This window comes from Acidovorax sp. GW821-FHT09A11 (genome assembly GCF_059418365.1).
This window is the reverse complement of record NZ_JBWKPS010000002.1, coordinates 1-56,930: the sequence shown is the minus strand read 5'-3', so window position 1 is coordinate 56,930 and position 56,930 is coordinate 1. Positions and strand designations below refer to the sequence as shown.

Annotated in this window: 48 protein-coding genes, 6 tRNA genes and 1 other RNA gene (1 of these 55 running past the window's edge); 30 read left to right on the top strand and 25 right to left on the bottom strand. The window is 65.0% G+C overall.

Annotated elements, in window-relative coordinates; all coding sequences use genetic code 11:
* The 11 genes from folC to AC07PV_RS04170 all read left to right on the top strand — a co-directional run.
* Positions 1-613, top strand: partial view of a bifunctional tetrahydrofolate synthase/dihydrofolate synthase gene (folC, locus tag AC07PV_RS04220; protein WP_494629504.1) — the final stretch only. It extends 713 nt beyond the left edge of the window; the window shows 613 of its 1,326 coding nt (coding positions 714-1,326); its start codon lies beyond the left edge, outside the window; its stop codon occupies positions 611-613.
* A gap of 22 nt (positions 614-635) precedes the next feature.
* Positions 636-1,463 carry an SPOR domain-containing protein gene (locus tag AC07PV_RS04215; RefSeq protein ID WP_494597374.1) on the top strand — a complete coding sequence of 276 codons (828 nt, stop codon included), beginning with the start codon at positions 636-638 and terminating at the stop codon, positions 1,461-1,463.
* A 24-nt stretch (positions 1,464-1,487) separates the two neighbouring features.
* Positions 1,488-1,976 carry a CvpA family protein gene (locus AC07PV_RS04210; protein ID WP_218338765.1) on the top strand — a complete coding sequence of 163 codons (489 nt, stop codon included), beginning with the start codon at positions 1,488-1,490 and terminating at the stop codon, positions 1,974-1,976.
* A 78-nt stretch (positions 1,977-2,054) separates the two neighbouring features.
* A complete protein-coding gene (gene purF / locus AC07PV_RS04205; protein WP_218297509.1) occupies positions 2,055-3,560 on the top strand; it encodes an amidophosphoribosyltransferase in 1,506 nt (501 codons plus the stop codon).
* A gap of 128 nt (positions 3,561-3,688) precedes the next feature.
* Complete coding sequence (gene gltX, locus AC07PV_RS04200; protein WP_218338763.1) at positions 3,689-5,116, top strand: glutamate--tRNA ligase; 1,428 nt, start codon at positions 3,689-3,691, stop codon at positions 5,114-5,116.
* 65 nt (positions 5,117-5,181) lie between these two features.
* A tRNA-Ala gene (locus tag AC07PV_RS04195) sits at positions 5,182-5,257 on the top strand.
* A 30-nt stretch (positions 5,258-5,287) separates the two neighbouring features.
* A tRNA-Glu gene (locus tag AC07PV_RS04190) sits at positions 5,288-5,363 on the top strand.
* A 52-nt stretch (positions 5,364-5,415) separates the two neighbouring features.
* Positions 5,416-5,492 (top strand) — tRNA-Asp (locus AC07PV_RS04185).
* A gap of 64 nt (positions 5,493-5,556) precedes the next feature.
* Positions 5,557-5,632: transfer RNA gene (locus AC07PV_RS04180), tRNA-Ala, on the top strand.
* 30 nt (positions 5,633-5,662) lie between these two features.
* Positions 5,663-5,738 (top strand) — tRNA-Glu (locus tag AC07PV_RS04175).
* 52 nt (positions 5,739-5,790) lie between these two features.
* Positions 5,791-5,867 (top strand) — tRNA-Asp (locus tag AC07PV_RS04170).
* Between the two features lie 188 nt (positions 5,868-6,055).
* On the opposite strand, the gene AC07PV_RS04165 is transcribed toward AC07PV_RS04170, so the two are convergent.
* The gene (locus AC07PV_RS04165; RefSeq protein WP_492246202.1) at positions 6,056-6,934 is read right to left on the bottom strand and encodes a LysR family transcriptional regulator; all 879 of its coding nucleotides are present in this window, start codon (positions 6,932-6,934) and stop codon (positions 6,056-6,058) included.
* Between the two features lie 75 nt (positions 6,935-7,009).
* Between AC07PV_RS04165 and AC07PV_RS04160 the strand changes: the two genes are divergently transcribed.
* Positions 7,010-7,669, top strand: a complete 660-nt coding sequence (locus AC07PV_RS04160) for a GNAT family N-acetyltransferase (RefSeq protein ID WP_492246203.1) — start codon at positions 7,010-7,012, stop codon at positions 7,667-7,669.
* A gap of 166 nt (positions 7,670-7,835) precedes the next feature.
* Here AC07PV_RS04160 and AC07PV_RS04155 read toward each other — a convergent pair whose 3' ends face one another.
* From AC07PV_RS04155 to AC07PV_RS04145, 3 genes are all read right to left on the bottom strand, one after another.
* Positions 7,836-8,594: a 3-hydroxyacyl-CoA dehydrogenase gene (locus tag AC07PV_RS04155; RefSeq protein WP_218297505.1), complete on the bottom strand. Its 759-nt coding sequence runs from the start codon at positions 8,592-8,594 to the stop codon at positions 7,836-7,838.
* Between the two features lie 132 nt (positions 8,595-8,726).
* Entirely contained in the window at positions 8,727-9,779 is a 1,053-nt protein-coding gene (locus AC07PV_RS04150) for an extracellular solute-binding protein (protein ID WP_218338760.1), read from the bottom strand.
* 317 nt (positions 9,780-10,096) lie between these two features.
* On the bottom strand, positions 10,097-10,645 hold the full coding sequence (locus AC07PV_RS04145) for a phasin family protein (protein ID WP_094290910.1): 549 nt from the start codon (positions 10,643-10,645) through the stop codon (positions 10,097-10,099).
* A gap of 199 nt (positions 10,646-10,844) precedes the next feature.
* On the opposite strand from AC07PV_RS04145, the gene AC07PV_RS04140 reads away from it, so the two are divergent.
* The 7 genes from AC07PV_RS04140 (at position 10,845) to AC07PV_RS04110 (ending at position 19,376) form a co-directional block, all read left to right on the top strand.
* Positions 10,845-11,789, top strand: a complete 945-nt coding sequence (locus tag AC07PV_RS04140; RefSeq protein ID WP_494600824.1) for a histone deacetylase family protein — start codon at positions 10,845-10,847, stop codon at positions 11,787-11,789.
* Positions 11,786-12,271, top strand: a complete 486-nt coding sequence (locus AC07PV_RS04135; protein ID WP_369642359.1) for an acyl-CoA thioesterase — start codon at positions 11,786-11,788, stop codon at positions 12,269-12,271. The genes AC07PV_RS04140 and AC07PV_RS04135 overlap by 4 nt, the downstream gene beginning before the upstream one ends.
* Positions 12,272-12,463: 192 nt before the next feature.
* On the top strand, positions 12,464-13,684 hold the full coding sequence (gene pncB / locus AC07PV_RS04130; RefSeq protein WP_218297501.1) for a nicotinate phosphoribosyltransferase: 1,221 nt from the start codon (positions 12,464-12,466) through the stop codon (positions 13,682-13,684).
* Between the two features lie 17 nt (positions 13,685-13,701).
* Positions 13,702-15,114: a sodium:proton antiporter gene (locus AC07PV_RS04125; RefSeq protein WP_494629856.1), complete on the top strand. Its 1,413-nt coding sequence runs from the start codon at positions 13,702-13,704 to the stop codon at positions 15,112-15,114.
* Between the two features lie 172 nt (positions 15,115-15,286).
* Positions 15,287-16,282 (top strand): 2-hydroxyacid dehydrogenase, encoded by a 996-nt coding sequence (locus tag AC07PV_RS04120; RefSeq protein ID WP_218297499.1) that lies wholly within the window; start codon positions 15,287-15,289, stop codon positions 16,280-16,282.
* Positions 16,283-16,362: 80 nt separating this feature from the next.
* Positions 16,363-18,189, top strand: a complete 1,827-nt coding sequence (locus AC07PV_RS04115) for a DNA recombination protein RmuC (protein ID WP_218297498.1) — start codon at positions 16,363-16,365, stop codon at positions 18,187-18,189.
* A complete protein-coding gene (locus AC07PV_RS04110) occupies positions 18,186-19,376 on the top strand; it encodes an MFS transporter (protein WP_369642361.1) in 1,191 nt (396 codons plus the stop codon). Before AC07PV_RS04115 ends, AC07PV_RS04110 begins: the two co-directional genes overlap by 4 nt.
* Positions 19,377-19,450: 74 nt before the next feature.
* Here AC07PV_RS04110 and AC07PV_RS04105 read toward each other — a convergent pair whose 3' ends face one another.
* The 5 genes from AC07PV_RS04105 to AC07PV_RS04085 all read right to left on the bottom strand — a co-directional run bounded on the left by AC07PV_RS04105 (position 19,451) and on the right by AC07PV_RS04085 (position 24,003).
* The gene (locus AC07PV_RS04105; RefSeq protein ID WP_218297496.1) at positions 19,451-20,314 is read right to left on the bottom strand and encodes an LOG family protein; all 864 of its coding nucleotides are present in this window, start codon (positions 20,312-20,314) and stop codon (positions 19,451-19,453) included.
* Positions 20,315-20,415: 101 nt separating this feature from the next.
* On the bottom strand, positions 20,416-20,802 hold the full coding sequence (gene crcB / locus AC07PV_RS04100; protein ID WP_218338755.1) for a fluoride efflux transporter CrcB: 387 nt from the start codon (positions 20,800-20,802) through the stop codon (positions 20,416-20,418).
* 134 nt (positions 20,803-20,936) lie between these two features.
* Complete coding sequence (locus AC07PV_RS04095) at positions 20,937-22,247, bottom strand: TRAP transporter large permease (protein ID WP_218297494.1); 1,311 nt, start codon at positions 22,245-22,247, stop codon at positions 20,937-20,939.
* Positions 22,248-22,440: 193 nt separating this feature from the next.
* On the bottom strand, positions 22,441-22,977 hold the full coding sequence (locus AC07PV_RS04090) for a TRAP transporter small permease (protein WP_218297597.1): 537 nt from the start codon (positions 22,975-22,977) through the stop codon (positions 22,441-22,443).
* Between the two features lie 9 nt (positions 22,978-22,986).
* A complete protein-coding gene (locus tag AC07PV_RS04085) occupies positions 22,987-24,003 on the bottom strand; it encodes a TRAP transporter substrate-binding protein (protein WP_218297493.1) in 1,017 nt (338 codons plus the stop codon).
* 172 nt (positions 24,004-24,175) lie between these two features.
* Between AC07PV_RS04085 and AC07PV_RS04080 the strand changes: the two genes are divergently transcribed.
* The gene (locus AC07PV_RS04080) at positions 24,176-24,706 is read left to right on the top strand and encodes a winged helix DNA-binding protein (RefSeq protein ID WP_218297492.1); all 531 of its coding nucleotides are present in this window, start codon (positions 24,176-24,178) and stop codon (positions 24,704-24,706) included.
* 85 nt (positions 24,707-24,791) lie between these two features.
* Positions 24,792-28,442: a hydantoinase B/oxoprolinase family protein gene (locus AC07PV_RS04075; RefSeq protein WP_494629501.1), complete on the top strand. Its 3,651-nt coding sequence runs from the start codon at positions 24,792-24,794 to the stop codon at positions 28,440-28,442.
* A 51-nt stretch (positions 28,443-28,493) separates the two neighbouring features.
* Here the strand turns inward: AC07PV_RS04075 and mnhG are convergent, their stop codons facing one another.
* The 16 genes from mnhG to gyrA all read right to left on the bottom strand — a co-directional run bounded on the left by mnhG (position 28,494) and on the right by gyrA (position 47,521).
* Positions 28,494-28,880 (bottom strand): monovalent cation/H(+) antiporter subunit G, encoded by a 387-nt coding sequence (gene mnhG, locus AC07PV_RS04070; RefSeq protein ID WP_218338753.1) that lies wholly within the window; start codon positions 28,878-28,880, stop codon positions 28,494-28,496.
* Positions 28,877-29,155, bottom strand: coding sequence for a K+/H+ antiporter subunit F (locus AC07PV_RS04065; RefSeq protein ID WP_055402533.1), 279 nt, complete (start codon positions 29,153-29,155; stop codon positions 28,877-28,879). The genes mnhG and AC07PV_RS04065 overlap by 4 nt, the downstream gene beginning before the upstream one ends.
* Positions 29,152-29,673: a Na+/H+ antiporter subunit E gene (locus AC07PV_RS04060; RefSeq protein ID WP_494629500.1), complete on the bottom strand. Its 522-nt coding sequence runs from the start codon at positions 29,671-29,673 to the stop codon at positions 29,152-29,154. Before AC07PV_RS04060 ends, AC07PV_RS04065 begins: the two co-directional genes overlap by 4 nt.
* Positions 29,670-31,391 (bottom strand): monovalent cation/H+ antiporter subunit D, encoded by a 1,722-nt coding sequence (locus AC07PV_RS04055; RefSeq protein WP_255594897.1) that lies wholly within the window; start codon positions 31,389-31,391, stop codon positions 29,670-29,672. The genes AC07PV_RS04060 and AC07PV_RS04055 overlap by 4 nt, the downstream gene beginning before the upstream one ends.
* Positions 31,392-31,550: 159 nt before the next feature.
* A complete protein-coding gene (locus AC07PV_RS04050; protein WP_142146595.1) occupies positions 31,551-31,916 on the bottom strand; it encodes a Na+/H+ antiporter subunit C in 366 nt (121 codons plus the stop codon).
* On the bottom strand, positions 31,907-34,855 hold the full coding sequence (locus tag AC07PV_RS04045; protein WP_494629498.1) for a monovalent cation/H+ antiporter subunit A: 2,949 nt from the start codon (positions 34,853-34,855) through the stop codon (positions 31,907-31,909). Before AC07PV_RS04045 ends, AC07PV_RS04050 begins: the two co-directional genes overlap by 10 nt.
* Positions 34,856-34,971: 116 nt before the next feature.
* Complete coding sequence (locus AC07PV_RS04040) at positions 34,972-35,391, bottom strand: ComEA family DNA-binding protein (protein WP_492255231.1); 420 nt, start codon at positions 35,389-35,391, stop codon at positions 34,972-34,974.
* Between the two features lie 47 nt (positions 35,392-35,438).
* Positions 35,439-36,596, bottom strand: coding sequence for a lipopolysaccharide assembly protein LapB (lapB, locus tag AC07PV_RS04035; RefSeq protein WP_218297486.1), 1,158 nt, complete (start codon positions 36,594-36,596; stop codon positions 35,439-35,441).
* Entirely contained in the window at positions 36,586-36,918 is a 333-nt protein-coding gene (locus AC07PV_RS04030) for a LapA family protein (protein ID WP_494629496.1), read from the bottom strand. The genes lapB and AC07PV_RS04030 overlap by 11 nt, the downstream gene beginning before the upstream one ends.
* A 121-nt stretch (positions 36,919-37,039) precedes the next feature.
* A complete protein-coding gene (locus AC07PV_RS04025) occupies positions 37,040-37,375 on the bottom strand; it encodes an integration host factor subunit beta (protein ID WP_255590831.1) in 336 nt (111 codons plus the stop codon).
* A gap of 85 nt (positions 37,376-37,460) precedes the next feature.
* Entirely contained in the window at positions 37,461-39,161 is a 1,701-nt protein-coding gene (rpsA, locus tag AC07PV_RS04020) for a 30S ribosomal protein S1 (RefSeq protein WP_370627717.1), read from the bottom strand.
* 192 nt (positions 39,162-39,353) lie between these two features.
* Positions 39,354-41,384: a bifunctional 3-phosphoshikimate 1-carboxyvinyltransferase/cytidylate kinase gene (locus tag AC07PV_RS04015; protein WP_494629494.1), complete on the bottom strand. Its 2,031-nt coding sequence runs from the start codon at positions 41,382-41,384 to the stop codon at positions 39,354-39,356.
* A gap of 133 nt (positions 41,385-41,517) precedes the next feature.
* On the bottom strand, positions 41,518-42,390 hold the full coding sequence (locus AC07PV_RS04010) for a prephenate dehydrogenase (RefSeq protein WP_218297482.1): 873 nt from the start codon (positions 42,388-42,390) through the stop codon (positions 41,518-41,520).
* Between the two features lie 12 nt (positions 42,391-42,402).
* Positions 42,403-43,500 carry a prephenate dehydratase gene (gene pheA, locus AC07PV_RS04005; protein ID WP_494629492.1) on the bottom strand — a complete coding sequence of 366 codons (1,098 nt, stop codon included), beginning with the start codon at positions 43,498-43,500 and terminating at the stop codon, positions 42,403-42,405.
* 132 nt (positions 43,501-43,632) lie between these two features.
* Entirely contained in the window at positions 43,633-44,742 is a 1,110-nt protein-coding gene (gene serC / locus AC07PV_RS04000) for a 3-phosphoserine/phosphohydroxythreonine transaminase (protein WP_218338748.1), read from the bottom strand.
* Positions 44,743-44,848: 106 nt separating this feature from the next.
* Positions 44,849-47,521, bottom strand: a complete 2,673-nt coding sequence (gene gyrA, locus AC07PV_RS03995) for a DNA gyrase subunit A (protein ID WP_494629491.1) — start codon at positions 47,519-47,521, stop codon at positions 44,849-44,851.
* Positions 47,522-47,745: 224 nt separating this feature from the next.
* On the opposite strand from gyrA, the gene ompA reads away from it, so the two are divergent.
* From ompA to AC07PV_RS03950, 9 genes are all read left to right on the top strand, one after another.
* Entirely contained in the window at positions 47,746-48,390 is a 645-nt protein-coding gene (gene ompA / locus AC07PV_RS03990; protein ID WP_218297478.1) for an outer membrane protein OmpA, read from the top strand.
* Positions 48,391-48,487: 97 nt separating this feature from the next.
* A complete protein-coding gene (gene ubiG / locus AC07PV_RS03985) occupies positions 48,488-49,198 on the top strand; it encodes a bifunctional 2-polyprenyl-6-hydroxyphenol methylase/3-demethylubiquinol 3-O-methyltransferase UbiG (RefSeq protein WP_218297477.1) in 711 nt (236 codons plus the stop codon).
* 10 nt (positions 49,199-49,208) lie between these two features.
* Complete coding sequence (locus tag AC07PV_RS03980; RefSeq protein WP_494629489.1) at positions 49,209-49,874, top strand: HAD family hydrolase; 666 nt, start codon at positions 49,209-49,211, stop codon at positions 49,872-49,874.
* A gap of 12 nt (positions 49,875-49,886) precedes the next feature.
* Positions 49,887-50,273, top strand: a transfer-messenger RNA (tmRNA) gene (ssrA, locus tag AC07PV_RS03975).
* A 254-nt stretch (positions 50,274-50,527) separates the two neighbouring features.
* A complete protein-coding gene (locus AC07PV_RS03970) occupies positions 50,528-51,751 on the top strand; it encodes a tyrosine-type recombinase/integrase (protein ID WP_494629488.1) in 1,224 nt (407 codons plus the stop codon).
* Between the two features lie 929 nt (positions 51,752-52,680).
* Positions 52,681-55,392 carry an HD domain-containing protein gene (locus tag AC07PV_RS03965; protein WP_494629487.1) on the top strand — a complete coding sequence of 904 codons (2,712 nt, stop codon included), beginning with the start codon at positions 52,681-52,683 and terminating at the stop codon, positions 55,390-55,392.
* Between the two features lie 58 nt (positions 55,393-55,450).
* Positions 55,451-55,708: a hypothetical protein gene (locus AC07PV_RS03960; RefSeq protein ID WP_494629485.1), complete on the top strand. Its 258-nt coding sequence runs from the start codon at positions 55,451-55,453 to the stop codon at positions 55,706-55,708.
* Between the two features lie 184 nt (positions 55,709-55,892).
* Complete coding sequence (locus tag AC07PV_RS03955) at positions 55,893-56,243, top strand: helix-turn-helix transcriptional regulator (RefSeq protein WP_494629484.1); 351 nt, start codon at positions 55,893-55,895, stop codon at positions 56,241-56,243.
* Positions 56,243-56,530, top strand: coding sequence for an Ogr/Delta-like zinc finger protein (locus AC07PV_RS03950; protein ID WP_494629483.1), 288 nt, complete (start codon positions 56,243-56,245; stop codon positions 56,528-56,530). The genes AC07PV_RS03955 and AC07PV_RS03950 overlap by 1 nt, the downstream gene beginning before the upstream one ends.
* Positions 56,531-56,930 lie beyond the last annotated feature (400 nt).

Below are 56,930 nucleotides of genomic sequence, written 5' to 3'. Positions count from 1 at the left end.
CCGGGGCCGCCGCTACGCGGGGCTGGCCTATCCATCGCTGCGTGGCGCGAACCAGCTGATCAATGCATCGGGCGTGCTGGCCGCGCTGGAAGCCCTGCGCGAACGCCTGCCGGTGACGGCCCAGGCGGTGCGCAATGGCCTGGCCATGGTGGAGTTGCCGGGACGGTTCCAGATCGTGCCTGGCCAGCCCACGCTGGTGCTGGACGTGGCGCACAACCCGCACTCCGTGGCCGCGCTCACGGCCAATCTGGACGCCATGGGCTTCTTTCCCACGACCCACGCGGTCTTCGGGGCCATGGCCGACAAGGACCTGGCCCCCATGCTGGCCAAGGTAGCGCCGCTGATCGACCGCTGGTACTTCACCAATCTGCCCACGCCCCGGGCCGAGACGGCCGCCGTGCTGCAGCAGAAATGGAATGCCGTGCAGATGGTGGCGGGCGGGCGCCGCGACGTCACCTCGACCTTGCACCCGGACCCCATGGATGCCCTGCAGGCGGCAGTCGCCGCGGCGGACCCCGCTGATAGAATCGTGGTCTTTGGCTCGTTTTACACGGTGGGCGGTGTGCTGATCAATGGAACACCTCGCCTGCACGCCAAACATCTGGGCGCATAAGGTCCGCACGAGTCGTTACTCCATGGCATTTTTCAAGTTTCGGTGGCCCGGTCACAGTGAGCAACCTCAGGCCGAAAAGCCGTCCAAGCGTCCGCGCACCCCGCAGGCCGAGAGCATCGAAGTGATGCGCCGGCGTGCCCGCCACCGGCTGATCGGCGCGGCCGTCCTGGTGTTGATCGGGGTGATCGGATTTCCGATGCTGTTCGACACGCAGCCCCGCCCGATTCCGGTGGACATTCCCATCGAAATTCCGGACCGCAACAAGGTCGCTCCCCTGGTGGTGCCCGGGCCCGTGGCCGAAGCGCCAGCGCCCAGGCCTGCGACACCCACGGCTGCGGAGGCGCCTGCCCAGCGTCCGGCTCCCCCCGCACGTGGCAACGTGGCCGGCAATGGCCTGACGGAGGGCGAGGAACTGGTGCAGGGGTCGCGCCCGGCGGCATCCAGGCCGGCCGCGGCGGTCACGCCTGCCAAGCCGGAAGCAAAGCCCGAACCCAGGCCTGAGCCCAAACCCGTGCCTGAACACAAGCCCGCAGCACCGCGTCCGGACGATGCTGCGCGCGCCCGTGCCTTGCTGGAAGGCCGTCCGGCGGAATCCGCGGGTGCTGCCGCCAAGGCCGATGAAAACCGGTTCATCGTGCAGGTCGGTGCCTTCGCGGACGCGGACAAGGCCCGCGAAGCGCGCACCAAGGTGGAGCGCGCCGGCATGAAAACCTATACCCAGGTGGTGGATACCAAGGACGGAAAACGCACGCGGGTTCGCGTGGGGCCGTTCGCCGACCGTGCCGAAGCCGACAAGGCGGCAGCCCGGATCAAGGCTCTTGACCTGTCCGCGTCCGTGCTGTCGCTGTAAGGCGCGCGCAGGCTGAGCGTATCCGTGGCTGCCCTGGACTGGATTTTCGTGGTGGTGCTGCTGGCATCGATGCTGATTGGCGCCTGGCGCGGTCTGGTGTTCGAGGTGCTGTCCCTGCTGGGGTGGGTGGTGTCGTTCTTCGTGGCGCAGTGGTTTGCCGAGGACATGGCGGCGGTGCTGCCCATGGGCGAATCGGCGGGCTCGCTGCGCTATGCGGCGGGTTTCGTGGTGGTGTTTGTCGCGTCGGTATTTGCCTGCGGGTTCGTGACCTGGCTGATCAAGAAGCTGGTGGACTCCATCGGCCTGCGTCCGGCGGACCGCACGCTGGGGGCCGTTTTCGGGGTGCTGCGGGGGGCGATGCTGCTGCTGGCGGTGGCCGTGGTGGCCGGACTCACGCCCCTGCGAGAAGCGCCGTGGTGGCAGGAGTCGCAGGGGGCACCGTTGCTGGCCGAAGTGCTCAAGGGCTTGAAACCGGCGTTGCCGGAAGAATTTGGAAGGCATCTGCCTTCTTGATATCGATGCGGCAGTGGCCAGAGGCTGTTGCTGCGAGGTTGCCGCGGGGCTGTTCCCGCAAACGGATGGAATACAACTATGTGTGGAATCGTCGGCGTCGTCAGTCCAGCGCCCGTCAATCAGCTGATCTATGACGCATTGCTGCTCCTGCAGCACCGCGGCCAGGACGCAGCGGGCATCGTGACCCAGCAGGGCCGCAAATTCTTCATGCACAAGGCCAAGGGCATGGTGCGCGATGTGTTTCGCACCCGCAACATGCGGGCGCTGCCGGGCAATGTGGGCCTGGGCCAGGTGCGCTATCCGACCGCAGGCAACGCCTACAGCGAGGAAGAAGCCCAGCCGTTCTACGTCAACGCCCCCTTTGGCATCGTGCTGGTGCACAACGGCAACCTGACCAATGCCCGCGAGCTGCGCACCGAACTGTTCCTGACCGACCACCGGCACACGAACACTGAAAGCGACTCCGAGGTCCTGCTGAACGTGTTCGCGCATGAGCTGGAGCGGTCGACCCGCGGCGTGCCGCTGCAGCCCGAGGACGTCTTCACGGCGGTGCGAGCCGTGCACAAGCGCATCAAGGGCTCCTACGCCGTGATCGCGCTGATCGCCGGCCATGGCCTGCTGGCCTTTCGTGACCCGCATGGCATCCGCCCGCTGGCCATGGGGCGCAGCCAGGATGGCACCGTGATGGTGGGCAGCGAGTCGGTGGCGCTGGAGGGCACCTCGCATGTGTTCGAGCGCAACATCGATCCTGGCGAGGCGATCTTCATCACGCTCGATGGCAAGGTGCATGCCAGCCAGTGCGCGGAAAACCCGCAGCTCAATCCGTGCATCTTCGAGTTCGTGTACCTCGCGCGTCCCGACTCGGTGCTCGACGGGATTTCGGTCTACCAGGCCCGCCTGAACCTCGGCGAAGCGCTGGCCAAGCGCGTGGTGTCCACCGTGCCGCCCAATGAGATCGACGTGATCATCCCGATCCCCGAGTCGAGCCGTCCGAGCGCCACACAGCTGGCGCACCTTTTGGGTATTCCGTACCGTGAAGGTTTCGTCAAGAACCGCTACGTCGGCCGCACCTTCATCATGCCGGGGCAGGGCGTGCGCAAGAAGTCCGTGCGCCAGAAGCTCAATGTGATCGCCAGCGAGTTCAAGGGCCGCAATGTGCTGCTGGTGGATGATTCCATCGTGCGCGGCACCACCAGCCGCGAAATCGTGCAGATGGCGCGCGACGCTGGCGCCCGCAAGGTGTACCTGGCCAGCGCCGCCCCGCCGGTGCGCTACCCGAACGTGTACGGCATCGACATGCCCACCAGCAGCGAGCTCGTGGCACACGGCCGCACGGTCGAAGAGATCCGCCAGGCCATCGGCTGCGATGCGCTGATCTACCAGGATGTGGATGGCATGAAGAAGGCCGTGGGCTCGCTCAATGCGTCCATCGTGGGGTTTGATGCATCGTGCTTTGACGGCGTGTACGTCACGGGGGATATCACCGCCGCCGACATCGCCCGCCTGAACGAGGGGCGCGTGGGCACGGAAGAGGGCGAGGAGGATACTTCCCGCCTGGCGCTTCCGAACGCGCAGGAGGCGTGACCGGGGGCGGGCGCCTCGTGCCCTGCCCTGAATTGCCGGGTACCGGGGCAGGGGCGCCGCCTGGCGCCCCTGCCTTCGGACGGACTGAATCTTGAAACTGGCCCCGAGAGGGGCCAGAACTTATTGACATGACTGAAACATCCACCATTGCTTCCAGCACGGGCCGCGTGCGCACCCGCTTCGCCCCGTCACCGACGGGCTTCATCCACCTGGGCAACATCCGTTCGGCCCTTTATCCCTGGGCCTTCGCGCGGGCGACGGGAGGGGATTTCATCCTGCGCATTGAAGACACCGACCTCGAGCGTTCCAGCCAGGCCGCCGTGGATGTGATCATCGAGGGCATGCGCTGGCTGGGCCTGGACCACGACGAGGGGCCGTTCTATCAGATGCAGCGCATGGACCGCTACAAGGCGGTGCTGGCCGACCTGCAGGCGGCGGGCCATGTGTACTCCTGCTACATGAGCGTGGCCGAGCTGGATGCCTTGCGCGAGAAGCAGATGGCCGCCAAGGAAAAACCCCGGTATGACGGCACCTGGCGCCCCGAGGCCGGCAAGACCCTGCCGCCCGTGCCGCAAGGCGTCCAGCCCGTGCTGCGCTTCAAGAACCCGCAAGGCGGCGTGGTGGCATGGGACGACAAGGTCAAGGGCCGCATCGAGATCAGCAACGACGAGCTCGACGACCTGGTGATTGCGCGCCCCGACGGCACGCCTACCTATAACTTCTGCGTCGTGGTGGACGATATCGACATGGAGATCACCCACGTGATCCGTGGCGACGACCATGTGAACAACACGCCGCGCCAGATCAACATCTTCCGCGCCCTGGGCAAGGAACCGCCGGTGTATGCCCACCTGCCCACCGTGCTGAACGAGCAGGGCGAGAAGATGAGCAAGCGCAATGGCGCCAAGCCCGTCACGCAGTACCGCGATGAGGGCTACCTGCCCGACGCCATGGTCAACTACCTGGCGCGCCTGGGCTGGAGCCACGGCGACGACGAGATATTCAGCCGCGCGCAGTTCCTGGAATGGTTCAACCTGGACCACCTGGGCCGCAGCGCAGCCCAGTTCGACGAGGCCAAGCTGCGCTGGGTGAACGCCCAGCACCTGAAGGCCATGGCCGACGATGCGCTGGCCGCCCTGGTGGCGCCGCAGTTGCAGCAGCGCGGTATTGCGGCCCAGGCACTGGCCGACGGCCGGCTCGCGCGGATCTGCGCGCTGTTCAAGGACCGGTGCGACACGACGGTGGCGCTCGCCAACTGGGCCCAGGTGTTTTACGGTGACGTGACCCCGGTGGATGCCGAGCGCGCACAGCACGTCACCGAAGCCATTGCCCCGGCGCTCGATGCGCTGGCCGATGCGCTGGCCGCCTGCGAATGGGACAAGGCTTCCATCAGCGCTGCATTCAAGCAGGTGCTTGCCAGCCAGGGACTGAAAATGCCGCAACTGGCCATGCCTGCGCGGGTTCTGACCGTGGGCACGGCCCACACTCCGTCGGTCGATGCCGTGCTGGAATTGGTCGGACGTGAAAAAGTTGTAGCGCGTTTGCGAAACCGCTAAAAATCTGTCTATAATTCAAGGCTCAGATGATGACAACAAACACAGTGTGTTTCGAGTCATTCAGTGGGGGTATAGCTCAGCTGGGAGAGCGCTTGCATGGCATGCAAGAGGTCATCGGTTCGATCCCGTTTACCTCCACCAAAGTTTGTTGTCGGTTAGTTCCAAGGTTTTGACCCTATCGTCTAGAGGCCTAGGACATCACCCTTTCACGGTGAGTACCGGGGTTCGAATCCCCGTAGGGTCGCCAAGTTGTAGCGCTTGGCTTGTATTGAGAGATGCAAGCGAAAAGCTGCCTGCCAGGAGTGGTAGTTCAGTTGGTTAGAATACCGGCCTGTCACGCCGGGGGTCGCGGGTTCGAGTCCCGTCCACTCCGCCAGTCAAAAACCCTTGCAGGTCTTTGATATGCAAGGGTTTTTCTTTGGTGTCATCCAGAGAATCGTGGGGGTATAGCTCAGCTGGGAGAGCGCTTGCATGGCATGCAAGAGGTCATCGGTTCGATCCCGTTTACCTCCACCAAGGTTTGTTATCGGTTAGTTCCAAGGTTTTGACCCTATCGTCTAGAGGCCTAGGACATCACCCTTTCACGGTGAGTACCGGGGTTCGAATCCCCGTAGGGTCGCCAAGTTGTAGCGCTTGGCTTGTGTTGATGAAATGCAAGCGAAAGCTGCCTGCCAGGAGTGGTAGTTCAGTTGGTTAGAATACCGGCCTGTCACGCCGGGGGTCGCGGGTTCGAGTCCCGTCCACTCCGCCAGATTCACATGGCACAGCCCGTCGCTGGTTGTGTCGTGGTCCAAATAAACGGACTGCAGTATTGATTGCTGCAGTCCGTTTTTCTTTGCCCATTTCCAGTTGTTTTTGTGGGTTTCATGGCGGATATCGGTCTTGTCACTGCCACCCACCCCTGCATTGACGGCATGGCGGCGGGCTCCTGCTCTTCCCTCATCCCAGTGACTGCAGGGCCGCCATTGTTTCGCGCAGGCCCCGGTGCAGGCGCTTGTCCCGGCGCATGACGACGGCCAATGTGCGGCGCAGGGGTGGCGACAGTGGCCGTACTTCGAGGTTGCCCTGGTGCCCGTCCCGTACGGCCATGCCCGGCAGCACGGCGCAGCCCAGGCCGGCCGCGACCAGCTCCTTGATCGCCTCCACGCTGCCCAGCGACATGGCCGGCTGCAGTGCCACCCCCGCCCGCGCGAACCAGGCATCGGCGATCCGGCGGGTGTGGCCGCCGGGCTCGTACAGCAGCACGGGATGCCGCGCCAGTTCCTTGGCGCCAATCCGCGCCGGCAGCGCGGTGCCTCGCGGGGCGATCGCGACGAACGGGTCGTCCAGCAGGGGTGACACCTCCAGCATGCGCCCGCTGGCGGGCAGCGTGACCAGTCCCAGGTCCAGCGTGTTGTCCTCCACCGCCTGGACAATGTCGGCCGTGTTGCCGGTGCGCACGGTGATGTCGAGGCCGGGAAAGCACTGCCGCAGCGACCGCAGCACCGGTGGCAGCAGGTAGATGCAGGCCGTCGCGCCGGTGCCCAGGCGTACGCGACCGGTGGCACCGTCGGCATGGCGGGAGACGGCCTCCAGGGCCTCGGCCACCACCGCATCGATGCGGCCCACATGGGCCAGCAACTCGGCACCCGCCGCCGTGGGGCGCAGCACCCGGCCGACGCGCTCGATCAAAGGCGTGCCCAGGCGCTTTTCGAGCTGGCGCACCTGCAGGCTCACGGCCGGTTGGGTGAGATCCAGGCGCTGCGCCGCGGCAGAGAAGCTGCCGAGTTCAAGGGCCGTGGCAAAGCCGTGAAGCTGGTCGAGATTGATGCGTTCCATGGCAAAGAATTTCTCATACTTTGCATAATTTGAGAAAGCTTCTTTTATGCCTGAAAGCTGGCCACACTGTCGTTCATGCACACCTCGACGACCATTCCCCTGCCCATCTTGAAATCCACCCCGCCAGCGCCACCGAACCGGACTCGCGCAGCAGCCGCCGCCGGGCGCTCCGCACCCGTGGTGCGCGGCGCCAGCGAGAACGACCTGCCCGCCATCCAGGCGCTGTACGCCCACCACGTGCTGCACGGGCTGGCTTCTTTCGAGGAAATACCTCCGACGGTTGATGAACTGCGCGCACGGCGCGCTGCCGTGGTGGCTGCCGGCCTGCCCTATCTGGTGGCGGAACTGGACGGCATGGTGGCCGGGTTTGCCTACGCCGCGCCGTACCGGGCCCGGGTGGCCTACCGCCACACGGTGGAGGACTCGGTGTACGTGGCGCCCGATCTTTCAGGGAGAGGCCTCGGGGCTGCGCTGCTGGGCGAACTCATCCGGCATTGCGAGGCGGGGCCGTGGCGCCAGATGCTCGCGGTGGTGGGGCAGGGCGATGACAACGCCGGCTCGATGGCATTGCATGCCCGCATGGGGTTCGAGCGCATTGGTGCACTGCGCTCCGTGGGCTTCAAGAAAGGCCGCTGGCTGGACACCGTTTTGATGCAGCGGCCGCTGGGTGCAGGGGATTCGGTGCTGCCCGCCGCGCAGCCGCCGCGCCCGGCGCCGCAGCGGCACGCGGCCTAGGCTGGCGGACGCACCGCCGCGCCCCATGGCGCCTGGGGGAAGCGCCCGGCCTCCGCCCCGGTTCTTCCATGAAAAAGCCCCGGACAAGTCCAGGGCTCAGGAGTCATGGGGGAAAATGGTCCCAGCGCTTTCGCAACAAGCGCTGGATGCTATAAATTGAATAGCATCAGCGGGGTGCGAGCCGGATCGCGCCGTCCAGGCGGATCACTTCGCCGTTGAGCATGTCGTTCTCGAAAATGTGCTGCACGAGCTTGGCATAGTCCTGCGGCGTTCCCAGGCGGCTGGGGAAGGGCACTCCGGCCGCGAGCGCATCCTGCACCTCCTGGGGCATGCCAAAGAGCATGGGCGTGCCGAAGATGCCGGGCGCAATCGTCATGTTGCGGATGCCGTTGCGGGCCAGGTCGCGCGCGATGGGCAGGGTCATGCCAACCACGCCGCCCTTGGAGGCCGAATAGGCCGCCTGGCCGATCTGGCCGTCGTAGGCGGCCACGCTGGCGGTGGAGATCAGCGCGCCGCGCTCGCCCGTGGGCTCGGGGTCGTTCTTGCACATCGCCTCGGCGGCCAGGCGGATCATGTTGAAGCTGCCGATGAGGTTCACGGTGACGGTCTTGCTGAAGACGGCCAGCGCGTGCGCACCGTTCTTGCCGACCGTCTTTTCCGCGGGTGCGATGCCCGCGCAGTTCACCAGGCCCATCAGCTTGCCCATCGAAACGGCCTTCGCCACCACGGCCTGGCCGTCGGCCTCGCTGCTCACATCGCACTTCACGAAGGCACCGCCAATGTCCTTGGCCACGGCCTCGCCTTTTTCCGCCTGCATGTCGGCAATGACCACCTTGCCGCCCTGGGCGGCCAGCATGCGCGCCGTGCCTTCGCCCAGGCCGGACGCGCCGCCGGTCACGATGAAAACCTTGCCTTTGATGTCCATGTTCTGTCTCCAGTGAGTGACGTTAACGTAAACGTCAATTATGGCGCATCCGCCTGGTTTCCGACAGGCGAAAAAAAGCCCGGCGAGGCCGGGCCTGGCGCAAACCCCGCGCCGCGGGGCCGCACGGGCGGGTTACTGGAAGCCCACGCGGTCCAGCATCTGCTGCACCTTGGTCGTGTTAGCGCCCACCGCGCTGATCGGAATGGTCTCGCTCTTGAAGGGCGCACCGCCGGTCATGGCCTTGAGCGCGGGGTTGTCGATGCTGACGCCCTTGGCGGCGGGCCATTCGTTGTTGCCGTTGGCAAAGTAGTTCTGCGCTTCAGGGCTGACCAGATACTCGAGGAACTTGATGGCGTTGGCCTGGTTCTTGGCGTGCTTGGCCACCGCGCCGCCGGCAATGTTCAGGTGCGTGCCCCAGGAATCCTGGTTGGGGAACACCACGCCGACCTTGTTGACCACGGCCACGTCCTCGGGCTTGGTCGAGCGCATCATGCGCGCGAGGTAGTAGCTGTTGGTGACGGCGATATCGCATTCGCCCGCGGCCACGGCCTTGATCTGGTCGGTGTCCCCGCCCTTGGGAGGGCGCGCCAGGTTGGCCACCATGCCCTTGAGCCAGGCCTCCGCCTTCTGTTCGCCCAGATGCTCGGTCACGGCGCCGAAGAGGCTCAGGTTATAGGGATGCGAGCCGGAGCGGATGCACAGCTTGCCCTTGTTCTTGGGGTCGCCGAGCTCCTCATAGGTGTCGACGTCCGACTTCTGCACCTTGATCTTGCTGTAGACGATCACGCGTGCGCGCGTGGACAGTCCGAACCAGGAAATGCCCCCGTCTGCCGCTGGCGCGCTGCGCAGATTGGCGGGAATGGCGTCGCTGAGCACCTTGGACTGGATGGGCTGGAACAGGCCGTCGACTTCCCCCTTGTAGAGGCGGGCGGCATCCACCAGCAGGATCACGTCCGCCGGCGATGCCGTGCCTTCGGCCTTCAGGCGTGCCAGGATGCCGGCGTCGTCCGCATCCACGCGGTTGATCTTGATGCCCGTGGCCTTGGTGAATCCGCTGTACAGCGCTTCGTCGGTGGAGTAGTGGCGGGCCGAGTAGAGATTCACCACCTGGTCCTGGGCGGAAACGGCGCCGGCGGCAACGGCCAGCGTGCACGCGCTCAACAAGGCTTTCACAGTCTTCGACATGGATGCGTCTTTCAAGGTTGTAACTCTGGCGATGATAAAACAAACGCGAATTATTCTTAATAAATGTCTGGGGCGCGCCAAGGAATTCAGAGGGAATTCCTGACTCAGCGCAAGAGCCGGAAGGGTGTTGCCAGGACACGGGCAAAAAAAAGCCCGGTCATGAACCGGGCTTTAAAAGGATCCCTGAAACGGGGGTTTCGAGAGGATCCAAGGAGACAACTGGTGCGCTGTGGAGGGCTTCCGCAGCGCGTGGTTGAATTATCAGGGTATTCCCTGAACGCGGCCTAGAGGTTGCACTCCAGACCGCAGATGGCTCATTAGCGCTTGCGGGGTGCAGCGGTCTTGGCGGCGTTGGCAGCGGTGCTGGCCACGGCGTTGAAGTTGGCTTCGGCCACGTCGGACGCTTGCTTGACGGCCTTCTGCACCGATTCAAAAGCGTTGTTGGCGGCAGAGACGGCGCTCTTCATCACGGCCACGGCGGTTTCGGAACCGGCGGGAGCGTTTTTGGCGGCGCTGTCCACCAGGTTGGTGAATGCCTTTTGCGCGTCGGTGGCCTGGCTCTCGAAAGCCTTGCCGAATTCAGCGCCGGTGCCCGAAGCGATGTCGTACAGGTGGCGGCTGTAGGCGGCAGTCTTCTCAGCCAGTGGCTGGAACAGGCCGGCTTGCAGGGCCAGCAGCTCTTGCGCGTCCTTCACGCCCAGGACGGCCTGGGTGTGGTTGGCGGCTTCCGACAGGGCAGCGCGCGAAGCGGTCACGTTCAGTTCGACCAGCTTTTCCACGCCTTCGAAGGCCTTGGTGGTCAGACCGAACAGGGTTTCGATGTTGGCTTTGTGCGAGGCCAGGATTTGTTCAGCGGTCAGCGTCATGTCATATCTCCTAAAAAATGGGGCCCGGGGGCCAAGGTGGTTCGCGGACATCTGCGCTGGCCCTGACCTAGTGAGTCATGTTGCAGTGCAGCATGGGATGAATTTTAGGCACTTGGCGTGGTATTGCAAGGGGTTTTTGTTGCGCTGCAGCAAATTAGGGACGGCGCCCCAGAAATCCGCCGCTTGCCACAATCGCGTCATGCATGCCTATTACGCAGACCATTTCGTGCTGCCGCTTCCCGAGGGCCACCGGTTCCCGATGGCCAAGTACCGGCTGCTGCGCGACCGCATCACGCAGCACCTGCCCGGCGTGTCGCTGCAGGTGGCCATGCCCGCGTCGGACAGCGAGCTCGCGCTGGCCCACACGCCGGAGTACGTCGATGCGATTGCCGACGGCACGCTGGCACCTCCCGCCCAGCGCGAGATCGGCTTCCCCTGGAGCGAGGCCATGGCCGAGCGCGCACGGCGGTCCGTGGGCGCGACGGTGGCCGCCGCCCGCGTGGCGCTGCGCGAGGGCATTGCGGGCAACCTTGCAGGGGGCACGCACCATGCGTATGCGGACAAGGGCAGCGGCTTCTGCGTGTTCAATGACGTGGCGGTGGCCGCGCGGCTCATGCAGGTGGAATGGGCGCGCACGGAGGGCGTGGGGCGCGTGGCCCGCCCGCTGCGGGTGGCGGTGATCGACCTCGACGTGCACCAGGGCAACGGCACTGCGCACATCTTCCGGGGCGACCACAGCGTGTTCACGCTGTCACTGCACGGGGCGCGCAATTTTCCGTTCCGCAAGGAGCCCGGCGACCTGGATGTCGAACTGCCCGACGGCTGCGCCGACCCCGACTACCTGCAGGCTCTGGAGCAGGCGCTCGAGACCCTGGAGCAGCGGTTCGCGCCCCAGCTCGTTTTCTATCTGGCCGGTGCCGATCCGCACGAAGGAGACCGCCTGGGGCGGCTGGCCGTGACCCACGATGGCCTGGAGGCGCGCGACCGGCGCGTGTTCGACTGGGCGTGGCAGCGCCGCATCCCCCTGGCTTTCGCGATGGCGGGGGGCTATGGCCGCAATCTGGAAGACACGGTGCTGGCGCAGCTGAACACCTGGCGCGTGGCCTGGCACTACCACCAGCGCTGGCAGAATGTGCGGCCATGACTTCTGCCGCCAGCACCACCCCTGCCGCTGCGTCCGCGCCGGCCGCCCGCCCGTCCCCGCAGCCGCGCAGCGCCTACCGGGCCTTTCGCCCCATCACCACGCGCTGGGCGGACAACGACGTGTACGGCCATGTGAACAACGTCGTGTACTACAGCTGGTTCGACACGGCGGTGAATGCCCACCTGATCGACCAAGGCGTGCTCGATATCCATGCGGGCGAGACCATAGGCCTGGTCATTGAAACCCAGTGCAACTACTTCGCGCCACTGGCCTTCCCGCAGACGATCGAGGCCGGCATCCGGGTTGCACGGCTGGGCGGCTCCAGCGTGCGGTATGAGGTGGGCCTGTTTGCCCAGGGCGAGCCGCTGACCGCTGCGGCCGGCCATTTCATCCATGTGTATGTGGACCGCGAGACCCGCCGGCCCGTGCCGGTGCCAGAGGCCCTGCGCAAGGTCCTGCAAGAGCTGGTGGTGGCCGGCTGAGCACCGGCGGGCCTGCTATTGATCCGTTAGCTTCTCGCGCTTCTCCCAAGGGCGCGAAGGGCCTTTTTCCCCAGCGCATGGCGTCGCATGCCCGTGGCGCGGGGGCAGAGTCCCTGCACGGTGCGGGATGCCCCGATGGCCTACACTTTGAGGCTTTGCTGACCAGCCCGCGGTCTGAGGCCTGCCCCGTCCATGATCATCACCAGCCTGCTCGACACCGACCTGTACAAGTTCACCATGATGCAGGTGGTGCTGCACCAGTTTCCGGGGGCTCAGGTCGAATACCGCTTCAAGTGCCGCAACCCTGGCGTGCAGCTGGCGCCGTTCGTCAATGAGATCCGCGACGAGATCCGCTCGCTGTGTTGCCTGCAGTTCCAGGATGCCGAACTGGCCTACCTGCGTTCCATGCGCTTCATCAAGAGCGACTTCGTGGACTTCCTGGGCCTCTTCAAGCTCAACGAGAAGTACATCACCGTCACGCCACAGCACAACGGCGAGATCGACATTTCCATCCGTGGGCCCTGGCTGCACACCATCCTCTTCGAGATCCCGGTGCTGGCCATCGTCAACGAGGTCTACTTTCGCAACACGCAAAAGGTGCCCGACTTCCTGGAAGGCCGCAAGCGCCTGGATGCCAAGATCGCGCTGCTGCAGGGCGAGGGCCTGTCGGACCTCAAGATCGCCGACTACGGCACGCGCCGGCGGTTTTCCCGCGCCTGGCACGAAGAGGTGCTGCGGGTGCTGGTGGCCCGCCTGGGCACGGGCGACCGCCGCCCCGGCGCACCCGCGGGCCCCGGCCAGTTCGCGGGCACGAGCAACGTGCTGTATGCCATGAAGCTGGGCGTGACGCCGCTGGGAACCATGGCGCACGAATACCTGCAGGCCTGCCAGGCCCTGGGGCCGCGCCTGCGCGACAGCCAGGTGTTCGGCTTCGAGATGTGGGCCAAGGAATACCGCGGCGACCTGGGCATCGCGCTGTCCGACGTGTACGGCATGAGTGCCTTCCTGCGTGATTTCGACCTGTACTTCTGCAAGCTCTTTGACGGCGCGCGGCATGACAGCGGCGACCCGTTCGCCTGGGGCGAGCGCCTCCTGGACCACTACCGCAAGAACCGGGTGGACCCCCTGACCAAGACGCTGATCTTCAGCGATGCGCTCACCATCCCGCGCACCATCGAGCTGTACCAGCAGTTCCGGGGGCGCTGCCAGCTGGCGTTCGGCATCGGCACCAACCTGACCAACGACCTGGGCAGCCCGCCCGCACACGAGCCTTTGCAGGTGGTGATCAAGATGACGCGCTGCAACGACCAGCCGGTGGCCAAGCTGTCCGACACGCCGGGCAAGGGCATGTGCGACGACGAGAAATACCTGGCCTACCTGCGCCAGGTGTTCGACATCCCCGCGGTGGCATGATGGCCCGCGCCACCCGGATGCCGGCGCCCCGCGCGCTGGGCCTCTTGATCACCCTGCTCGTGTTGCCGGGCCTGGCCGTGGCCGCGGATGTGGACGGCAGCACCCTGTCGGTGCTGTGGGGCGTGCCCTTCGCGGGCATCCTGCTGTCGATCGCGCTCATGCCGCTGCTGGCACCCATTTTCTGGCACCACCATTTCGGCAAGGTCGCGGCCGCGTGGGGCCTGGCGTTTCTGCTGCCGTTCGCCATCGCCTTCGGCCCTGGCGTGGCCGGGGCCAACCTGGTGCATGCGCTGCTGGCCGAGTACATCCCGTTCGTGGTGCTGCTCACGGCGCTGTTCACCGTGGCGGGGGGCATCTACATCCGCGGCAACCTGCATGGCAGCCCGGGGCTCAACACCGCCCTGCTTGCGATCGGGGCGCTGCTGGCCAGCTTCATGGGCACGACGGGGGCCTCGATGCTGCTGATCCGTCCGCTGATCCGCGCCAACGACAACCGCCGGCACGTGGCGCACGTGGTGGTGTTCTTCATCTTCATCGTGTCCAACGCGGGGGGCTCGCTCACCCCGCTGGGCGATCCGCCACTGTTCCTCGGTTTTCTCAAGGGCGTCGATTTCTTCTGGACGGTGGGCCACATCTTTCCGGAAACATTGTTCCTGGTCGGTGCGCTGCTGGCGATCTTCTTCCTGCTGGACACCTGGTACTGCCGGCACCGCGAGGAGGTGCTGCCCGCCGACCCGACGCCCGACAGCCGTTCCATCGGCTTCGACGGGAAGATCAACTTCGCCTTGCTGGGCGCGGTCGTCGCGCTGGTGCTGCTCAGCGGCTTCTGGAAGTCGAGCGTGGCGTTCGACGTCGCGGGCACCCTGGTGGGGCTGCCGGGCATCGTGCGCGATGCGGGGCTCGTGCTGGTGACGCTCGCATCGCTGTGGCTCACCCCCCGGCAGGTGCATGCCGACAACCAGTTCGGCTGGGCGCCGATGCAGGAGGTGGCCAAGCTGTTCGCGGGTATCTTCCTCACGATCATTCCGGTCATCGCCATGCTCAAGGCGGGGAACCAGGGGCCGTTCGGCGCCATCATCTCGGCGGTGACCCGGCCGGACGGCGCGCCCGACCCGGCCATGTATTTCTGGGCCACCGGCCTGCTGAGTTCGTTCCTCGACAATGCGCCCACCTACCTCGTGTTCTTCAACACGGCGGGTGGCGACCCGGCGGTGCTGATGACCACGCTGGCACCCACCCTGGCCGCCATTTCCGCGGGTGCCGTGTTCATGGGCGCCAACACCTACATCGGCAATGCCCCCAACCTCATGGTCAAGGCCATCGCGGAAGACCGGGGCGTGAAGATGCCCAGCTTCTTCGGCTACATGCTGTGGTCGGGCGGCATTCTGGTGCCGCTGTTCATTGTCATGACCTTCATCTGGTTCCGGTAGTGACCATCCCCCTGAGCGGCTGCGCCGCTTCCCCCTTCTCTCATCGCTGCGCGATGGGAAGGGGGATGCCACCAGAGTGCAGCGGGGCAGCCCTTGCACGGTGGCCGCTGGTGCGGGCCGCGCCAGTTGCAAGGCACGGCAACCGTATCGATACATTGGAGACTAAAGATTCATGAGCAAACCCCGCATCCTGGTCGCCCGCGCCATCTTCCCCGACATCGTGGAGCGCCTGCGCGCGCACTTCGAGGTCGAGGCCAACCCGGACGACGTGATCTGGACCCCGGCCGAGCTGGCCGCGCGCCTGGCCGACAAGGATGGCGTGCTGACCACCGGCAGCCAGCGCATCGACGCGGCCCTGCTGGCCGCCGCGCCGCGCCTGAGGATCGCGGCCAACATGGCCGTGGGCTACAACAACTTCGACGTGGACGCCATGACGGCGGCCGGCGTGCAGGGCACCAACACGCCCGACGTGCTGACCGAAACCACCGCCGACTTCGGCTTCGCGCTGCTGATGGCCACGGCCCGGCGCATGACCGAGAGCGAGCATTACCTGCGCGCCGGCCGGTGGACCAAGTGGAGCTACGACATGTTCGCCGGCAGCGACATCCACGGCAGCACGCTGGGCATCATCGGCATGGGGCGCATCGGGCAGGGCATCGCCCGGCGTGGCGCGCACGGCTTTGGCATGAAGGTGGTCTACCACAACCGCTCGCGCCTGCCGCCCGCGCTGGAGGCCGAATGCAAGGCCAGCTACCTGGGCAAGGAAGATCTGCTGCGCACCGCGGACCATGTGGTGCTGGTGGTGCCTTACACGCCTGCCTCGCACCACACCATCGGCGCCGCCGAGCTGTCGCTCATGAAGCCCACGGCCACGCTCATCAACATTGCGCGCGGCGGCATCGTGGACGATGCCGCGCTGGCCGCGGCGCTGCGGGAAGGCCGCATCGCGGCAGCGGGCCTCGATGTGTTCGAGGGCGAGCCCGGCGTGCACCCCGATCTGCTCACCGTGCCCAACGTGGTGCTCACGCCCCACATTGCCAGCGCCACCGTGCCCACGCGCCGTGCCATGGCCAACCTGGCGGCCGACAACCTGATCGCCTTCCTGGGGGGGCGTGGGCCGCTCACGCCGGTGAACCAGCCGGTGCCCGGCCCGCGTGGCCGGCAGTGACATCGAGAATTTAAGCAAAAAGGGCCGCTGGCGCTTTATTCATATTCGCAAGCAGCTATCAAAAACATAGTATTCCTGCCTTGACTACCGATACCCTCATCCTGCTGGCCGCGCTGGCTCTCGTGCTGGTTTTGCTGGTGCTGCTCATGCTTCGCCGCCCCCGCGTCGATCTGCCGCCCGAGTGGCTGGCCCGCCTGCAGGCGCTGGAACACACCGCCCAGGCCACGCAGATTGCCGTGGCCAAGAACGATGGCGCGCTGGACGGCATGGGCCAGCAGCTGCGCGGCTTCACGCACACCACGCAGGCCACGCTGGAGACCCTGCGCCACGCGGTGGATGAGCGCCTGGCCCAGGCCGTGGCCGAGTCCCGCAACGGCCGCGCTGAACTGCTGGCGGCGTTCGGCGTGTTTGAAGGGCGGCTGGAGCAGCGCCAGGCCGCGCAGGATGCGGCCCTGGCCCAGCGTTTCGATGCCTTGCAGAATGCCGTGGCCGGGCGGCTGGAAGAAAGCAGCAAGGCCCTGCTGGCCCATCTGGCGCAGGGCCAGGCCGATGCCGCCACCGCGCGCACCGAGCTGTCGGCCACCCTGGTGGGCTTTCGCACCGAACTCACGGCCACCACGGCCGCGCTGGCGGCCGAAAGCGTCAAGTCGCGCGAGGCGATGGGCGAAAGCGCCGCGCTGTTCGAAAAGCGCATCCAGGAGCGCTTCGAGGCCCTGCAGGCGGCCACGCGCCTCACGCTCGATTCGCTCAAGGGCGACATCCAGACCCAGCTGGGCACGATGTCCAGCGCGCTCAAGGACCAGCTGGAAGCCAATGGCTTCCAGATCAGGAACCAGTTCTCGGTGCTGCAGGATGCGGTCTCGCAGCAGCTCACGGGGCTGGTGCAGGGCAGCCAGCAAAACGCGGAGCAGCTGCGCAACGCGCTCAACGAGCGGCTGGCCGCGATCCAGGCCGACAACTCCACCAAGCTCGAGGAGATGCGCCGCACGGTGGACGAAAAACTCCACGCCACGCTGGAGCAGCGCCTGGGCGAATCCTTCAAGCTGGTGAGCGACCGGCTCGAACAGGTGCACAAGGGCCTGGGCGAAATGCAGACCCTGGCGGGCAGCGTGGGGGACTTGAAGCGTGTGATGACCAACGTGAAGTCGCGCGGCACCTGGGGCGAAATGCAGCTGGGCGCCATCATCGACAACGTGCTCACGCCCGACCAGTTCGCGCGCAACGTCAAGACCGTGCCGGGCAGCGATGAGCTGGTGGAGTTCGCCATCCGCCTGCCGGGCAAGAGCGACGAGCATCCGGTGTGGCTGCCCATCGACTCCAAGTACCCCGTGGAGCAGTACCAGCGGCTCATGGACGCGCAGGACGCGGCCGACAAGGGGCTGATCGCCTCGGCCGGCAACGCGTTCGAGGCCTCGATCAAGCTCGAAGCCAAGAAGATCTTCGCCAAGTACGTCTCGCCGCCGCACACCACGGACTTCGCCGTGCTGTACCTGCCCACCGAAGGCCTGTTCGCCGAGGTGATACGCCGCCCCGGCCTGGTCGAGGCCATCCAGAACGACTGCCGCGTGATGATCACCGGCCCCGCCAACCTGGCCGCCATGCTCAACAGCCTGCAGATGGGCTTCAAGACACTGGCCATCGAGAAACGCTCGTCCGAGGTGTGGAGCCTGCTGGGCATGGTCAAGACCGAATTCGCCAAGTTTGGCGACGTGGTGGAGGCCACCAAGAAGTCCATCGACGCGGCGGCCAAGCGTTTCGACGAGGTGGGGGTGCGCACCCGCGCCATCCAGCGCAAGCTGCGTGATGTGCAGGACCTGCCGGCGCCCCCCGGCGCCACCCTGCCGCTGCCCGTGGGCGGTGGCACGGCGGCGCTGCCCGGACTGGACGCGGAGGACGACCCGCTGTGAACCGGGCACTGGCCCGTCTGATCGCAGGGCAGGTCTGCGTGCATGCCAGCATGGCCGGCATGCGCCTGGCCGCGCCGCTGCTGGCGCTGCGCGAAGGGTACAGCGCGGCGGCGGTGGGGCTGCTGGTGGCGCTGTTCGCGCTCACCCAGGTGTTCCTTGCCCTGCCCGCGGGCCGGTACGCGGACCGCCGCGGCCTCAAGCGCCCCGTGGGCTATTCGGTGGCCGTGGCCTGCGTGGGCGCGGGGCTGGCGGTGGTGTTTCCGACCTTTCCCGTGCTGTGTGTCTCCGCGCTGATGACCGGTGCGGCGGCGGGCCTGGCCACCATAGCGGTGCAGCGCCACGCCGGCCGCGCGGTCCATGACGCCACCGAACTCAAGCAGGTGTTCAGCTGGCTGTCCATCGGCCCGGCGGTGTCCAACTTCATCGGGCCTTTTTGCGCGGGCCTGGCCATCGACCACGCGGGTGGCGCGGCGGGCAGCCTGGAGGGCTACCGCGCGGCCTTCGTGCTGCTTGCGCTGCTGCCGCTGCTCAGCTGGTTGTGTGTGCGCGGCACGCAGGAACTGCCCAGCGTCGCCGCCGCCACGGGCGGCCCGCCCCAGCGGGCGTGGGACCTGCTGAACGACCCGCCGTTTCGCCGCCTGCTGATCGTGAACTGGCTGATCTCCTCATGCTGGGACGTGCACGCTTTTGCGGTGCCGCTGCTGGGGCACGAGCGTGGGCTGTCGGCCGCGGTGATCGGCACCATCTTCGGCGCGTTTGCGATCGCCGCCACGGTGATCCGCGTGCTCATGCCCTTTGTCGCCGAGCGCCTGCGCGAGCGCGGCGTGATGGCGGGGGCCATGCTGGTGACGGCGGTGCTGTTCGGGGCCTATCCGCTGCTGGACAGCGCATTCGCCATGGGGGTGTGCTCGGTGCTGCTGGGTTTTGCGCTGGGCACCGGGCAGCCCATGGTGATGAGCCTGCTGCACCAGATCACGCCATCGCACCGCCAGGGCGAGGCGCTGGGCCTGCGGCTGATGGCCATCAATGCATCGAGCGTGCTGATGCCGCTGCTGTTCGGGTCGGCCGGCGCGGTGATCGGGGTCAGCGGCCTGTTCTGGGCCGTGGGCGCGACGGGGCTGGGTGGCGCCCGGCTGGCGTGGCGCATCGGCGGGGAGAAGCCGGAGAAAGCGCACGGGCCGCAGTAGCGTGGCGGGAGGCCACGCCCCCGCACGCGGCCGCCGGCAGGTGGTGCCGTACCGTGCCGCGACGCAGCGCGGATCTACAGCTGGTAGAACGACTTGATCAGGCCCCAGGCTTCCTGCGGGTCGTCGGTGTAGTGGAACAGGCCCAGATCCTGTGCCGAGATCGTGCCCTGTTCGACCAGCACCTCGAAGTTGATCAGGCGCTTCCAGTAGTCCGTGCCGAACAGCACGATGGGCACGGGCTTGGCCTTTTTCGTCTGCACCAGCGTGAGCACCTCGAACAGCTCGTCCAGCGTGCCGAAGCCGCCCGGGAAGGCCACCAGGGCCTTGGCGCGCATCATGAAATGCATCTTGCGCAGCGCGAAGTAGTGGAACTTGAAGCTCAGGGTCGGCGAGATGAAGCGGTTGCCGCTTTGCTCATGGGGCAGGGCTATGTTCAGCCCCACGTTGAGCGCGCCCACGTCATGCGCGCCGCGGTTGGCGGCCTCCATGATGCCGGGGCCGCCACCGGTGCAGATGTAGATGCGGTCGGCGGGCGGCTGCAGCTCGCTGTGTTCCGCGACGATGCGAGCGAACTGGCGGGCCAGGTCGTAGTAGCGGGCGTTGCGCACGGCCTGGTGCGCGCGCTGCAGGCGCACTTCGTCGCCGCTGGCCTCGGCTTCGGCCAGCTGGGACGCGGCCTCGTCGGGCGCGACGAAACGGGCGCTGCCGTAGACCACGATGGTGTTCTCGATGCCCTGCTCGATCTGGCCGAGGTCGGGCTTGAGCATCTCCAGCTGGAAGCGGATGCCGCGCGTTTCGCGGCGGAACAGGAATTCGGGGTCTGCAAACGCGAGCCGGTAGGCGTCGGCGTGCAGCGGATTGCCGTTGGCGGCGTGGCTTTGCAGCTCCGCCCAGGCATCGGCCAGGCGGCGTTCATTCAGTTGGGTGTTGGCATCCATGGCAGATCAGGAAAACGCGGCCGGCCGGTGCGCGAGCGCGGGTCGGCAGTGGGTTGAATGGGGGGTGGTTGGCGGCCGTTGTGCCCGATTATCACGCACGATCAGGCGCGCCCTGCTAGCAAAAGAGTAGCAGTTTGGATGCCCAGCACGGTCAGCGTGAGCGAACCGAGCAGGTGCACGGAGGTGGTGCCCAGCGCGAGCAGGTAGCGCTGCTGCTGCAGCATGCCCACGACCTCGGCCGAAAAGCTGGAGAACGTGGTGAGGCCGCCGAGAAAGCCTGTGACGAGGGCCAGCCGCCACACCGGGTCCAGCTGGGGCAGGGCCTGGAACACGGCCACGCACACGCCTACCAGATAGCCCCCAACGAGGTTCGCGGCCAGCGTGCCCCAGGGCATGAGCGCTCCCACGGTGTTCAGCCACATGCCCAGCCGCCAGCGCGCCAGCGCGCCCAGACTGGCGCCGATGCAGATAGCCATGACTGCGAGCATGGTGCGATCACTCCCCGTAAATTGGATGCGGGCGCTATTGTGGCCCACGCCGGCCGTTCACGGCCTGCGCCCCGCGGCGGGGCCGGCCTCGCCGCAGCCTTCCGGGCGCGGCGGCGTGGACCGGCTGAGGGCGGCTACTTCTCCACGCCCATGACCAGGTCGGGAAGGATGGTCACGATCTGCGGGAAGATCGTGATGAGTGCGATGCACACCACCAGGCACAGGAAGAAAGGAATGGCGGCGCGCGCGATGGTGTTGCTGTCCTTGCCGGTCATGTTCTGCAGCACGAAGAGGTTGAAACCGACGGGCGGCGTGACCTCGGCGATCTCCACCAGCAGCACGATGAAGATGCCGAACCAGATCAGGTCGAAGCCGGCCTGCTGGATCATGGGCAGCACCACGGCGCTGGTGAGCACGATCATGCTGATGCCGTCGAGCGCGGTGCCCAGCACCAGGTAGACCACCACCAGCACGCTGATGAGCGCGAACGGCGACAGGTGCATGGCGTTGACCCATTGGGCCAGCTCGCGCGGAATGCCGGTGAAGGCCATGGTCTTGGTGAGGAAGGCGGCGCCGGCCAGGATGAACATGATCATGCAGCTGGTGCGCGTGGTGCCCATCAGGCCTTCCTTGAAGTTCTGCCAGGTGAGCGAGCGGCTCCACAGCGCCAGGCCCAGCGATCCCACCACGCCGTAGGCCGCGCACTCGGTGGCGGTGGCGTAGCCCGTGACGAGCACCGCCACGATGAACACGATGAGCACGCCCACGGGGATCAGGTTGCCCGACTTGCGGATCTTCTCGCGCAGGGAGGAGGGCGGGTCGGCGGCGGGCACCTTGTCGGGGTTGCGCAGGCTCCACCAGCCGATGTAGCCCGAGAACAGCAGCATCAGGAGGATGCCCGGCAGGAAGCCCGCCAGGAAGATGCGGATGATGGAGGCATCGGCGGCCACGGCGTACACCACCATGGTGATGGAGGGCGGGATCAGGATGCCCAGCGTGCCGGCCGTGGCCAGCGCGCCCAGCGCCAGCTTCTCGTCGTAGCCGCGCTTCATGAGCTCGGGCAGCGCCACCTTGCTGATGGTGGCGCAGGTGGCCGCCGACGAGCCCGAGACCGAGCCGAAGATGCCGCAGCCCAGGATGGTGGTGTGCATCAGCCGGCCGGGCACGCGGTTGAGCCAGGGGCGCAGTCCCTCGAACATCTCCTCGGAGAGCTTGGTGCGAAACAGGATCTCGCCCATCCAGATGAACAGCGGCAGCGCCGCCAGCTCCCAGCTCGCGTTGCTCTCCCAGAACGCCGAGAACAAATTCTTGGCCGGCTGCGTGGAGGTGAAGAACGCCTGCCCGACCCAGCCGCAGATCGCCAGGGTCATGGCGATCCACACACCGCCGGACAGGAGCACCAGCATGAGCAGCAGCAATACGCCACCCACCATCAAGATATCCATATCGAACTTTCTGGGCCGATGAGCGCTATGCCCGATGCAGCCTGTTGTTATCGGTACTCACACCGCAATGCGCTTCCAGCGCACCGCAAAAACCGGCGCTGCCAAACGCCAGTGCCACCGTGGAGCCGGCTTCGCCGGGCCACCAGTGGCATCCCCATCGGGGGAAGGCGCGCAGCGCCTCAGGGGGGCTTCTCTAGATATCAGAAGAAAAGTCGCCCTTGGCATGGCGCTCTTCGACGGCGCGCACGAAGGTCGGCACGCCGCCGCGCAGCACGATGATGAATTCATCGACCACGGCCACCCACAGCAGGATGGAGCCGAGCGCGAAGCTCAGCTGCGGAATCCACAGCGGCATGGGCAGGAGGCCCTGGGAGATGTCGTTGAACTCCCAGCTCTCGTAGGTGTAGCTGCAGGCCGCCCACATGAGGTAGCCCACGGCCACGGACCCGATGGCCAGCGACACCACCTCGAGCTGGCGGCAGCGGCGCGGGGACAGCTTTTCCAGCAGCAGCGTCACGCGCACGAAGTCGCCGTGCTTGAAGGCATGCGCCATGGCCAGGAACGCGGCAGCCGCGCAGAACCAGGCCACGATGTCGTTGATGGCACCGGTGCGCAGGCCCAGCTCGCGCATGATGCTCTGCGCGATCATGAGCACGCAGATGAGCGCGATGAATGCCGCGCCCAGTGCGCCGGCGGCGAGGTAGATGCGGTCGAGCCAGCGGCGCAGCATGGTCACGGCTTACTTCTTGGCCGCAGCGGCCGTGGCCGGGCCACCCTTGCGGTAGGCCGCGATGATCGCTTCGCCTTCCGGGCCGGCTTTCTTGAGCCAGTCGGCCAGCATGATCTCGCCCACCTGGCGCATGTCGGCCATGAGCTTGGGCGCGGGGGTGACGATCTTCATGCCTTTTTCAGCGAGGGCCTTCTTGTACCACTCGGTCTTTTCGGCGCTGACCTTCCAGCCGCGAGTCTCGGCTTCGGCCGAGGCCTTGAGCAGGGCGTCCTGGCTGGGCTTGTCGAGCGCGTCGAAGGCCTTCTTGTTCACGATGACCGCGTTCTTGGGCAGCCAGGCCTGGGTGTCGTGAAAGAGCTTGATGCTTTCATAGATCTTGCTGTCGTAGCCCGTGGAGCCGGAGGTCATGGTGGCTTCCACCACGCCCGTGGCCAGGGCCTGCGAGAGTTCCGCCGCCTGGATGGTCACGGGCTGCGCGCCGATCAGCTCGGCGATCTTGGCGGTGGCGGGGCTGTAGGCGCGCCACTTGATGCCGCGCAGGTCGGCCACCGAGGCCAGTTCCTTCTTGGAGTAGATGCCTTGTGGCGGCCAGGCCACGGCATACAGCAGCTTCATGCCCTGCGTGCCCAGCAGCTTGTCCAGCGAGGCCTTCTGCGCGTCGTACAGGCGCTTGGAGTCGGCATACGAGGTGGCCAGGAAGGGAATGCCGTCCACGCCGTACAGCGGGTTTTCGTTCTCGAAGTTGCCCAGCAGGATTTCGCCCGCCGGCGCCTGGCCGCCCTGCACGGCGCGCTTGATTTCGTTGGCCTTGAACAGCGAGGCGTTGGCATGCACGGTGATCTTGAGCTTGCCGGCGGTGGCGGTGTCCACGTCCTTGGCGAACTGCATCAGGTTCTCCGTGTGGAAGTTGCTCACCGGGTAGGCGGCCGCAAGGTCCCATTTGGCCTGGGCCTGGGCCGAGGTGGCAGACATGCCCAGTGCCAGGGCCATTCCCAGGGCAGTGGTGGAGAAGATTCGACGCTTCATGGAGTGCTCCGCAAGGTGGATCGTGGGGGTAAGCCACTGTATAGAAAGCAATCGGCCGTGGCATAGGTGTTTTGCCTAAACGCTGACAAATTGCCAACAAATCATTGTCGAGTTGCCTACAATGGCCTATGCATATCCCGTGCCAGATTCGACTGTTGTGGAGGCGGTGTTCATGAAACCAGGGGCCAAGGCCAAGGGCGATTCCGGTCCGATCGTGTCGTCCGCGCACCTGGTGTCGGCGCAGAGCGCGGAGATGAGCGAGTTCGAGTTCGGGCTCATCGTCGCGGGCAATGCCTTTCACCGCTGGGTGGTGCATTGCATGTCGGCTGCCGGCCTGAAGGACCTGACCCCGCTGGATGTGGTGGTGCTGCACCACGTGACGCACCGCGCGCGCGACAAACGCCTGGCCGACATCTGCTTCATCATGAACGTGGAAGACACGCACCTGGTGAACTACGCGCTCAAGAAGCTGCAGAACCTGGGGGTCGTCGCATCGCAGAAGAATGGCAAGGAAGTGACCTATGCCGCCACCGAATCCGGCCGCGCCTACGTGCAGCGCTACCGCGAGATCCGCGAGAGCTGCCTGATCGATGCGCTGCAGGCGGACGATTCGCTCAACCGCGACATTGGCGAGCTGGCCCGGTTGCTGCGTGTGCTTTCCGGCATGTACGACCAGGCGGCGCGCTCGGCCGCCTCCCTGTGACCCGCGGCACGCACGGTATTTCAATCCAACAATGCTCCTGCGCTTGGTGCACAAGCGCAAACAGCTATCAATAACATAGCAAAAGATGTCCAACCAACCTTCCCCCATGTCCCGCTGGCAGTTCTGGATCGACCGGGGGGGCACCTTCACCGACGTGGTGGGCAAGCGGCCCGACGGCAGCCTGGTCACGCACAAGCTGCTGTCCGAGAACCCCGAGCAGTACAAGGACGCCGCCGTGGCGGGCATCCGCCACCTGCTGGGCCTTGCACCTGGCGAGCCGGTGACGCCCGCACTGGTGGAGTGCGTGAAGATGGGTACCACGGTGGCCACCAACGCGCTGCTGGAGCGCAAGGGCGAGCCCACGCTGCTCATCACCACCAAGGGCTTCAATGATGCGCTGCGCATCGCGTACCAGAACCGTCCGCGTTTGTTCGACCGGTGCATCGTGCTGCCCGAGCTGCTGTACGAGCGCGTGGTCGAGGCGCAGGAGCGCGTGGGCGCGCGCGGCGAGGTGATCGAGCCGCTGGATGAGGCGCACCTCAAGGAACGCCTGTGGGCCGCCTATGACGCGGGCCTGCGCAGCGCAGCCGTCGTGTTCATGCACGGCTACCGCTACACCGCGCACGAAGAGGCCGCCGCGCGCATCGCGCGCGAGGTGGGCTTCACGCAGGTGAGCGCCTCGCACGCCACCAGCCCCATGATGAAGTTCGTGAGCCGGGGCGACACCACCGTGGTGGACGCCTACCTCTCGCCCATCCTGCGCCGCTATGTGGAGCAGGTCGCCCGCGAGATGCCGGGCGTCAAGCTGTTCTTCATGCAATCGTCGGGCGGGCTGACCGATGCGCAGGTGTTCCAGGGCAAGGACGCGATCCTGAGTGGCCCCGCGGGCGGCATCGTGGGCATGGCGCGCACCGCCGGGCTGGCGGGGCACGCCAAGGTGATCGGCTTCGACATGGGCGGCACCTCCACCGACGTGAGCCACTACGCGGGGGAGTTCGAGCGCGAGTTCGAGACCCAGGTGGCCGGCGTGCGCATGCGCGCCCCGATGATGAGCATTCACACCGTGGCCGCCGGTGGCGGTTCCATCCTGGGGTTCGACGGCGCGCGCTTTCGCGTGGGCCCCCAGAGCGCGGGCGCCAACCCCGGCCCCGCCAGCTACCGCCGGGGCGGCCCGCTGGCCGTCACCGACGCCAATGTGATGGTGGGCAAGATCCAGCCCGCGCATTTCCCGAAGGTGTTTGGCCACGGCGCCAACGAGGCGCTGGATGGCGATGCCGTGGTGCAGAAATTTGATGGCCTTGCCACGCAGGCGGGGCGCAAGGCCGAGGATGTCGCCCACGGCTTCATCCAGATCGCCGTGCAGCAGATGGCCAACGCGATCAAGAAGATCAGCGTGGCGCGCGGCTACGACGTGACGCGCTACACGCTGCAATGCTTTGGCGGCGCGGGCGGCCAGCACGCCTGCCTGGTGGCCGATGCCCTGGGCGTGACGCGGGTGTTCGTGCACCCGCTGGCGGGCGTGCTCAGTGCCTACGGCATGGGCCTGGCGGACCAGAACGTGATCCGCGAGCAGGCGGTGGAGGCCAAGTTGGCGCCCGAGGCGTTGACGGGTATCGAAGCCACGCTGGAACAACTGGCCACCACCGCGCGCACCGAGCTGGAGCGCCAGCAGGCGGGTGCAGGCACAGCCGTGGTGCACCGCCGCGTGCACGTGCGCTACGAGGGCAGCGACTCCGCGCTCATCGTCCCGTTGGGCTCGCTGGCCGAAATCACCGCCGCGTTCGAGAACGCCTACCGCCAGCGCTTTGCGTTCCTCATGCAGGGCAAGGGCCTGGTGGTGGAGGCCGTGTCGGTGGAGGCCGTGCTGCCCGGCGACGCGCCCGTGGAGCCGCGCCACACGCTGCAGCCCGCGCGCGAGGTGCCGCGCCGCAGCACCGTGCGCATGTACACCGGCGGCATCGACGGCGTGGCCGCGTGGCATGACGCCGCGCTCGTGGTGCGCGAAGACTTGCGCCCTGGCGATGTGATCCCCGGCCCGGCCATCATTGCCGAGAAGAACGCCACCACCATCGTCGAGCCCGGCTGGGAGGCCCGGCTGACCGAGCTGGACCATCTGCTGCTCGACCGCCGCGTGGCCCGTGCCGTGCAGCATGCGGTGGGCACCACGGTGGACCCGGTGCTGCTCGAAGTGTTCAACAACCTGTTCATGAACATCGCCGAGCAGATGGGGCTGCAGCTGCAGAACACGGCGTACTCGGTGAACATCAAGGAGCGGCTGGACTTCAGTTGCGCGCTGTTCGACACGGCGGGCAACCTGATCGCCAACGCGCCGCACATGCCGGTGCATCTGGGCTCGATGGGTGAGAGCATCAAGACGGTGATCCGCGAGAACGCGGGCAAGATGCAGCCGGGTGATGTGTATGTGCTCAACGACCCGTACCACGGTGGCACGCACTTGCCAGACATCACCGTCATCACGCCGGTCTACCTTGCCGACGAGGCCGCGCCCACGTTCTACGTGGGCAGCCGGGGCCACCACGCCGATGTGGGCGGCACCACACCGGGCTCCATGCCGCCGTTCTCCACGCGCATCGAGGAAGAGGGCGTGCAGATCAACAACGTGAAGCTGGTCGAGCGCGGCGTGCTGCGCGAGGCGGAGATGGTCGCTCTGCTCGAAAGCGGCGAGTACCCCAGCCGCAACCCGCAGCAGAACATGGCCGATTTGCGCGCGCAGATCGCGGCCAACGAAAAGGGCCAGCAGGAGCTGCGCCGCATGGTCGGCGAGTTCGGCCTGGACGTGGTGCTGGCCTACATGCGCCACGTGCAGGACAACGCCGAGGAATCCGTGCGCCGCGTCATCACGCGCCTGAAGGACGGCGCGTTCACGCTGCCGCTGGACAACGGCGCGCAGATCAGCGTGGCCGTGAAGGTGGATGCACAAAGCCGCAGTGCCACCATCGACTTCACCGGCACCAGCGCGCAGCAGACGAACAACTTCAATGCACCCACGGCGGTGTGCATGGCGGCGGTGCTGTATGTGTTCCGCACGCTGGTGGATGACGACATTCCGCTCAACGCGGGGTGCCTGAAGCCGCTCAATGTCATCATCCCGCCCGGCAGCATGCTCAACCCCAACCCGCCGGCCTCGGTGGTGGCGGGCAATGTGGAGACCTCCACCTGCATCACCAATGCGCTGTACGGCGCCCTGGGCCTGATGGCGGCGGGGCAGTGCACCATGAACAACTTCACCTTTGGCAGCACGCGCTACCAGTATTACGAGACGATCTCGGGCGGCAGCGGCGCGGGGGGCGTGTGGGATGCCAACGGGCAATTGGCGGGTGGCTTTGCAGGCACCAGCGTCGTGCAGTGCCACATGACCAACTCGCGCCTGACGGACCCCGAGGTGCTGGAGTTCCGCTTCCCCGTGCGGCTGGAGGGCTACGATATCCGCAAGGGCTCGGGCGGCGCCGGGCAGTGGAAGGGCGGCGACGGTGGCATCCGCCGCGTGCGCTTCCTGGAGCCCATGACGGCCAGCATCCTGTCGAACGGCCGCCACCATGGCGCATTTGGCATGGCGGGCGGCCAGCCGGGTGCCGTGGGCATCAACAAGGTGGTGCGCAGCGATGGCCGAGTGGAGCTGCTGGACCACATCGGCCAGGCCGAGATGCAACCGGGCGACGTGTTTGAAATCCACACGCCGGGCGGCGGCGGATTCGGATCTTCAGGCCAAAAATAGTGATGAAAATGGCCGCTGGCGCTTGTCCATCAAGCGCTGGCAGCTATTAATTCAGGAGTCTTCGGTTTCCTGTGCTGCCCTGGGTTGGCTCAGGCTCGGCGGCACATTCAGCCCCATCTGCCGCGCGCGGAACAGTGCCGCGCGCATCAAGAAGATCGACATGATCGGCACCGTGATCGCCACGAACACGGCGATCAATAGCGCATGCAGCGCCAGGCTGCGGTCGGCCACCGAGAAGTACAGCACCGTGCCATGCATGATCAGCCAGCAGCCCAGCGTGGCGATGATGGCGGGCGCATGCACGCGCTCGAAGAACGTGGGCAGGCGCAGCAGGCCGGTGGAGCCCAGCAGCGCCAGCCCCGCACCCGACAGCACCAGCACGGCCACGATGATTTCGAGCCACAGCGGAAGAACGGCGATGGTGGCGGCTTCGGTCATTCGATCACCTCGCCACGCAGCAAAAACTTGGCCATGGCCATGGAGCCGACAAAACTGAACAGCGCCAGCAGCAGGGCGGCCTCGAAGTAGTTCTTGCTGCCGTACAGCAGGCCCAGCACCAGCATCACCAGCATGCCGCTGAGGTACATGCAGTCGAGCGCCAGCACGCGGTCCTGCGCGGAAGGGCCCTTGAGCAGGCGGATCAGCGCGCAGCCCATGGCCAGGGCCAGCATGAACAGGGCGATGGGCAGGGCCCAATCCAGGATCGGTGTCATTCAAAGATCTCCATCAAGGGGCGTTCGTAGCGCTGCTTGACGCTGGCGGCCATGGCTTCGGCGTCGTCCAGCTCCAGCACGTGCAGCAGCAGCATGCTGCGGTCCAGCGAGAGTTCGGCCCAGGCGGTGCCGGGGGTGATGCAGACGATCGTGGCCAGCACGGCCAGGGCATTGGGGTCGCGCACGTCCAGCGGAATGTGCACGAAGCCCGAGGGGTGCCGCCGGCGGCCCGGCGAGAGCAGCAGGCGCGCCACGGCCAGGTTGGAGCGGGTGGTGTCCGCCACCACCGTGAATGCCAGGCGCAGCACGGCACCGGGTTTGCGGATGCGCACGGGCAACGGGCGCAGCCCGGCCGTGAGCAGCGGGATGGCCAGAGCGAGCACCGTGCCCAGCACGATGTGGCCCGCGCTCAGGCTGCGGTTGAGCAGCAGCCACAGCGCCAGCAGCGCCAGCGAGAGCACGGGGGCGGGCACCAGGCGCTTGAAGGGCCGCTGCACGGGGGTGTTGCGGGGCTTCATGGGGGCGTGGTTCCTTGGGGTGCGGGCGCATCCGCGTGGGGCGGGTTGGGCACCGGCGCGGCGGTCATCACGGCGCGCACATAGGTGGACGGGGCATGCAGCGCGTCGGCCGTGGCCTGGGTGTAGCGCATCACGGCCCCCGCCTGCCATACCAGGGCCGCGCTGGCCAGCAGCAGCAGGGCGATGGGCAGGCCTTCCAGCACCAGCAGCTTGGGGGATGTGCGGTCGTGCGCCGCCCAGAAATGGCGGATGCCAGCGCGCGTGAGCGCCAGCAGCGCGAGCAGGCCCGAACCCACCAGCAGCGCCACCAGCATCCAGCCCGCGGCGCCCAGTTGGAATCCGTGGGATGCCCCCAGGCCCAGCGGATTGAAGAGCGCGTGGACCATGGCGAACTTGCCCACGAAGCCCGGCAGGGGCGGCAGGCCCGCGATGATCAGCGTGCAGGCCATGAACGCCAGCCCCAGGAACGCCGCCGCCGCAGGGATGACCTGGCCGATGAGTGCCTCCTCCTGGTCATCGAGGTTCATGCCTTCGGTGGGCACCAGGTCGGCGGACAGGAACGGGGCGTCGTCGGTCTGCTCGTAGGGGGCGAGGTTGGAGCCGTCGTTGCGCCAGCGGTCGATCAGGTCGGCCAGCAGGAACAGCGCGCTCACGGCCAGCGTGGAGCTGAGCAGGTAGTACAGCAGCCCAGCCGTGAGCAGGTTCTGCCCGAAGCCGACCGCCGCCAGCAGCGTGCCTGACGACAGAATGGCGCTGAAGCCCGCCAGGTGCCCCAGGCGCTGCGAGCCCAGCATGCCGATGGCGCCGAAGGCCATCGTGAGCATGCCGCCGCCGATGAGCCACTGGCCGCCGAACTGGGCCGATTCGCCGGCCTCGGCGCCGAACAGCAGTGTCCACAGCCGCAGCACGCTGTACACGCCCACCTTGGTCATCAGCGCGAACAGCGCCCCCACGGGGGCCGTGGCCGCGCTGTAGGCGGGTACCAGCCAGAAGTTGAGGGGCCATACCGCCGCCTTGATGAGAAAGGCCACCGCGAGGACCGCCGCAGCGGCGTGCAGCAGGCCTCGGTCCGCTGGCGCGACGGCGGCGATGTTCTGCGCCAGGTCGGCCATGTTCAGGGTGCCGGTGATGCCGTAGAGCATGGACACGCCGATCAGGAACAGCGACGAGGCCGCCAGGTTGATGGCGATGTAGTGCAGCCCCGCCGACACGCGCGGGCGGCCCGAGCCGTGCAGCAGCAGGCCGTAGGACGCGGCCAGCATGATCTCGAAGAACACGAACAGGTTGAACAGGTCGGCCGTGAGGAACGCGCCCGCCAGCCCCATGAGCTGGAACTGGAACAGCGGGTGGAAGTGCACCCCCGCGCGGTGCCAGCGCGCCGCCGAGAACAGCACGGTGGCCAGCGCCACGGTGCTGGCGAGCACCAGCATCATGGCGGAGAGCCGGTCGATGCCGAGCACGATGCCGAACGGCGCCGGCCAGTTGCCCGGCAGGTACACCGCCAAGCTGTTGTGAAGGGCGGGGTCCTTGGCCTGCACGAGCAGCAGCACGGCCACCACCAGGCCCAGGAAGGTCGAGGCGATGTTGAGCGTGACCTTGGTGCGCTGGCGCTCCTCGCGCAGCAGCAGCATGAGCCCGGCCGTGAGCAGGGGCAGCGCGATGGGCGCCAGGATCAGGTGCGGCATCAGCCGCTCCAGTAGGAGGTGCACGGATGTCATGTCAGGACTCCATGGCGCTGCGCATGAAAAGGGCGCGCCTCAGGCCAGGGCAGCCGAGCCAGGGCCGCCCCGCCGCGAGGGCTGCGTCCCCCTGCCCGCAGCGCACAGCGCTGCGAGATCGGGGGGAAGCGGCGAAGCCGCTCAGGGGGGTGTTCTTCATCATGGCATTTCCTGCACGTCTTTGCCCTTGGTGCCGTCCACATGGTCGGTGCCCGCCATGCCGCGCGATGCCAGCAGCACCACGAGGAAGAGGGCGGTCATGGCGAAGCCGATCACGATGGCCGTGAGCGTGAGCGCCTGGGGCATGGGGTCGGCGTAGTGGGCCAGGTCCTGGGGCAGGCCGGGCTGCAGCACGGGCTCCTTGTCGATGGCCAGGCCCAGGCGGCCCATGCTGAAGATGAAGAGGTTGACGGCGTACGACAGCAGCGACAGGCCCATGATGATCTGGAAGGTGCGGGGGCGCAGCAGCAGCCACACGCCCGAGCCGGTGAGCACGCCGATGGCCAGGGCCAGAATCAGTTCCATGGGCCTTCTCCCTGTGTCGCCGCGGCGGCCTGCACCTCATCGGCCGTGCGTGCGTTGTTGTAGCGGTGGCTGCGCACCGACTGGTGGGCGATGCCGGTGAGGATGAGCATGGTCGAGCCCACCACCAGCGTGAACACGCCGATGTCGAAGAACAGCGCGCTGGCCACGTGCACCTCGCCCACCCAGGGCAGGTGCAGGTGGGCCGTGTGGCTGGTCAGGAAGGGGTAGCCCCAGGCCCAGGCCCCCAGGCCGGTGGCCAGCGCGACCAGCAGGCCCACGCCGATCCAGCGGCGCGGGTACAGGGGCAGGTGGGCTTCGACCCACGAGGTGCCCGAGACGATGTACTGCAGCAGCAGCGCCACCGAGAACACCAGCCCCGCCACGAAGCCGCCGCCGGGCTCGTTGTGCCCGCGCATGAACAGGTACATGGACACGAGGGTCGCGAACGGCAGCATCAGCCGCACCAGCACGGCGGGCACCATGAGGTAGCCCACGGCGGTGTCGGCGGTCTGGCGCGGGTTGGACAGGTCGGTGTCCACATCGGCGGGCAGCGTGCGCTGCTGGGGCGGCAGGTCCATCACCTCGCGCGCGGGCCGAAAGCGCCGCAGCAGCGCATACACCGTCAGGGCCACGATGCCCAGCACCACGATCTCGCCAAAGGTGTCGAAGCCCCGGAAGTCCACCAGCATCACGTTGACGACATTGGTGCCCCCGCCTTCGCTGAGCGCGCGCTCCAGGAAGAAGGTGGAGGTGCTGTCGGGGAAGGGCCGGCTCATCATCGCGAACGACAGCAGGGCCATGCCCGCACCCGTGGTCAGCGCCAGCGCCATGTCGCGGTAGCGGCGCAGCTGGGTGCGGCGCTCTTCGGCCAGCGTGGGCTTGCGCAGGGCCTCGTCGCGGCGCGGCAGCCAGCGCAGGCCCAGCAGGATGAGGATGGTCGTCACGATCTCCACCACGATCTGCGTGAGCGCCAGGTCGGGGGCTGAAAACCAGAGGAAGGTCAGGCACACGCACAGCCCCGCGCCACCCAGCAGCGTGAGTGCCGCCAGCCGGTGGTACTTGGCCTGCCAGGCAGCCGCCATGGCGCACAGCCCGCCCAGCAGCCACAGCAGCGCGAAGGCCGGAGACAGCGGCAGCTGCGCCCGGTCGCCAATGGGCAGGCCACGAGCCCACAGGGGCAGCACGCAGGCCACCAGCGCGGCACTCACCAGCCACAGCATCTGCCACTGCAGCCGCCCGGTGCCCAGCATCCGGCGGCCATGGCGGCCCCACTGGGTGACGGCCGCCAGGGTGCCTTCGAACAGCCGCTGGCCGCTGATGTGGTGCATGACCGGCGGCGCATCCAGCACGCCTTTTTCGCGCTGCCAGCGCAGCAGGGCATACAGCGCGATGCCCCCGCCCAGGGCCACCAGGCTCATCACGAACGGTGTGTTGAACCCGTGCCAGACCGCCAGGCTGTAGGTGGGCAGCTCGCCCCCCACTACCGGCCGCGCGGCCGCGGCCAGGTAGGCGCCCACGGACCAGGCAGGCAGCGTGCCCACCACCAGGCAGGCCAGCACGAGCAGTTCCACCGGCACCCGCATCCAGTGCGGCGGCTCGTGGGGTGGGCGCGGCAGGTCGGTGGCGGGCGGGCCCCAGAACACATCCACCGTGAAGCGCAGCGAATACGCCACGCTGAACATGCCCGCCACGGTGGCGGCCACGGGCAGCAGCCATTCCAGCATCGGCGTGGTGTTCACGTACACCGTTTCGGCAAAGAACATTTCCTTGGACAGGAAGCCGTTGAGCAGCGGCACGCCGGCCATCGCCGCGCTGGCCACCATGGCCAGCGTGGCGGTGATGGGCATCATCGTGCGCAGGCCCGACAGGCGGCGGATGTCGCGCGTGCCACTTTCATGGTCCACGATGCCCACGGCCATGAACAGCGAAGCCTTGAAGGTGGCGTGGTTCATGATGTGGAACACGGCGGCCACGGCGGCCAGCGGGCTGTTCAGGCCGAGCAGCAGGGTGATGAGCCCGAGGTGCGAGATGGTCGAATAGGCCAGCAGGCCCTTGAGGTCGTTCTGGAACATGGCCGCGTAGCCACCCACCAGCAGCGTGCAAAGGCCCGCCCCCCCCACCAGCCAGAACCATGCCTCGGTGCCCGCGAGCGCGGGCCACATCCGCGCCAGCAAGAACACGCCCGCCTTGACCATGGTGGCCGAGTGCAGGTACGCCGACACAGGCGTGGGCGCGGCCATGGCGTGGGGCAGCCAGAAGTGGAACGGGAACTGCGCGCTCTTGGTCAGCGCACCCAGCAGGATCAGCACCAGCGCGGTCAGGTACAGCGGGTGCGCCTTGATCAGTGCGCCGGCGGCCAGCACGTGGTCGAGGTCGTAGCTGCCCACGATGTGGCCCAGCACCAGCATGCCGGCCAGCATGCACAGGCCGCCCGTGCCCGTGACCGTGAGCGCCATGCGTGCCCCACGCCGCGCATCCTTGCGGTGGTGCCAGTAGCCGATCAGCAGGAAGGAGAACAGGCTGGTCAGCTCCCAGAAGAACGCGATCTGGATGATGTTGCCCGACAGCACCACGCCCGCCATCGCACCCATGAACGCCAGGAAGAACGCAAAAAAGCGCGGCACCGGGTCGGCCGCCGACATGTAGTAGCGCGCATACAGCACCACCAGGCTGCCCACGCCCAGCACCAGCATGCAGAACATCCACGCGAAACCGTCCATGCGGATGACCAGGTTCAGGCCCAGCGCGGGCAGCCACTCGATCTCCTGCCGCAATACGCCGCCGTCGGCGATCTCGGGAAAACACAGCGCGACCTGCACGGTGCAGAACACGGCGATCAGCCCCGCCAGCGTGGACTCGGTGTTGCGCGCATTGGCGGGCAGCACGGCCGCCAGAAGGCTGCCGATGAAGGGAAGGAGAATGAGGGTGATCAGGGGCATGCGCGAACAATTTTAGGGGTTCGCTCCAAAGCCCCTGCCCGGGCCTTGCCGTTGTGCAGCCGGTGGGTACAAAAAGACAAGCCCGCCGAGGCGGGCCTGAAGCCTGAAGAGCGTGCTTAGCTTTTGCTAGCGCTGGCGGCGGCAGCGGGCCCTGGCGCCGTGGCGGCAGGCGGCGCCGCATCGGTCCCCGTGCCCCCGTGGGGCTTGCGGTCCACGGCTTGTTTCCTGCTGCCGTGGTGGTTTTTCGCTTCGGCCCTGGCGGCCGCTGCGGCGCTGTATTTCTTGCCGCCGACCGTCAGGCCTTCCCTGGAGAAATTCACCGCGCTCTTGGGTCCCACGCCGCCGACACGGCCGATGAAGTCGCCCCAGTCCTTGAAAGGCGCGTTCCTGCGCTCTTCCAGGATCCGGCCTGACAGGCCGGGACCGATGCCCTTGATGCCGTCGAGTTCAGCCTCGGTGGCGGTGTTCACGTCCACGGCGGCGAATGCCGCGGCGGCACACAGCGCGGCGAAAAGGGCAAGCAGTTTCTTCAGCATGGCGAATGGTCTCCTGGTGGGGGTGGCGCGGCCTGGCCCGGCGGCTTTCAGAGTTCCTCGACGCGGCGCGCCGGATAGCTGTCCCAGGTCTGGCAGCCGGGGCACTGCCAGAAATGCTGGCGTGCCTCGAACCCGCAGGCCGCGCAGCGGTAGCGGGTGAGCGGCTTGACGGCATGCTCCAGCGCACGCTGGATCTGGGGGTGGAACTCCTCGTGCTCCAGCTTCTCGGCGGCCAGCCATTTGGCGGCGGCCACGAGCGAGCGTTCCTTGTCCAGGTGCTGCACATAGCGCTGCCGTGCCGTGCCGCGCGTGGCGTCGTCGGCGGCTTCCATGGCCACGATGCTTTCGAGCACGTCCAGGGACGGTGCCTGCGCGTAGTGCGCCTGCAGCAGCGCCTGCGCTTCCGGTGTGCGCCCCGTGGCGGTGGCGGCCTCGACGAGCAGCGCGGCGGCCAGGGGCAAAGCGGCGGGGTTGCGCTCGCCCAGTGTTTTCAGGGTGGCCAGCACGGCGGCGGGCTGGCCCATGAGGCGCTGCAGGCGCGCCAGCTCGATGCGCGCGCGGGCGGCCTCCGGGGCGGCGGCCACGGCCTGCTCCAGCAGGGCCTGGGCACCGGGCAGGTCCCCCTGGGTGCTCAGCGCCAGGGCCTGCTCGCACAGGTAGTGGGCCTGGCGGGTGCTGAAGTCTCCCTGATCGGCGTCGTGCATCTTGCGGGCGATGGTGGCGGCATGGGGCCAGTCGCGCGAACGTTCATAGATGGCCAGCAGCGCCAAGCGGGCCTGGGCCTCGAAGGGCGTCCCCTCCAGGCGGTGCAGGGCTTCTTCCGCGCGGTCGAGCAGGCCGGCCTTGAGGAAGTCGAGCGCCAGCGCGTGCTGGGCACGCTCGCGGTCGGTGCGGGAGAGGTCGCCGCGCGAGAGCAGGTGCTCGTGCACGCGCACGGCACGGTCGTATTCGCCCCGGCGGCGGAACAGGTTGCCCAGCGCAAAGTGCAGCTCCGAGGTGTCGGGGTCGTTCTGCACCGCCTCGATGAAGGCGTCGATGGCCTGGTCCTGCTGCTCGTTGAGCAGGAAGTTCAGGCCCTTGAAGTAGGCCTTGGGCGCGCGGCGGTTCTCGGCGCGCAGCTGGCGCAGGTCGAAGCGCGATGCCAGCCAGCCCAGCACGAAGGCCACGGGCAGGCCCAGCAGAATCCAGGTCAGGTCAAATTCCATGGGCGGAGGGCAGGTCGGGCGGTGGTGGCGGGGCAGGGGGGACCGTGCTGGCCGCGGCGGCGGGGGCCGATGCCGGCGCGGGGGACGCCACCGCGGCATGGGCGCGGCGCGCGGCGGCGCGGTGCCTCCACCAGCGCGGCACCATGCCCAGCACCCCGACGGCCAGGCCTGCCGAGAAGGCGGTCAGCACCACCAGCACCAGGGGTGCGCGCCATTGGGTGCCAAAGAAGAAGTGCACGGTGGCGTCCTGCTGGTTGTTCAGCGCGAAGGCAAACAGCGTAAAAAAAATGGCTGCCTTGAGCAGCCACAGGAGGTATTTCATCGGTCTCCCCAGTGGTGGGGCGATTCTAAGAGCTTGCGCATGCGGGGCGGCGGGGCTCCCGGAGGGCTGGTATCCAGATCAAAAAGGCCTTTGGCGCTTGCTCATCAAGCGCTGCTAGCTATCATTTTTGAATGGATGTGTTGCTTGCCGTGCCGGAGTTTTCTTCCATTTCGGCGGTGCGCTTGTCCACGGCTTCGCGCAGGGCCTTGCCGGGCTTGAAATGGGGTACGCGCTTTTCGGGGATGGCCACGGCCTCGCCGCTGCGCGGATTGCGGCCCATGCGGGGCGGGCGGTGGTTCACCGAGAAGCTGCCAAAGCCCCGGATCTCGATGCGGTGCCCACGCACCAGGGCCTCGCCCACGGCGTCCAGAATGGTCTTGACGGCGTATTCGGCATCGCGGTGTGTCAGCTGGCCGAAACGGGCGGCCAGTTCTTCGACGAGGTCTGAGCGGGTCATGGAATCTTGGGACATAGGCAGTCTTGGCTGAAAAAAGAGCGGGCGCCGAGGCGCCCGCTGTCTGACCGTTTAACGGGTCAGCGCTTTACTTTTCCGAGTTGTCCAGCTTGGCGCGCAGCAGGGCGCCCAGGCTGGTCGTGCCGGCGCTTTCGCGGCTCGATTGCTGGCTCAGGTTGGCCATGGCGCCTTGTTCGTCAGCCATGTCCTTCTGCTTGATCGACAGCTGGATGTTGCGGGTCTTGCGATCCACGTTGACCACCACAGCGGTGACTTCGTCGCCTTCCTTGAGCACGTTGCGGGCATCTTCCACTCGGTCGCGGGAGATTTCCGAAGCGCGCAGGTAGCCCACGATGTCTTCGCCGAGGTCGATTTCAGCGCCACGGGCGTCCACGGTCTTGACCTTGCCGGTCACCGTCTGGCCCTTGTCGTTCACGGTCACGAAGGTCGTGAATGGGTCGCCGTCGAGCTGCTTGATGCCCAGCGAGATGCGCTCGCGGTCCACGTCCACGGCCAGCACGATGGCTTCCACTTCCTGGCCCTTCTTGTAGTTGCGAACAGCGGCTTCGCCGGGTTCGTTCCAAGAGAGGTCGGACAGGTGCACCAGGCCGTCGATGCCGGCAGCCAGGCCCACGAACACGCCGAAGTCGGTGATCGACTTGATCGGACCCTTGACGCGGTCGCCGCGCTTGGTGTCCTGTGCGAATTCCTGCCATGGGTTGGCCTTGCACTGCTTCATGCCCAGGCTGATGCGGCGCTTGTCTTCGTCGATTTCCAGGACCATGACTTCGACTTCGTCGCCCAGCGAAACCAGCTTGGCGGGAGCGATGTTCTTGTTGGTCCAGTCCATTTCGGAGACGTGCACCAGGCCTTCGATGCCGGGTTCGAGTTCCACGAATGCGCCGTAGTCGGCGATGTTCGTGATCTTGCCGAACAGGCGCGTGCCTTGGGGGTAGCGGCGGTTCACGCCCATCCATGGGTCGTCGCCCATTTGCTTCAGACCCAGCGAGACACGGTTCTTCTCGGTGTCGAACTTCAGGATCTTGGCCGTGATTTCCTGGCCAGCCGTCACCACTTCCGATGGGTGACGCACGCGGCGCCATGCCATGTCGGTGATGTGCAGCAGGCCGTCGATGCCGCCCAGGTCCACGAACGCACCGTATTCGGTGATGTTCTTGACCACGCCTTGAACGATGGAGCCTTCCTTCAGGGTTTCCATCAGCTTGGCGCGCTCTTCGCCCATGGAGGCTTCCACCACGGCGCGGCGGCTCAGCACCACGTTGTTGCGCTTGCGGTCGAGCTTGATGACCTTGAATTCCATGGTCTTGTTTTCGTACGGCGTCAGATCCTTGATCGGACGCGTATCGATCAGCGAACCGGGCAGGAACGCGCGGATGCCGTTGACCAGGACAGTCAGGCCGCCCTTGACCTTGCCGGACGTGGTGCCGGTGACGAATTCGCCGGATTCCAGGGCCTTTTCCAGGCTCATCCAGGAAGCCAGACGCTTGGCGGTGTCGCGCGACAGGATGGTGTCGCCGTAGCCGTTTTCGATGGAGCCAATGGCCACCGACACGAAGTCACCCACTTGGACTTCGACTTCGCCCTTGTCGTTCTTGAACTCTTCCAGCGGCACGTAGGCTTCGGACTTGAGGCCGGCGTTGACCACGACGAAGTTGTGCTCGACGCGCACGACTTCAGCGGTGATCACTTCGCCTGGGCGCATTTCCGTACGCTGCAGGGATTCTTCAAAAAGGGCGGCAAAAGATTCGGACATGTGTTTCCTTGCCACAAACAGGATTCCAGTAGCACCATTGCTACTGTTTTTATAGCTGCTTGCGGTGGTTTTTTGCGGTAGAACCGCGGGTTAGGTTAACGATCCACACAGCCTGTGCGCTGGCGCGCGAGAGGGGCTGCGTGGGCCTGTTGCAAGGCCTTTCGGCTTTGCCTGAGGGACCCGGATTTTAGCCAGGGCCCCGCGCCGTCAGCCCTGCGCAGAGGCTGCGAAGGGCTGACGCTCCTGCCACCAGGCCAACACCTGCTCGACGGCTTCATCAATCGTCAAGTTGGAGTTGTCCAGGACCAGAGCGTCCTGCGCGGGCTTGAGGGGTGCGACGCTGCGGGAACTGTCCCGGGCGTCGCGTGCCTCCAGATCCGCGCGAAGGTCTTCGATATTAGCTGAAAAACCCTTTGAAATCAACTGTTTATAACGGCGCTCGGCGCGGCAGGCGGCGCTGGCCGTCAGATACACCTTGAGCGGGGCGTCCGGGAAGATCACAGTGCCCATGTCGCGGCCGTCCGCCACCAGGCCCGGCAGGCGCCGGAAGCTGTGCTGCAGGTCCACCAGGGCCGCGCGCACGGCGGGCAGGGCGGAGACGCGGGAGGCGTTCATGCCGGCCTCTTCGGTGCGGATGGCTTCGGTCACGTCGTCGCTGCCCAGCCACACCCGGCCGCCCTCGAAGCGCACGGGCAGCGTCTGGGCCATGGCGGCAATGCGGGGCTCGTCCTCCGGCTGGATGGCCAGGCCGGCACGCAGGGCGGCCAGGGCCGTGATGCGGTACATCGCCCCCGAGTCCAGGAAGCGGTAGCCCAGGCGCTGCGCGACGGCAGCGGCCACCGTGCCCTTGCCCGAGGCGGTGGGACCGTCGATGCAGATCACCGGGATGTGGTCCGTGGCTGCCTGCGTGACCGAGAACAGGGCTTCGAAATAGTCCGGGAAGGTCTTGGCCACGCACTTGGGGTCTTCGATGCGCACGGGCAGGCTTGCCGGGTTGAAGGCGGCCAGTGAAAAGCACATGGCCACGCGGTGATCGTCATAGGTGTGGATGCTGGCGGCCTTCCACGCCTGCACCTGCGCCGGCGGCGTGACGCGGATGAAGTCCGCACCTTCTTCCACTGTGGCGCCGAGCTTGCGCAGCTCGGTGGCCATCGCCGCGATGCGGTCGGTTTCCTTCACGCGCCAGCTGGCGATGTTGCGCAGGGTGGTGGTGCCTTCGGCATACAGCGCCATCACGGCCAGCGTCATGGCGGCATCGGGGATGTGGTTGCAGTCCAGGTCGATGGCCGTGAGCGGCCACGCGCCGCGCTGGATCTCCAGCCAGTTGGGGCCGCCCGTGACCACCGCGCCCATGGCGCGCGCGGCTTCCACGAAGCGGATGTCACCCTGGATGGAATCCAGCCCCACGCCCTGGATCTTGATGCTTTTTTGGCCATTGGCGCTTGCTGCGATTGCGCCAAGTGCTATGAAATAGCTAGCAGAAGAGGCGTCGGCCTCTACGTGGATGCTGCCCGGCGACTGGTAGCGGCTGCCGGCGGGGATGGTGAAACGCTGCCAGTCCCGGTGTTCGACCACGATGCCGAACCGCGCCAGCAGCTGCAGCGTGATGGCGATGTAGGGCCTGGAGATCAGTTCGCCCATGACCTCGATCACGATGGCCTGCGCGCCGGCGGCTAGCGGCAACGCCATGAGCAGGGCGGTGAGGAACTGGCTCGACACATCGCCGCGCACGCGGATGGGCGCCGCCAGCGCCAGGGCAGGCACGCCGTTGGCATGGGCGATGCGCAGCGGCGGGTAGCCGTCATTGCCCAGGTAGTCGATCTGGCAGCCCAGTTGGCGCAGCGCGTCCACCAGGTCGCCGATGGGGCGTTCGTGCATGCGCGGGACGCCGGACAGCTCGAATTCGCCACCCAGCAGTGCCAGCGCAGCCGTCAGGGGCCGCATGGCGGTGCCGGCATTGCCCATGAAGAGCTTGGCGGGCGATTGGGGCGCCCGCCCGCCCAGGCCTGTGATGTGCACGGTGCTGCCGTTCTCGTCGACGGTGCAGCCGATCTGGCGCAGCGCGTCGAGCATCACGCGGGTGTCGTCGGATGCCAGCAGGTCGTGCACGGTGGTGGTGCCGTTGCTGAGAGCCGCCAGCAGCAGCACCCGGTTGGAGATGCTCTTGGAACCGGGCAGGTGGACTTCGCCCGCCGCGGTTTGCAGGGGAGGCAGGTCGAGGAATGCGGTGCTGTACATCGGTGTGTTTTGTCGGTTAGGCCAATGGCCTGTGCACCGGCGTGTCCTAGGCCAGTGCCACCGTGGAACTGGCGTTGCCAGGCCACGGGTGGCGTCCCCCTTGGGGGAAGGCGCCGCAGGCGACTCAGGGGGGTTATTTTCTCTTCGCGCCCATGCGCCAGTGCGCGCGGGTCTCGCTGGCCAGCGTCAGCATGTCTTCCAGCGCCTGGGCGTCACCTTTTTCCATGGCCTGCTCGATGGTGTGCAGCGCCTGCTGGAAGAGCTTGGACTGGGCGATCAGCTCTTCCCGGTTGGACAGCAGGATGTCGCGCCAGACCTTCGGATCGCTGGCCGCTATGCGGGTGAAGTCCCGGAACCCCGGGCCCGCCAGCGACAGGAATTCGTCGCCGGTCGACTGGCCCGTGATGCTGTTCATCATCGCAAAGGCCAGCACGTGGGGCAGGTGGCTGACCGCGGCAAAGGCCGCGTCATGCGACTCGGGCGACATGCTGGTCACGCGGCAACCCAGCGCGGTCCAGATGTCGTCGGCCCTTTGCAGCTGTACGGTGAGCGTGCGCTCGATGGGCGTGAGGATGACCTGGCGGCCACTGTAGAGGTCGGCCTCGGCGTGTTCCACGCCCGACACTTCGCGCCCCGTGATCGGGTGCGCCGGCACGAACGATCCCACCTGGTCGCGCAGGGCGCGGCGTGCGGCCTGGACCACATCGGCCTTGGTCGAGCCCACGTCCATGATCAGCATCTGGGGCGTGACGAGGTGTTTGATGGCCTTGAGCGTGGCCTCGGTGGCGGCCACGGGCACGGCCAGCAGCACGATGTCGGCGCCGGCCACCGCGAGCAGGGCCGAGGGCGCCTCCACATCGATCACGCCCAGCTGGCGTGCGCGGTCGGTGGTGGAGGGCGACTTGCTGTAGCCCACCACGCGCTTGACGAGGCCGGCCTTCTTCATGGCCAGGGCGAATGAGCCGCCCATGAGTCCGCAGCCGATCAGTCCCAATTGTTCGAACATGGCGGTGGCTCCTCAGGACGACACGGGGTAAGTGCCCAGGACCTTGTAGAACGCGCACAGGCTGCGCAGTTCTTCCAGGGCCCGTGCCACATGGGGCTGGGCGGGATGGCCGTCGAGGTCGATGTAGAAGTAGTACTCCCACTGGCCGGTGCGGGCAGGGCGGGACTCGAAGCGCGTCATGGACACGCCATGGGTCTTGAGCGGCACCAGCAGGTCGTGCACCGCGCCGGGCTGGTTGGGCACCGAGACCACCAGGCTGGTGCAGTCCTTGCCCGAGGGCGGTGGCGTCTGCAGGGTGTGCGGCAGGCAGATGATGGCAAAGCGCGTGCGGTTGTAGGCGTCGTCCTGGATGGCGTGGGCCACGATGTGCAGCCCGAACTGCTGGGCCGCGCGTTCGCTCGACAGGCCGGCCCAGGCCGGGTTGGTGGTGGCCAGCCGGGCGCCCTCGGCATTGCTCGACACGGGGCGGCGCTCGGCATGGGGCAGGTGCTTGGTCAGCCAGGCCTGGCATTGGGCCAGCGCCTGCGGATGCGCCAGCACCACCTCGATGCCATCGAGCGAGTTCGTGGTGCGCAGCAGGTTGTGGCGCACCAGCAGGCTCACTTCGCCCACCACATGGGTGGGGGTGTGCAGGAACAGGTCGAGCGAGCGGGTGACCACGCCTTCGGTGGAGTTCTCCACGCCCACCACGCCGTACTGGGCGCTGCCAGCCGCGGTGGCGTGGAACACCTCGTCGAAGTTGGCGCAGTACATCAGGTCGGCCGCGCCGCCGAAGAATTCGATGGCCGCCTGTTCGCAGAACGTGCCCTCGGGGCCCAGCACGGCCACGCGCTGGGGCGATTCGAGCGCCAGGCAGGCCGACATGATCTCGCGCCAGATGGCGGCCACGTGCGGGCCCTTGAGCGGGCCGGAGTTGGCGGTCTGGATCTTCTCGATGACCTGCGCCACGCGGTCGGGACGGAAGAAGGGCGTGCCTTCGCGCTTCTTGACTTCCCCCACCTGCTCGGCCACCAGCGCCCGCTGGTTCAGCAGCGTGAGCAGTTGCTGGTCGATGGAGTCGATCTGCACGCGCAGGCTGGCGAGGTCGGGTGAGGCTTGCGGAGTGTTCATGAATGGGGATGTCTGTGCGGGGCTGCTCGTCAACCGGTGTGCCACCGGCGTTCAGAAGGTGCAAAGGAATCCGGTGTGTCCGAGGGCGCTTTCGTGGGGCGTACGGGCATGCCGGGTTCGTTTTGCGCCTTCTCAGGCGTGTTTTTGTTCAAATTCTCGCATGTAGTCCACCAGCGCCTGCACGCCGGCCAATGGCATGGCGTTGTAGACGCTGGCGCGCATGCCGCCCACGGACTTGTGGCCCTTGAGTTGCAGCAGGCCGCGTTCCTTGGCCCCGGCCAGGAAGGCGTCGTTGCGGCTTTCGTCGCGCAGGAAGAACGGGATGTTCATGCGCGAGCGGCAGTTGGCGGCGACCTTGTTCACATACAACTGCGAGCTGTCGATGGCGCTGTAGAGGAGGTCGGCCTTGGCGATGTTGCGCTGCTCCATGGCGGCCACGCCGGTCAGGCTGCCTTCGGTCTGGCGCTTGAGCCACTGGAAGGTCAGGCCTGCGATGTAGATGCCCCAGGTCGGTGGCGTGTTGTACATCGACTGGTTGTCGGCCACGGTCTTGTAGTCGAAGGCGCTCGGGCAGGCGGGCAGGGCGTGGCCGAGCAGGTCTTCGCGCACCACGACCAGCGTGAGGCCGGCGGGCCCCAGGTTCTTCTGCGCGCCGCCGAATGCCAGGCCGACGCGCGACCAGTCCACCGGGCGCGAGGCAACGTGCGACGAGAAATCGATGACCAGCGGGGCATCGCTGCCCAGTGCCTTGAGGTCGGGCAACTGGTGGAATTCGATGCCATTGATGGTTTCGTTGCTGCAGAGGTGCAGGTAGCTGGCCCCCCGGCTGACCGTCCAGGTCGAAGGGTCAGGCAGGGTGGTGAACCCGGTGTCTTCGGCATTGGCGACGAGGTTGACTTCACTGGCGTACTTGCGCGCCTCCTTTTGCGACTTCTGGCTCCAGCTGCCAGTCACCACGAAATCGACCACGCCGGCGCGCGAGAGATTGAGCGGGACTATGGCGTTCTCGGCGAGGCCGCCGCCCTGCATGAACAGGATCTTGAAGTTCGCCGGCACGGCCAGCAGCCCGCGCAGGTCGGCTTCCGCCTGTTCGTAGATGGACAGGAACTCCTTGCCGCGATGGCTCATCTCCATCACGCCCATGCCGCTGCCGTGCCAGTCCAGCATTTCGGCGGCGGCCTGCTCCAGGACTTCGGTGGGTATGGCGGCCGGGCCGGCCGAGAAGTTGTAGGGGCGCATCATGTTTCTTGGTCAAAAAGGCTGCTGGCGCTTATGGCGTAAGCGCTGGCAGCTTCACTTTCAATAGCATTCCTGGAGGGGGCCCGCAGGCCCCGCATCCACCGGGAGGTCAGGCGTCGGGTGTTTCCGGGGTGTCGGGGGCCGTGGGGGCTGCGCTGTCCGGATTGCCTTCGCCGTCGGCCTCGGCATCTGCGACGTTGGCATCGTTTTCGACAATGCGCTGCAGGCCGCTGAGCTTGGACCCTTCGTCCAGAGCGATCAGCGTCACGCCCTGCGTGGCGCGGCCCAGTTCCCGGATCTCGGAGACGCGAGTGCGCACCAGCACGCCCTTGTCGGTGATCAGCATGATCTCGTCGTCGGCATGAACCAGCGTGGCGGCCACGACCTTGCCGTTGCGCTCGCTCTGCTGGATGGCGATCATCCCCTTGGTGCCCCGGCCGTGGCGCGTGTATTCGGTGATGCTGGTGCGCTTGCCGTAGCCGTTTTCGGTGGCGGTGAGCACGCTTTGCGTTTCGTCTTCGGCCACCAGCATGGCGATCACGCTCTGGCCGTCTTCCAGCATCATGCCGCGCACGCCGCGGGCCTGGCGGCCCAGCGGGCGCACGTCGTTCTCGTCGAAGCGCACGGCCTTGCCGCCGTCGCTGAACAGCATCACGTCGTGCTGGCCGTCGGTAAGGGCGGCGCCGATCAGGTAGTCGCCGTCGTCCAGGTTCACGGCGATGATGCCGCCCTTGCGCGGATTGCTGAATTCATCCAGCGCCGTTTTCTTGACGGTGCCCATGCTGGTGCCCATGAAGACATAGCGGTCCGCCGGGAACGTGCGCATGTCGCCCGTGAGCGGCAGCACGACGTTGATCTTCTCTCCGTCCTGCAGGGGGAACATGTTGACGATGGGGCGGCCGCGCGAGCCGCGCGAGCCTGCCGGCACTTCCCAGACCTTGAGCCAGTACAGGCGGCCGCGGTTGGAGAAGCACAGGATGTAGTCGTGCGTGTTGGCGATGAAGAGCTGGTCGATCCAGTCGTCTTCCTTGGTCGCCGTGGCCTGCTTGCCGCGCCCGCCACGCTTCTGGGCGCGGTATTCGGACAGGGGCTGGCTCTTGATATAGCCGGTGTGGCTCAGCGTGACCACCATGTCGGTGGGGGTGATCAGGTCCTCGGTGGAGAGGTCCTGCGCGCTGTATTCGACGATGCTGCGGCGTGCGCCCAGCTTGTGCTGGCCGAATTCCTGCTTGATGGAAGTGAGTTCGTCGCCGATGATGACCGATACGCGCTCGGGCTTGGCCAGGATGTCCAGCAGGTCTTCGATGACCGCCATGACTTCCTTGTACTCGGCCACGATCTTGTCCTGCTCCAGGCCGGTCAGGCGCTGCAGGCGCATCTGCAGGATTTCCTGGGCCTGCGTTTCCGACAGGCGGTACAGGCCGTCCTGGCCCATGCCGAATTCCTTCTCCAGGCCGTCCGGGCGGTAGTCGTCGGCGTTGATCACGCCGCCATCGGCGCGCGTGCGGGTGAGCATCTCGCGCACCAGCTTGCTGTCCCAGGGGCGGGCCATCAGCTCGGCCTTGGCCACGGGCGGCGTGGGCGCGTTGCGGATGATGGCGATGAAGTCGTCGATGTTGGCCAGGGCCACGGCCAGGCCTTCGAGCACGTGGCCGCGGTCGCGCGCCTTGCGCAGCTCGAACACCGTGCGGCGGGTGACCACCTCGCGGCGGTGCTGCAGAAAGACGCTGATCAGGTCGCGCAGGTTGCACAGGCGGGGCTGGCCGTCGATCAACGCCACCATGTTCATGCCGAAGGTGTCCTGCAGCTGCGTCTGCTTGTACAGGTTGTTGAGCACCACCTCGGGCACTTCGCCGCGCTTGAGCTCGATCACCAGGCGCATGCCCGACTTGTCGGATTCGTCCTGGATGTGGCTGATGCCCTCGATCTTCTTCTCGTGCACCAGCTCGGCCATGCGCTCCTGTAGCGTCTTCTTGTTGACCTGGTAGGGCAGCTCGTCCACGATGATCGCCTGGCGCTGCCCGCGATCGATGTCTTCGAAGTGGCATTTGGCGCGCATGATCACGCGCCCGCGCCCTGTGCGGTAGCCGTCCTTCACGCCATTGATGCCGTAGATGATGCCGGCGGTGGGGAAGTCGGGCGCCGGAATGATCTCCATCAACTCGTCGATGGACACGTCCGGGTTGCGCAGCATGTGCAGGCAGGCATCCACCACCTCGTTGAGGTTGTGGGGCGGAATATTCGTGGCCATGCCAACGGCAATACCGGCCGAGCCATTGACCAGCAGATTGGGGAGTTTGCTGGGCAATACCAGCGGCTCCTTTTCGCTGCCGTCGTAATTGGGCCCGAAATCGACGGTTTCCTTGTCGATGTCGCCCAGCATTTCATGGGCGATCTTGGCCAGCCGGATTTCGGTATACCGCATTGCCGCAGCGTTATCGCCGTCCACGGACCCGAAATTGCCCTGGCCATCCACCAGCATGTGGCGCAGCGAAAAATCCTGCGCCATCCGCACGATGGTGTCGTAAACGGCGGAATCACCATGCGGGTGGTATTTGCCGATCACGTCTCCCACGATACGGGCCGACTTTTTATAGGGCCGGTTCCAGTCGTTGTTGAGCTCGTGCATCGCAAAAAGTACGCGGCGGTGTACAGGCTTCAGCCCATCGCGCGCATCGGGCAGGGCCCGGCCCACGATCACGCTCATCGCGTAATCGAGGTAACTGCGCCGCATCTCTTCTTCGAGGCTGATCGGCAGGGTTTCTTTGGCAAACTGGGTCATTGGGGACGGCGGTGGCGGCGAAGGAGAACCATTTTAGAGGTAAGACCGTGTAGCGACCACGCAACATATCGAAGCAATTCCGGTTTTGTCCTACGGGCCCTGGGTAGCCTCCACCGCTTTTGCCCTGTTACGTATGGCACAATCGTTTGAACGCTTCGGGTGGTGGTCACCCCAAGCGTCCTGATTCGCAGCGCGGCTGCGGCTTTTTCCCCAAGAGGAGAACCATGAAGAAACTGAACAAAGTGGCGATGTTGTTTGCCTCTGCAGCGCTCGCAACCGCCGCTGGCGCACAAACCGTTGACAACTGGAGAGATGCTTCTGGCCAACTGGTCTGGAAGAACGGCACCAACGAATACTGCTGGCGCAATGCCAACTGGACGCCTGCCACTGCTGCTCCTGGCTGCGATGGCGCGATCGTCGCCCCCGCTCCAGCTGCCGCTGCTGCTCCAGCCGCCGCCCCAGCACCCGCTGCCGCTCCAGCACCCGCACCAGCTCCAGCTCCAGCTGTCGCTACCAAGGTGACCTATGCCGCTGACGCATTCTTCGACTTCGACAAGTCGGTGCTGAAGCCAGAAGGCAAGGCCAAGCTGGATGATCTGGTTTCCAAGGTCAAGGACATCAACCTGGAAGTGATCATTGCCGTGGGTCACACCGACTCCGTGGGCTCTGATGCATACAACCAGAAGCTGTCGGTTCGCCGTTCCGAAGCCGTGAAGGCTTATCTGGTGTCCAAGGGCATCGAAAAGAACCGCGTCTACACCGAAGGCAAGGGCGAAAAGCAACCCGTCGCCGACAACAAGACCGCCGAAGGCCGTGCGAAGAACCGTCGCGTGGAAATCGAAGTGGTCGGTACCCGCGCTTCCAAGTAATCCTCGGATTGCTTCACAAAAAAGCCCCGGCAACGGGGCTTTTTTGCGTCTGGGGGTTTTATCCTCCATTTTCCTTCCTTCATGGACAATCTCTGGCATGAGTGAAACCGTCAATGCAGATCCGGCCGAACTGGCCAAGTTTTCCGAATTGGCCCATCGCTGGTGGGACCCTGAAAGTGAATTCCGTCCCTTGCACCAGATCAATCCTTTGCGGCTTGACTGGATCCAGGGGCAGTGCGACCTGTCGGGCAAGCGCGTTCTGGATGTCGGCTGTGGCGGCGGCATCCTGGCCGACTCCATGGCCCGCAAGGGCGCGGAGGTGACGGGCATCGATCTGGCCTCCAAGGCCCTGCGCGTGGCGCAATTGCATGCGCTGGAAGCTCAGACCACCAATATCCAGTACCGGGAAATCAGCGTGGAAGCCTTGGCCAAGGAGCAACCTGCCAGCTTCGATGTCGTCACATGCATGGAAATGCTCGAGCACGTACCTGATCCAGGATCGGTGGTGAGGGCATGCTCAGAGCTCGTGAAACCGGGAGGCTGGGTGTTTTTCTCCACCATCCACCGCAATGCCAAGGCTTTCATGCTGGCCATCGTAGGGGCTGAATATGTGCTGAACATGCTGCCGCGGGGAACGCATGAGTACGCCAAGATGATTCGGCCCAGCGAACTGGCCGCAAGTTGCCGAAGCGCGGGCCTGCATGTACAAAATACCCGGGGCCTGGAATATAACCCCCTCACGCGGCGCTATTGGCTGAGTGCGGACACCAGCGTGAACTATCTTGTGGCCACGCGGCGCACTGCCTGAGGGCGCACCCATGTTTCACAATATTCGTGCGGTGTTGTTTGATTTGGACGGAACGCTGATCGACAGTGCCCCGGACTTGGGCGCCGCTGCCGACAAGATGCGCACGGACCGCGGATTGCCGTCGCTGCCGCTGGAGCGTTACCGCCCCATGGCGGGTGCCGGCGCGCGCGGCATGCTGGGCGAAGCCTTCGGTATGGCTCCCGACCATCCGGATTTCATGACCATGCGCGAGGAGTTCTTTGTGAACTATGAGTCGCGCATGACGGAGCGCACCAGCATCTTTGACGGCGTTCCAGAACTCGTATCCCAGATACTGCAACGCAACATGGCATGGGGCGTGGTTACCAACAAGGCAGCCCGCTTCACGGACCCGCTGACCCGCTCCATTCCCCTGTTCGTCACTGCGCGGGCGGTCGTCAGCGGGGACACCACTCCCCATGCGAAGCCGCATCCCGCCCCTTTGCTCGAGGCGGCAGCGCGCCTGAAAGTGGAGCCCGGGCAGTGCATCTATGTTGGCGATGACGAGCGCGACATCGTGGCAGGCTTGGCCGCAGGAATGGGGACCGTGGCCGCAACCTATGGCTACCTGGGTGCAAAAACCAATCCGATGGAGTGGGGCGCCCATGCCGCAATTAAATCTCCCTTCGAGCTCTTGCAATTGCTGGGGAGCGCCTAAAATAGAAGCTCTGGGGCTGTCCTGGTTTCGACGTGGGTTCGGAATCGGTGTGGTGCATGTCGAGCTTGAGTCACGCTCGTAAATCTCGATTTAAAAAACTAACTGCAAACGACGAACGTTTCGCACTCGCTGCTTAATTGCCAGTGAGCCTTGCAACAGTTGGCCGATGGGCTGGGCAAGGGGGTTCTGAGCAATCAGTGCCTCCCGGCTGCAAGGATAATTACATGGGCTGGTCCTGATCCGGGTACCTTGGATTGGGGCGAGAAAATAGGGTGCTGGCGGCCTGTGTAGCGTGCGACTGCGCGACACAGGCAGCGAGATTCAAATCAGACCGCTAAACATGTAGATCTGCCCGATGAAGGCTTGCGGACGCGGGTTCAATTCCCGCCAGCTCCACCATAACCCCATCCAAGGGCGTCCACACTAAACCAGTGGACGCCCTTTTTCTTTGGTGAATCAACGACTTGCAGTCCATGGCCGTCTACAGCCGTCCATGCCCAGCCAAGCAAAAGTGGGGGTACAAGTGGGGGTACAAACCCAGAAATCTGGTGAAATCGGTGTTTTGTACCCCCACTTTCCCTCTGTAGAAGGGGGTTCGCCATAGGGGAATCTGTACCCCCACCGGCTACCTTCATCCATCGTTTTGTACCCCCATGCTGACTGACCTTGAGTGCCGCAACGCCGTATGTCCCCCCGAGCGCAAGCAAGCGCGATTTAGTGATTCGGCCGGGCTCTATCTGCAAGTCAGCCCGAACGGCTCCAAGCGCTGGTTTCTCAAGTACCGGGTCAACAACAAGGAAAAGCAGCTCGCTCTGGGCAGCTACCCGGCTGTTTCCCTGACGGCTGCACGCAGGGCCAGGGATGCCGCCAAGCATCAAAAGGCCACCGGGGTCGATCCGGTGCAGGCCAGAAAGGTGGAAAAGCTCAAGGCGACCAACCCCGAGGGAGACTCTTTTCAGGTGGTCGCGCTGGAATGGCACGCCAAACAGAGCCCAGTTTGGAGCGAGGGGCATGCTGCGCGAGCGCTTCGCCAGTTCGAACGCGATCTGTTTCCGTGGTTGGGCGAGCGCAGATTGGTCGATATCAAGCCCGTAGAGCTGTTGGCCACCCTGCGAAAGATTGAAGAACGTGGTGCGATAGAGACAGCAGACCGGGGGTTGATGCTGGCCAGACAGGTGTGGCGCTACGGCGTGGCCACAGGACGGGTAGGGCGGGACATCACTGGTGACCTCAAAGGGGCGCTGTCGCCATACCGGGGGCGGCATTTTGCGGCCATCACCGACCCGGCCAAGCTGGGGGAGCTATTGCGCGCCATACAGGCGTACCGGGGCGGGCCTGTCGTGCGCGCTGCATTGCAGCTTGCACCCCTTCTGTTCCAGCGACCGGGCGAACTACGCGCCGCCACCTGGGCTGAAATCAATTTGGACGCCGCGTTGTGGACGATCCCCGCCGCTCGCATGAAGCGCGGCAAGGATGGAAAGGAGCACGGCGAGCCACATCTGGTGCCGTTGCCCAAGCAAGCCGTGGCCGTCTTGCACGCGCTGCACCCGTTGACCGGCCGGGGCGCCATGGTGTTCCCTGGCGAGCGCAACCACGACCGCCCCATCTCTGAAAACTCAGTGCGCACCGCGTTGATCGCCATGGGGTACACGCCGGATGTGCACACATGGCACGGCTTCCGGGCCACAGCCCGCACCATGCTCGCGGAGCGCCTGGACGTGGACCCCTTGGTGATCGAAGCTCAGTTGGCCCACGCCGTGAAGGATGCCAACGGCCGCGCGTACAACCGCACGCAGTACATGGCTCACCGCACGAAGATGATGCAGCGCTGGGCCGACTACCTGGACGAGCTGCGCGCCGGTTCGGCCGAGGGCTGATCTGTCGGCCGCAGCAAGCGCCGAACCCCCACACCATCCATCGACAGCGCTGGTGGCTACCTGCCCTGGCCAGGCCCCTGCACGACCGGGCGGGGCAGGGAGGCCCAGGCCCGCTCAAGGTGAGCGCAACCCTTGGCGCGCTGTCGAGACCCCGCCGCGCCTGCTGGCTTCGTGCGTTGATTTCGCCGGGGGTGCCGCCTGGGTGCACATCCAAGCCTGATGCGGGCTCGCGGGGCGCTGCAGTGCCGCTTTCACTGTCGGGAATCGACGGACTTTTGAGGCCGCGGGCCGGGTGGCTCCGGAGCCTGTGACGTAACGGAAAGCACCTTTTCAAACTAGAAATACTTGGAATCGACTACCTACAAACCCACCAATGAAGACCAGTTTGTAGGCTTTGTAGGTAGTTCTTTTCGGGTATCTCAAATTTGAATTGGTATGGGTTCCAGCAGGATCCAGTCCGGTGCCCTGGGCAAAACACTTGCTCGCGCTTCGACGGTCGGTAAACCCTTCAAAGCCTACAAACCCCACCAACGCCGACAAGTTTGGAGGCCGAGCAGGCACGGGCTGTGGTTGGCTCAGGTTTGACCGGGCGGGGTTTTCTAGAGACTGGGAGTGGTGTCACGGGTACAACACATGCTCGCGCTTCGACGGTCGGTAAACCCTTCAAAGCCTACAAACCCCACCAATCGGGAAGCGGGTTGGAGGCTTGTGGAAAGGGAGTGGCGCTAGGTGGGTACCGGTGCGGGCAGGCTCCGCAGCAGAAAACTGTGGCAGATGCTTCGAGGGGCGGCAAACCCTCCAAAGCCTACAAACCCACCATCGTGGGTGTCGGCAGTTGGTTCCAGAGTACAGCCGGGTCATTCGCGCTTTGTGCGTTAGTTCGGGACCTCATTCATCCTTGAATATGGAACGGCTTCAGCAGTTTTTCCGTGTCTGTTGTGAAGTTACTCCGGATGAAGGTAGGGCAGCATGCAAAATTTCGTGTGCTGCTTACTGCGAAATGCTGCTTGCAGATTGAGGAAAATGGGAATAATATGTTTCATTTTTTTCAATACACACAGATGTCTGTTCAATCGATTAAAGCAACGTCGTTGTGGGCAAATGCCTTTGAGAGGTCTTCTAGTCAATTTCCCGATGCAACTAATAGATTAAGTTCTCAATTTCTATTATTCAGGGAGAAGGTTGAGATATTGGTGCAGAAGATATCTGGATTACTGCCGGGTTTGACCGTTCATGACATTACACATCTAGATGCGCTATGGTCCATGGCGGATCTGATAGCCGGAGAAGATTATGAAATTAACCCTCTTGAAGTCTTCATTCTAGGTGGAGCCATCCTTCTTCATGACTCGGCTATGTGTTGGGAAGCATATGAGGGAGGGCAAGAGGCTGTTAGGTCAACTGTAGAGTGGCGGGATGCATTTGCAACCGAAAAAATTAGAGAGCCTCAGTTGGACGATGAGATTGCAGCAAAGAACGCAGATTTCATAGCCTTAAGATATTTGCACGCTAAGCGGGCAGCATCCATACTTCATTCTTCGTGGAGAGCTCCCGATAGCGCTACGACATACTATTTGATCAGTGACGAATCGATCCGTTTGCATCTTGGAGACGCCATAGGCCTTGTTGCAGCTAGTCATCATTGGAGTATCGAAGAGGTTGCTGAAAAACTTGATATTCAACTGAATGCTCCGGATTTTTTACCACGGAGTTGGACTGTCGATTTGGTAAAAGTTGCTTGCCTTCTGCGCTGTGCAGATGCGGCACATATCAATCAAGCACGAGCACCAGATTTTCTCCATGCATTGATAAAAAGAAGCGGAATTTCTTTGTCGCATTGGCAAGCGCAGAACAAGCTGGCCGGACCTAGTGCTGATATAAAAATGGTGAGCCACATTGCTTATACGTCTACTAGATCTTTTGCCGAAAATGAAGCCAGTGCATGGTGGGTTGCATACGATGCGATTCAATTGATAAATAGAGAATTAATTTCGTGCAACAACCTTTTGAAAATTCGAAATAGACCGCGTTCGCCAGAGTTCTTCATCAAAGGGGTAGCCGGATCCGCATCAATCGACGACGCTACGCGTTATATCAAAGTAACAGGATGGACGCCGTTCGATGCGCAAATACACGTTAGCGATGTGGAGAATTTGGTAAGAAATCTGGGAGGGGAAAAATTATATGGTTCAGATAATAAAATTGAAGTCGCACTTCGTGAATTAATCCAAAATGCGAGAGATGCAGTTGTTGCGAGAAGATTTTTGCAAAATAATTTTATAGGTGGAATTACGATTCACGCTATAAATGGTGATTGTTCTGGAGCAAGAATCTTCATATCTGACGACGGAATAGGGATGTCAAAAAATGTACTGACAGGTCCCTTTTTAGATTTTGGCTCTAGCTTCTGGAAGTCATCCATGCTGCAAACTGAGTATCCTGGACTCCGGTCTTCGGCATTTCGGTCAGCGGGGAGGTTCGGTATCGGCTTCTACTCGGTGTTCATGGCAGCGTCTTCTGTAACTGTTCGCACGAGGCGTTGGTCTGCTGATCGAAAATCGGAAAACTCCTTGACTTTTCCAGAGGGGATCTCGCTCAGGCCATTGTTCCGGCAAGCTGATTCAAGCTCGTTGGAGCCCTCCGTGTCAACTCAAATTGAATTGCTGTTAATTGACGGCGTGATAAATAGTGATTTCTCGATCAATGCTGGCGCGACCTATATGGGGGTTGAAAAAAAAGATATCTCGCTCAAAAACTTTTTAGGAACTCTATGTGTTGGATTGGATGTTTCGGTACATTTTAAAAAAAATGACCAAGTGGCAGAAGTCATTCATGAAGATGTAAGAGGCTCGGAGAACGAAAAAGATGCTACGAGAATCCTGCGGGAAATTGCATTTTCAGATGACAATCCTCTTGGGGTTTTTGCCCTGAAGGAGAGGATTGATCGGAATGCTCCCAGGGTTCGACCAATTTTTCAAGATGGCATTCTTGCTGGTTTTGCTGCCATCGCAATTGATCCAAATTCAGGTCAAGAAATGCTGGGGGTGGAAACGATTAATGGACTCGCCAGTAATGTCACGCGCCGAAATACCGATGATATCGTAGGCTATATTGATCACTATCCTGGGAAAGCCTCGCGAGATGTCTCAGTGCCAGTTGCATCAAGCGATGCATTGCGAGCTTGGGCAGAAGATCAGCTGGTCATATTGAGTAATACCAAGCACGATGACGTGGCGAGGCTCTATGCTTCTGCTAGAGCAGCAAATTATGATGCAGATACCATCAATTATGCCAAATTGTTGGTGTGTTTGAACGGGAGTACTGCTTGGAGGAGATTTGATGAAATTGCTGAACTGGCGGAAATGATGCCAGTGGGTTTTCTTGCTACATATTACAATCATATTGAAACCCATCATTCCATAGCAGATATACCGGGGGTGGCTCATATATTGCCTAGAGTGAATTCGAGTTGGTTGAATTTTGAACTTGTGGACGGTGTTCCGAAAAGTAAAATGTCTCTGGCGGGGCGTCTGCATCATGCGATTGAAAAAAGGGGTAAAAATCCCATTTGGGCAATGAGTGGTAATGAATATGCGGGTCATTTCTCAGCCCTAGCTCTGGCAACGGTTTCGGCAAAATAGGGAAATTTTTATTGCTATTTTGTGGGACTGCTTTTTAGCGAACTCTTGTCATTTCGCCATGCCCATTGCCATTCTGGTTACCCTGGGTTTCTTCGCCCTGCTGGGCGTTCTAGTCCTTATTCCTTATCTCTGCGCTATTGCCACGGTCCGCGTGCTGGGCTGGGTGTTTCAGGTGGAGCATGGTGATTCAGGCCGCGAGTTGAATGAACTGATATTCCCCGAACGCCTCGCAGAAATCGACGCCCTCCTGGCCAGCTCAAAGCAGAAGGCCCGCGATGCCCAGCGCCGGGCCGATGCCTGGCCAGCCGCGCGCTGATGCGTCGTTCATAGCGCGCGCTGCGCGCACTCTCACATCGCCGACTCTCTGAACTGCCCCGCGCCAAGCGGCGCCATGGCGCGCCCGTCGTTTTTGCGCCCACTTTCTCCACCACTAACTGTGGGGAGCGCATCCACAGCATAGGTTTCTTGGCTTTCAGCAGTCCACACAAGACCATAGGGACATGCAAAGAACAGCCACGCAAACCACACCCATCCAGGCCGGTCCCGGCCCGTCCGATGTGCGCCCGTACCGGGAGCGCTTGCTACGTATTGACGATGTGTGCTTTATGACGGGCCTGGGCCGCAGCACCATCTACGCCAAGGTCAAGGCCGGAGACTTCCCCAGCGCCGTGCAACTGCACGGCACCAGCGTGGCGTGGCGCGAGTCCCAGGTGGATGCCTGGATTGCTGCGCGTCCCGCAGTGGGTGCGGTGCCCCAGGCCCAGCCCGTTCCAGAGCCGGCGCCTGCCAAGCCAGGCCGCGCAGCCCGCGCACCCCGTCCCGCACGCGCCGCAGCCATGGGAGCGATCTGATGGCCACGCGCATGATGTTCCTGTGCCCCCACTGCAAGGGCAAGACCAAGACCCGCACCAGCCGCGGACTGTCTGCCACGCTGCGTGAGCTGGTGTACCAGTGCGAAGACCCGGAATGCAGCTACAGCTTCGTCGTGCAGGCCGAAGCCGTGCGCACGCTGTCGCCATCGGGCAAGCCCGATCCGTCCATCAACCTGCCGCAGTCCCCGCAGGCGCTGGTGAATGCGCATGCGCGATCGACGGACCACCAGCGCAGCGGCGCCGGGCAATTGAGCGCCCAACCGTGAGGAACTTCACGATGCAAGCCCTTGCCCCACACGCCCCCCGCACGCTACACTGCCCTGTCACGTCAAAAAAAGGCGTGATCGGGTTTGGAAGCCCGATACATCCGCTGCGACGCAAGCCGCAGTCTCTCCCGCAGAGCACCTGCGGCTTGTTCGTTCGTGCCTCCAGTTTTTGGCGGCTCGGACAGGGAGCCGCAAGGCTCGCCGGTTCGCGCAAGCGGGTGTCCGGTCTTCCAACCTGTTCGAGCTGCCGCCCTCATTTGGAAGTGGGGTCGGTGGTTTCTGCAAACCACACCTGCTTGGAGGCCACCATGGCTGACCGCATCCCCGCACGCGCATTGATCGCGCGCACCACCTCGCCCATCACGGGCACCCCCGACCCCATCCAGCTGCACGCCACCGC

What these genes read in the sequence shown, in the direction of transcription:
- crcB (WP_218338755.1), bottom strand. Translation starts at nt 20,802, where the DNA reads ATGCTCGCAGTCATGGCTATCTGCATCGGCGCCAGTCTGGGCGCGCTG.
- AC07PV_RS04105 (WP_218297496.1), bottom strand. Translation starts at nt 20,314, where the DNA reads ATGGATGCCAACACCCAACTGAATGAACGCCGCCTGGCCGATGCCTGG.
- serC (WP_218338748.1), bottom strand. Translation starts at nt 44,742, where the DNA reads ATGATGCGCCCCTACAACTTCTCGGCCGGCCCGGCCGCCATACCCACC.
- purF (WP_218297509.1), top strand. Translation starts at nt 2,055, where the DNA reads ATGTGTGGAATCGTCGGCGTCGTCAGTCCAGCGCCCGTCAATCAGCTG.
- pheA (WP_494629492.1), bottom strand. Translation starts at nt 43,500, where the DNA reads ATGAACACTCCGCAAGCCTCACCCGACCTCGCCAGCCTGCGCGTGCAG.
- AC07PV_RS04145 (WP_094290910.1), bottom strand. Translation starts at nt 10,645, where the DNA reads ATGACGCTGACCGCTGAACAAATCCTGGCCTCGCACAAAGCCAACATC.
- AC07PV_RS03950 (WP_494629483.1), top strand. Translation starts at nt 56,243, where the DNA reads ATGGCCACGCGCATGATGTTCCTGTGCCCCCACTGCAAGGGCAAGACC.
- AC07PV_RS04060 (WP_494629500.1), bottom strand. Translation starts at nt 29,673, where the DNA reads ATGAAGCCCCGCAACACCCCCGTGCAGCGGCCCTTCAAGCGCCTGGTG.
- AC07PV_RS04090 (WP_218297597.1), bottom strand. Translation starts at nt 22,977, where the DNA reads ATGCTGCGCCGCTGGCTCGACCGCATCTACCTCGCCGCCGGCGCACTG.
- AC07PV_RS04075 (WP_494629501.1), top strand. Translation starts at nt 24,792, where the DNA reads ATGTCCAACCAACCTTCCCCCATGTCCCGCTGGCAGTTCTGGATCGAC.
- AC07PV_RS04025 (WP_255590831.1), bottom strand. Translation starts at nt 37,375, where the DNA reads ATGACCCGCTCAGACCTCGTCGAAGAACTGGCCGCCCGTTTCGGCCAG.
- AC07PV_RS04140 (WP_494600824.1), top strand. Translation starts at nt 10,845, where the DNA reads ATGCATGCCTATTACGCAGACCATTTCGTGCTGCCGCTTCCCGAGGGC.
- AC07PV_RS03960 (WP_494629485.1), top strand. Translation starts at nt 55,451, where the DNA reads ATGCCCATTGCCATTCTGGTTACCCTGGGTTTCTTCGCCCTGCTGGGC.
- AC07PV_RS04150 (WP_218338760.1), bottom strand. Translation starts at nt 9,779, where the DNA reads ATGTCGAAGACTGTGAAAGCCTTGTTGAGCGCGTGCACGCTGGCCGTT.
- AC07PV_RS04030 (WP_494629496.1), bottom strand. Translation starts at nt 36,918, where the DNA reads ATGAAATACCTCCTGTGGCTGCTCAAGGCAGCCATTTTTTTTACGCTG.
- AC07PV_RS04155 (WP_218297505.1), bottom strand. Translation starts at nt 8,594, where the DNA reads ATGGACATCAAAGGCAAGGTTTTCATCGTGACCGGCGGCGCGTCCGGC.
- AC07PV_RS04165 (WP_492246202.1), bottom strand. Translation starts at nt 6,934, where the DNA reads ATGGAACGCATCAATCTCGACCAGCTTCACGGCTTTGCCACGGCCCTT.
- AC07PV_RS04050 (WP_142146595.1), bottom strand. Translation starts at nt 31,916, where the DNA reads ATGGAACTGATTCTGGCCCTGGCCATCGGCGTGCTCACCGGCTCGGGC.
- mnhG (WP_218338753.1), bottom strand. Translation starts at nt 28,880, where the DNA reads ATGACCGAAGCCGCCACCATCGCCGTTCTTCCGCTGTGGCTCGAAATC.
- AC07PV_RS03970 (WP_494629488.1), top strand. Translation starts at nt 50,528, where the DNA reads ATGCTGACTGACCTTGAGTGCCGCAACGCCGTATGTCCCCCCGAGCGC.
- AC07PV_RS04015 (WP_494629494.1), bottom strand. Translation starts at nt 41,384, where the DNA reads ATGTACAGCACCGCATTCCTCGACCTGCCTCCCCTGCAAACCGCGGCG.
- AC07PV_RS04080 (WP_218297492.1), top strand. Translation starts at nt 24,176, where the DNA reads ATGAAACCAGGGGCCAAGGCCAAGGGCGATTCCGGTCCGATCGTGTCG.
- AC07PV_RS04125 (WP_494629856.1), top strand. Translation starts at nt 13,702, where the DNA reads ATGCCGGCGCCCCGCGCGCTGGGCCTCTTGATCACCCTGCTCGTGTTG.
- AC07PV_RS04215 (WP_494597374.1), top strand. Translation starts at nt 636, where the DNA reads ATGGCATTTTTCAAGTTTCGGTGGCCCGGTCACAGTGAGCAACCTCAG.
- AC07PV_RS04045 (WP_494629498.1), bottom strand. Translation starts at nt 34,855, where the DNA reads ATGCCCCTGATCACCCTCATTCTCCTTCCCTTCATCGGCAGCCTTCTG.
- AC07PV_RS04120 (WP_218297499.1), top strand. Translation starts at nt 15,287, where the DNA reads ATGAGCAAACCCCGCATCCTGGTCGCCCGCGCCATCTTCCCCGACATC.
- pncB (WP_218297501.1), top strand. Translation starts at nt 12,464, where the DNA reads ATGATCATCACCAGCCTGCTCGACACCGACCTGTACAAGTTCACCATG.
- gltX (WP_218338763.1), top strand. Translation starts at nt 3,689, where the DNA reads ATGACTGAAACATCCACCATTGCTTCCAGCACGGGCCGCGTGCGCACC.
- AC07PV_RS04160 (WP_492246203.1), top strand. Translation starts at nt 7,010, where the DNA reads ATGCACACCTCGACGACCATTCCCCTGCCCATCTTGAAATCCACCCCG.
- ompA (WP_218297478.1), top strand. Translation starts at nt 47,746, where the DNA reads ATGAAGAAACTGAACAAAGTGGCGATGTTGTTTGCCTCTGCAGCGCTC.
- AC07PV_RS04095 (WP_218297494.1), bottom strand. Translation starts at nt 22,247, where the DNA reads ATGGATATCTTGATGGTGGGTGGCGTATTGCTGCTGCTCATGCTGGTG.
- AC07PV_RS04010 (WP_218297482.1), bottom strand. Translation starts at nt 42,390, where the DNA reads ATGTTCGAACAATTGGGACTGATCGGCTGCGGACTCATGGGCGGCTCA.
- lapB (WP_218297486.1), bottom strand. Translation starts at nt 36,596, where the DNA reads ATGGAATTTGACCTGACCTGGATTCTGCTGGGCCTGCCCGTGGCCTTC.
- AC07PV_RS04040 (WP_492255231.1), bottom strand. Translation starts at nt 35,391, where the DNA reads ATGCTGAAGAAACTGCTTGCCCTTTTCGCCGCGCTGTGTGCCGCCGCG.
- AC07PV_RS04085 (WP_218297493.1), bottom strand. Translation starts at nt 24,003, where the DNA reads ATGAAGCGTCGAATCTTCTCCACCACTGCCCTGGGAATGGCCCTGGCA.
- AC07PV_RS03980 (WP_494629489.1), top strand. Translation starts at nt 49,209, where the DNA reads ATGTTTCACAATATTCGTGCGGTGTTGTTTGATTTGGACGGAACGCTG.
- gyrA (WP_494629491.1), bottom strand. Translation starts at nt 47,521, where the DNA reads ATGACCCAGTTTGCCAAAGAAACCCTGCCGATCAGCCTCGAAGAAGAG.
- AC07PV_RS04135 (WP_369642359.1), top strand. Translation starts at nt 11,786, where the DNA reads ATGACTTCTGCCGCCAGCACCACCCCTGCCGCTGCGTCCGCGCCGGCC.
- AC07PV_RS04065 (WP_055402533.1), bottom strand. Translation starts at nt 29,155, where the DNA reads ATGACACCGATCCTGGATTGGGCCCTGCCCATCGCCCTGTTCATGCTG.
- AC07PV_RS04055 (WP_255594897.1), bottom strand. Translation starts at nt 31,391, where the DNA reads ATGACATCCGTGCACCTCCTACTGGAGCGGCTGATGCCGCACCTGATC.
- ubiG (WP_218297477.1), top strand. Translation starts at nt 48,488, where the DNA reads ATGAGTGAAACCGTCAATGCAGATCCGGCCGAACTGGCCAAGTTTTCC.
- AC07PV_RS03955 (WP_494629484.1), top strand. Translation starts at nt 55,893, where the DNA reads ATGCAAAGAACAGCCACGCAAACCACACCCATCCAGGCCGGTCCCGGC.